This window comes from Deinococcus koreensis, assembly GCF_002901445.1.
Classification (GTDB): Bacteria; Deinococcota; Deinococci; order Deinococcales; family Deinococcaceae; genus Deinococcus; species Deinococcus koreensis.
In genome coordinates, this window is the sequence record NZ_PPPD01000001.1 from 223,885 (window position 1) to 279,844 (window position 55,960).

General features: G+C 71.0%; 55 protein-coding genes (2 of these 55 running past the window's edge). 34 read left to right on the forward strand and 21 right to left on the reverse strand.

Annotated elements, in window-relative coordinates; genetic code table 11:
* From CVO96_RS01010 to CVO96_RS01045, 8 genes are all read right to left on the reverse strand, one after another.
* Positions 1–2,850, reverse strand: partial view of a VWA domain-containing protein gene (locus CVO96_RS01010; protein ID WP_103309346.1) — the 5' portion only. It extends 1,332 nt beyond the left edge of the window; only the first 2,850 of its 4,182 coding nucleotides appear in the window; its start codon is at positions 2,848–2,850; its stop codon lies off the left edge, out of view.
* Positions 2,851–2,869: 19 nt separating this feature from the next.
* Positions 2,870–3,745 carry a DUF58 domain-containing protein gene (locus CVO96_RS01015; RefSeq protein WP_103309348.1) on the reverse strand — a complete coding sequence of 292 codons (876 nt, stop codon included), beginning with the start codon at positions 3,743–3,745 and terminating at the stop codon, positions 2,870–2,872.
* Complete coding sequence (locus CVO96_RS01020) at positions 3,746–4,777, reverse strand: AAA family ATPase (RefSeq protein ID WP_103309350.1); 1,032 nt, start codon at positions 4,775–4,777, stop codon at positions 3,746–3,748. It lies immediately after the preceding gene.
* The gene (locus CVO96_RS01025; RefSeq protein ID WP_103309353.1) at positions 4,774–6,342 is read right to left on the reverse strand and encodes a hypothetical protein; all 1,569 of its coding nucleotides are present in this window, start codon (positions 6,340–6,342) and stop codon (positions 4,774–4,776) included. Before CVO96_RS01025 ends, CVO96_RS01020 begins: the two co-directional genes overlap by 4 nt.
* Positions 6,339–6,908 carry a hypothetical protein gene (locus CVO96_RS01030; protein ID WP_103309355.1) on the reverse strand — a complete coding sequence of 190 codons (570 nt, stop codon included), beginning with the start codon at positions 6,906–6,908 and terminating at the stop codon, positions 6,339–6,341. Before CVO96_RS01030 ends, CVO96_RS01025 begins: the two co-directional genes overlap by 4 nt.
* The gene (locus tag CVO96_RS01035; RefSeq protein WP_103309357.1) at positions 6,905–7,666 is read right to left on the reverse strand and encodes an ABC transporter ATP-binding protein; all 762 of its coding nucleotides are present in this window, start codon (positions 7,664–7,666) and stop codon (positions 6,905–6,907) included. The genes CVO96_RS01030 and CVO96_RS01035 overlap by 4 nt, the downstream gene beginning before the upstream one ends.
* Entirely contained in the window at positions 7,663–8,505 is an 843-nt protein-coding gene (locus tag CVO96_RS01040) for an ABC transporter permease (protein ID WP_207795267.1), read from the reverse strand. The genes CVO96_RS01035 and CVO96_RS01040 overlap by 4 nt, the downstream gene beginning before the upstream one ends.
* A gap of 102 nt (positions 8,506–8,607) precedes the next feature.
* Positions 8,608–9,642 (reverse strand): ABC transporter substrate-binding protein, encoded by a 1,035-nt coding sequence (locus CVO96_RS01045; protein ID WP_207795268.1) that lies wholly within the window; start codon positions 9,640–9,642, stop codon positions 8,608–8,610.
* 516 nt (positions 9,643–10,158) lie between these two features.
* Here CVO96_RS01045 and CVO96_RS01050 point away from each other — a divergent pair.
* The 9 genes from CVO96_RS01050 to CVO96_RS01085 all read left to right on the forward strand — a co-directional run bounded on the left by CVO96_RS01050 (position 10,159) and on the right by CVO96_RS01085 (position 20,620).
* Positions 10,159–11,505 (forward strand): helix-turn-helix domain-containing protein, encoded by a 1,347-nt coding sequence (locus CVO96_RS01050; protein ID WP_133161721.1) that lies wholly within the window; start codon positions 10,159–10,161, stop codon positions 11,503–11,505.
* 38 nt (positions 11,506–11,543) lie between these two features.
* Positions 11,544–12,746 carry an MFS transporter gene (locus tag CVO96_RS01055; RefSeq protein ID WP_103309361.1) on the forward strand — a complete coding sequence of 401 codons (1,203 nt, stop codon included), beginning with the start codon at positions 11,544–11,546 and terminating at the stop codon, positions 12,744–12,746.
* 403 nt (positions 12,747–13,149) lie between these two features.
* On the forward strand, positions 13,150–13,731 hold the full coding sequence (locus tag CVO96_RS01060) for a QcrA and Rieske domain-containing protein (protein WP_103309364.1): 582 nt from the start codon (positions 13,150–13,152) through the stop codon (positions 13,729–13,731).
* A gap of 64 nt (positions 13,732–13,795) precedes the next feature.
* Positions 13,796–15,493 (forward strand): PQQ-dependent dehydrogenase, methanol/ethanol family, encoded by a 1,698-nt coding sequence (locus CVO96_RS01065; protein ID WP_103309366.1) that lies wholly within the window; start codon positions 13,796–13,798, stop codon positions 15,491–15,493.
* A gap of 211 nt (positions 15,494–15,704) precedes the next feature.
* On the forward strand, positions 15,705–16,586 hold the full coding sequence (locus CVO96_RS20950; RefSeq protein ID WP_165795163.1) for a substrate-binding periplasmic protein: 882 nt from the start codon (positions 15,705–15,707) through the stop codon (positions 16,584–16,586).
* A gap of 2 nt (positions 16,587–16,588) precedes the next feature.
* The gene (locus CVO96_RS20955; protein WP_165795164.1) at positions 16,589–17,575 is read left to right on the forward strand and encodes an ABC transporter ATP-binding protein; all 987 of its coding nucleotides are present in this window, start codon (positions 16,589–16,591) and stop codon (positions 17,573–17,575) included.
* Positions 17,572–18,408 carry an ABC transporter permease gene (locus CVO96_RS01075; protein ID WP_207795269.1) on the forward strand — a complete coding sequence of 279 codons (837 nt, stop codon included), beginning with the start codon at positions 17,572–17,574 and terminating at the stop codon, positions 18,406–18,408. Before CVO96_RS20955 ends, CVO96_RS01075 begins: the two co-directional genes overlap by 4 nt.
* Before the next feature lie 59 nt (positions 18,409–18,467).
* Positions 18,468–19,175 carry a substrate-binding periplasmic protein gene (locus CVO96_RS01080; RefSeq protein WP_103309372.1) on the forward strand — a complete coding sequence of 236 codons (708 nt, stop codon included), beginning with the start codon at positions 18,468–18,470 and terminating at the stop codon, positions 19,173–19,175.
* 305 nt (positions 19,176–19,480) lie between these two features.
* A complete protein-coding gene (locus CVO96_RS01085) occupies positions 19,481–20,620 on the forward strand; it encodes an NAD(P)/FAD-dependent oxidoreductase (RefSeq protein ID WP_103309373.1) in 1,140 nt (379 codons plus the stop codon).
* Positions 20,621–20,665: 45 nt separating this feature from the next.
* Here the strand turns inward: CVO96_RS01085 and CVO96_RS01090 are convergent, their stop codons facing one another.
* The 3 genes from CVO96_RS01090 to CVO96_RS01100 are packed head-to-tail and all read right to left on the reverse strand — an operon-like array spanning position 20,666 to position 24,755.
* Positions 20,666–21,340 (reverse strand): hypothetical protein, encoded by a 675-nt coding sequence (locus CVO96_RS01090; protein WP_103309375.1) that lies wholly within the window; start codon positions 21,338–21,340, stop codon positions 20,666–20,668.
* Positions 21,341–21,357: 17 nt separating this feature from the next.
* The gene (locus tag CVO96_RS01095) at positions 21,358–24,006 is read right to left on the reverse strand and encodes a phosphoenolpyruvate synthase (protein ID WP_103309377.1); all 2,649 of its coding nucleotides are present in this window, start codon (positions 24,004–24,006) and stop codon (positions 21,358–21,360) included.
* Complete coding sequence (locus CVO96_RS01100; RefSeq protein WP_165795165.1) at positions 24,003–24,755, reverse strand: TetR/AcrR family transcriptional regulator; 753 nt, start codon at positions 24,753–24,755, stop codon at positions 24,003–24,005. Before CVO96_RS01100 ends, CVO96_RS01095 begins: the two co-directional genes overlap by 4 nt.
* A gap of 250 nt (positions 24,756–25,005) precedes the next feature.
* On the opposite strand from CVO96_RS01100, the gene CVO96_RS01105 reads away from it, so the two are divergent.
* Positions 25,006–25,335: a PadR family transcriptional regulator gene (locus tag CVO96_RS01105; protein WP_103309381.1), complete on the forward strand. Its 330-nt coding sequence runs from the start codon at positions 25,006–25,008 to the stop codon at positions 25,333–25,335.
* Entirely contained in the window at positions 25,332–26,489 is a 1,158-nt protein-coding gene (locus tag CVO96_RS01110; protein WP_103309383.1) for a permease prefix domain 1-containing protein, read from the forward strand. Before CVO96_RS01105 ends, CVO96_RS01110 begins: the two co-directional genes overlap by 4 nt.
* Here the strand turns inward: CVO96_RS01110 and CVO96_RS01115 are convergent.
* The gene (locus CVO96_RS01115) at positions 26,486–26,941 is read right to left on the reverse strand and encodes a TlpA family protein disulfide reductase (protein WP_103309385.1); all 456 of its coding nucleotides are present in this window, start codon (positions 26,939–26,941) and stop codon (positions 26,486–26,488) included. The two genes, CVO96_RS01110 and CVO96_RS01115, sit on opposite strands and share 4 nt — an antisense overlap.
* Positions 26,942–26,986: 45 nt before the next feature.
* On the opposite strand from CVO96_RS01115, the gene CVO96_RS01120 reads away from it, so the two are divergent.
* A complete protein-coding gene (locus CVO96_RS01120; RefSeq protein WP_103313226.1) occupies positions 26,987–27,745 on the forward strand; it encodes an ABC transporter substrate-binding protein in 759 nt (252 codons plus the stop codon).
* Between the two features lie 15 nt (positions 27,746–27,760).
* Positions 27,761–28,024, forward strand: a complete 264-nt coding sequence (locus CVO96_RS01125; RefSeq protein WP_103309387.1) for a hypothetical protein — start codon at positions 27,761–27,763, stop codon at positions 28,022–28,024.
* A gap of 28 nt (positions 28,025–28,052) precedes the next feature.
* Here CVO96_RS01125 and CVO96_RS01130 read toward each other — a convergent pair whose 3' ends face one another.
* Positions 28,053–28,376 (reverse strand): SMR family transporter, encoded by a 324-nt coding sequence (locus CVO96_RS01130; protein ID WP_103309389.1) that lies wholly within the window; start codon positions 28,374–28,376, stop codon positions 28,053–28,055.
* Positions 28,373–28,714: a DMT family transporter gene (locus CVO96_RS01135; RefSeq protein WP_103309391.1), complete on the reverse strand. Its 342-nt coding sequence runs from the start codon at positions 28,712–28,714 to the stop codon at positions 28,373–28,375. Before CVO96_RS01135 ends, CVO96_RS01130 begins: the two co-directional genes overlap by 4 nt.
* A gap of 502 nt (positions 28,715–29,216) precedes the next feature.
* Here CVO96_RS01135 and CVO96_RS01140 point away from each other — a divergent pair.
* The 8 genes from CVO96_RS01140 (at position 29,217) to CVO96_RS01175 (ending at position 36,302) form a co-directional block, all read left to right on the forward strand.
* Positions 29,217–29,912 carry an amino acid ABC transporter permease gene (locus tag CVO96_RS01140; RefSeq protein WP_103309393.1) on the forward strand — a complete coding sequence of 232 codons (696 nt, stop codon included), beginning with the start codon at positions 29,217–29,219 and terminating at the stop codon, positions 29,910–29,912.
* A 62-nt stretch (positions 29,913–29,974) separates the two neighbouring features.
* A complete protein-coding gene (locus CVO96_RS01145; protein WP_103313227.1) occupies positions 29,975–30,742 on the forward strand; it encodes a hypothetical protein in 768 nt (255 codons plus the stop codon).
* Entirely contained in the window at positions 30,739–31,281 is a 543-nt protein-coding gene (locus CVO96_RS01150; RefSeq protein WP_103309395.1) for a DUF5946 family protein, read from the forward strand. Before CVO96_RS01145 ends, CVO96_RS01150 begins: the two co-directional genes overlap by 4 nt.
* A 509-nt stretch (positions 31,282–31,790) precedes the next feature.
* Entirely contained in the window at positions 31,791–32,459 is a 669-nt protein-coding gene (locus CVO96_RS01155) for an AzlC family ABC transporter permease (protein ID WP_165795339.1), read from the forward strand.
* A complete protein-coding gene (locus CVO96_RS01160; RefSeq protein WP_103309399.1) occupies positions 32,456–32,752 on the forward strand; it encodes an AzlD domain-containing protein in 297 nt (98 codons plus the stop codon). Before CVO96_RS01155 ends, CVO96_RS01160 begins: the two co-directional genes overlap by 4 nt.
* Positions 32,753–32,834: 82 nt before the next feature.
* On the forward strand, positions 32,835–34,526 hold the full coding sequence (locus CVO96_RS01165; protein WP_103309401.1) for a PASTA domain-containing protein: 1,692 nt from the start codon (positions 32,835–32,837) through the stop codon (positions 34,524–34,526).
* A 46-nt stretch (positions 34,527–34,572) separates the two neighbouring features.
* Entirely contained in the window at positions 34,573–35,706 is a 1,134-nt protein-coding gene (locus CVO96_RS01170; RefSeq protein WP_103309404.1) for a cysteine desulfurase family protein, read from the forward strand.
* The gene (locus CVO96_RS01175; protein WP_243398106.1) at positions 35,691–36,302 is read left to right on the forward strand and encodes an HD domain-containing protein; all 612 of its coding nucleotides are present in this window, start codon (positions 35,691–35,693) and stop codon (positions 36,300–36,302) included. The genes CVO96_RS01170 and CVO96_RS01175 overlap by 16 nt, the downstream gene beginning before the upstream one ends.
* 1 nt (position 36,303) lies before the next feature.
* Here CVO96_RS01175 and CVO96_RS01180 read toward each other — a convergent pair whose 3' ends face one another.
* The 3 genes from CVO96_RS01180 to CVO96_RS01190 all read right to left on the reverse strand — a co-directional run bounded on the left by CVO96_RS01180 (position 36,304) and on the right by CVO96_RS01190 (position 38,202).
* Positions 36,304–36,966 carry a Nif3-like dinuclear metal center hexameric protein gene (locus tag CVO96_RS01180; RefSeq protein ID WP_103309406.1) on the reverse strand — a complete coding sequence of 221 codons (663 nt, stop codon included), beginning with the start codon at positions 36,964–36,966 and terminating at the stop codon, positions 36,304–36,306.
* On the reverse strand, positions 36,963–37,469 hold the full coding sequence (locus CVO96_RS01185; protein WP_103309408.1) for a P-loop nucleotide/nucleoside kinase family protein: 507 nt from the start codon (positions 37,467–37,469) through the stop codon (positions 36,963–36,965). Before CVO96_RS01185 ends, CVO96_RS01180 begins: the two co-directional genes overlap by 4 nt.
* A 64-nt stretch (positions 37,470–37,533) precedes the next feature.
* The gene (locus CVO96_RS01190) at positions 37,534–38,202 is read right to left on the reverse strand and encodes a TetR/AcrR family transcriptional regulator (protein WP_103309410.1); all 669 of its coding nucleotides are present in this window, start codon (positions 38,200–38,202) and stop codon (positions 37,534–37,536) included.
* A gap of 208 nt (positions 38,203–38,410) precedes the next feature.
* Between CVO96_RS01190 and CVO96_RS01195 the strand changes: the two genes are divergently transcribed.
* Positions 38,411–40,024, forward strand: coding sequence for a hypothetical protein (locus CVO96_RS01195; RefSeq protein WP_103309412.1), 1,614 nt, complete (start codon positions 38,411–38,413; stop codon positions 40,022–40,024).
* Between the two features lie 323 nt (positions 40,025–40,347).
* On the opposite strand, the gene CVO96_RS01200 is transcribed toward CVO96_RS01195, so the two are convergent.
* The 4 genes from CVO96_RS01200 to CVO96_RS01215 all read right to left on the reverse strand — a co-directional run bounded on the left by CVO96_RS01200 (position 40,348) and on the right by CVO96_RS01215 (position 45,660).
* Positions 40,348–43,143 carry a valine--tRNA ligase gene (locus CVO96_RS01200; protein ID WP_103309415.1) on the reverse strand — a complete coding sequence of 932 codons (2,796 nt, stop codon included), beginning with the start codon at positions 43,141–43,143 and terminating at the stop codon, positions 40,348–40,350.
* A complete protein-coding gene (locus CVO96_RS01205) occupies positions 43,136–43,651 on the reverse strand; it encodes an NUDIX hydrolase (protein WP_103309417.1) in 516 nt (171 codons plus the stop codon). Before CVO96_RS01205 ends, CVO96_RS01200 begins: the two co-directional genes overlap by 8 nt.
* A 497-nt stretch (positions 43,652–44,148) precedes the next feature.
* Positions 44,149–44,895 carry a hypothetical protein gene (locus CVO96_RS01210; RefSeq protein WP_243398108.1) on the reverse strand — a complete coding sequence of 249 codons (747 nt, stop codon included), beginning with the start codon at positions 44,893–44,895 and terminating at the stop codon, positions 44,149–44,151.
* A 243-nt stretch (positions 44,896–45,138) separates the two neighbouring features.
* On the reverse strand, positions 45,139–45,660 hold the full coding sequence (locus CVO96_RS01215) for a DUF4388 domain-containing protein (protein WP_103309420.1): 522 nt from the start codon (positions 45,658–45,660) through the stop codon (positions 45,139–45,141).
* Positions 45,661–45,794: 134 nt separating this feature from the next.
* On the opposite strand from CVO96_RS01215, the gene CVO96_RS01220 reads away from it, so the two are divergent.
* The 12 genes from CVO96_RS01220 to CVO96_RS01275 all read left to right on the forward strand — a co-directional run.
* Positions 45,795–46,871: an ADP-ribosylglycohydrolase family protein gene (locus CVO96_RS01220; protein ID WP_103309422.1), complete on the forward strand. Its 1,077-nt coding sequence runs from the start codon at positions 45,795–45,797 to the stop codon at positions 46,869–46,871.
* Entirely contained in the window at positions 46,856–47,485 is a 630-nt protein-coding gene (locus tag CVO96_RS01225) for a nucleotidyltransferase family protein (RefSeq protein ID WP_243398110.1), read from the forward strand. The genes CVO96_RS01220 and CVO96_RS01225 overlap by 16 nt, the downstream gene beginning before the upstream one ends.
* A gap of 178 nt (positions 47,486–47,663) precedes the next feature.
* Positions 47,664–47,882, forward strand: a complete 219-nt coding sequence (gene rpmE, locus CVO96_RS01230) for a 50S ribosomal protein L31 (RefSeq protein WP_103309427.1) — start codon at positions 47,664–47,666, stop codon at positions 47,880–47,882.
* A gap of 192 nt (positions 47,883–48,074) precedes the next feature.
* On the forward strand, positions 48,075–48,704 hold the full coding sequence (locus CVO96_RS01235; RefSeq protein WP_103309430.1) for a thymidine kinase: 630 nt from the start codon (positions 48,075–48,077) through the stop codon (positions 48,702–48,704).
* 316 nt (positions 48,705–49,020) lie between these two features.
* Entirely contained in the window at positions 49,021–50,211 is a 1,191-nt protein-coding gene (locus tag CVO96_RS01240) for a GGDEF domain-containing protein (protein WP_103309433.1), read from the forward strand.
* Positions 50,212–50,315: 104 nt separating this feature from the next.
* Positions 50,316–50,702 (forward strand): response regulator, encoded by a 387-nt coding sequence (locus tag CVO96_RS01245; RefSeq protein WP_103309436.1) that lies wholly within the window; start codon positions 50,316–50,318, stop codon positions 50,700–50,702.
* 40 nt (positions 50,703–50,742) lie between these two features.
* Positions 50,743–53,115 (forward strand): transglycosylase domain-containing protein, encoded by a 2,373-nt coding sequence (locus CVO96_RS01250; protein WP_103309439.1) that lies wholly within the window; start codon positions 50,743–50,745, stop codon positions 53,113–53,115.
* Positions 53,116–53,316: 201 nt separating this feature from the next.
* Complete coding sequence (locus tag CVO96_RS01255; RefSeq protein WP_103309441.1) at positions 53,317–53,700, forward strand: penicillin-binding protein; 384 nt, start codon at positions 53,317–53,319, stop codon at positions 53,698–53,700.
* Between the two features lie 2 nt (positions 53,701–53,702).
* Positions 53,703–54,413 carry a Clp protease N-terminal domain-containing protein gene (locus tag CVO96_RS01260; RefSeq protein WP_103309444.1) on the forward strand — a complete coding sequence of 237 codons (711 nt, stop codon included), beginning with the start codon at positions 53,703–53,705 and terminating at the stop codon, positions 54,411–54,413.
* Positions 54,414–54,465: 52 nt separating this feature from the next.
* Positions 54,466–55,146 (forward strand): cytochrome c biogenesis CcdA family protein, encoded by a 681-nt coding sequence (locus tag CVO96_RS01265; RefSeq protein ID WP_103309447.1) that lies wholly within the window; start codon positions 54,466–54,468, stop codon positions 55,144–55,146.
* Complete coding sequence (gene ccmA, locus CVO96_RS01270) at positions 55,147–55,812, forward strand: heme ABC exporter ATP-binding protein CcmA (protein ID WP_243398111.1); 666 nt, start codon at positions 55,147–55,149, stop codon at positions 55,810–55,812.
* Between the two features lie 46 nt (positions 55,813–55,858).
* On the forward strand, positions 55,859–55,960 hold the beginning of the coding sequence (locus CVO96_RS01275; RefSeq protein ID WP_103309453.1) for a heme exporter protein CcmB. 588 nt of this gene lie beyond the right edge of the window; only the first 102 of its 690 coding nucleotides appear in the window; its start codon is at positions 55,859–55,861; its stop codon lies off the right edge, out of view.

The following is a 55,960-nucleotide window of genomic DNA, read 5'->3' on the forward strand; positions in this document are numbered from 1 at the left end:
CGGCGAGAGCGTCTCCAGCGTGGTGCCCACGTAGCCGCCCGGCCCGAAGGCCCCGGCGGCCCCGACGAGCAGCAGGTGGCCGCCCGAGCGCACCCGCTCGTCCAGCGCCGCGCGCACCCCCGGGTCGAGGGCCTGGGCGGGCGTGTCGAGCAGGGTGATCCGCCGCGCACCCGCCACGAGTGCCGGCGTGAGCTGCTGCGGGGACAGGTCGCGGCTGGAGACCTCCTGAATCTGCAGCGCCCGTCCCAGACTGCGCCGCGCGGCCGCGTCCGGCCCGACGATCAGGACGGCCTCGGCCGGGGTGATCCGGGTGGCCGCGAAGGCCTGCAGGGTGCCTCCGGCGCTGGGCTGCCCCGGCAGCGACAGGCCCAGCACGTAGCCGGCGGTGCCGGGCGTGTCCTCGCGCAGGGGGAGCGCCAGCCGGTTCAGGCCAGACTGCAGGACCACGGGCGAGTCGAGGAGCACGCGGTCGCCCCGGCGCAGCACCAGGCGGGCCTCGCCGGCCGCGCGGGCCAGCACCACCAGGCTGGCGGCGAAGGGCTGTCCGGGCGCGACCTCGGCCGGGGTCTCGAAGGCGCCCAGCGTCAGGGCCGGGGCCAGGGCGGGGGTTGAAGGGTCGATCACGACGGCGGTGCCCTGCGAGCGCAGCCGCGCCAGGACGCCGGGCAGGCGGGCGGAGGCCGGCCAGCGTCCCTCCTGGACGCGCAGGAGCTGTGGGGTGCCGCCGGGGAGCGAGGCGGCCGCCACCTCCAGCGCGGCGGCGAGGTCGCCGGCCGGACTGCCGTCTGGGCGGCCCGTGGGTGCCACCGGCGAGGGCGGCGACGTGCCCCAGACCGTGGGCTCGCTGCCCCGCGGGTCGGCCGTTCCCGGCAGCACGACCCGCGCACTCGCCGCCTGCCCCCCCGGCCGGGGCAGAGACACGTTCAGCACCGCCAGCAGCAGCAGGGCGGCGGCCAGCCCATGCAGCGCCAGCATCCGCCGCTGGGGCCGGCTCAGCGTGGCCCAGCGCCCCCGCTGCAGGGTGGGCTCCGAGCGGGTCAGCAGCACGAGTTCGGCAATCAGGGTCAGCAGAGCCAGCAGCAGCAGGGGCCGCCAGGCCGCCGCCAGGGAGTCGCGCCAGCCGAACGGAAACCAGCTGATCCGAGCGGGGGCCTCCCTCGGCCCCCGCTCGGCCTCCGCCCCGCTCCGCAGATCGGCGTCCGGCCCCGCCAGCCGGCTCACGGCGATGGGCTGGCCGTCGGCGGTGGCGATCCCGGCACGCCAGGGGACGAAGCTGGCCCCGGCGGCGCCCTCCACGACCGGCGCGGGGCCGTCCACCGCCGGGAGCTGGAGCCGCCGACTTCCCGCCGGCAGCGCGCAGGGCTGGCCGACCCGGCAGGGCGCCGGCGTGCGCTCCCCGGCGTCCGGCCGGGCCAGGTGGGCCAGATTCGACAGGAACACCGGGAAGGCGGGCGTGCCCGTCCAGCCGCTTTCATCCTGCGCGCCGGAGTCCAGCGGCATGTTCACCCGCACCTCCGTCCGGCCGGCCTCGCGGCGCAGCTCGATCAGGGGGCCGGTTCGGCCGGTCAGCAGGGCGGTGGCCGTGGGCCAGGGGGCCGTGGGGGCCCGCGTCACGCCCCCCAGGTCGCCCCAGGGCACCCCCTGGCCCAGCGCCCCGGCGGTGTCCCAGGCCAGCACCGAATCGCTCCGGGAGCCGCGCTGCGGGGCATTGAGCCAGAGCGTGACGGGCGCCGCCGGCACCGTCTCGCCGGGCTGCCGGGCCGGATCGGTCACGATCAGCAGATCGGCTTCCCCGGCGGCCGGCAAGGCCGATGAGCGGGTCACCCGGGCGCCGGGCAGCGCCGCCGCCCCCCGGCCGGCCGGGTCGCCGGGAGCGGAGCCGGCCGTGCCCGGCGGCCCGACCAGGGCCACGCGCAGGGGCGGCGCAGTGGGCCGCAGCACCACCTGGGCGGCGTCGTCGGCCGGCAGGACGTCCGAGGCGTCCAGGCGAGCACTCAGCACGCCTCCCTGACCCGGCGTGAAGCGCAGGGCGAAGGGTGTTTCCCCGTTGGCCGCGAGGTTCAGGCGCTGAACCGCCATCACCCGGCCGTCCAGCGCCACGGTCACGTTCCTCTTGCCCGCCGGGCCGAAGTTCCGCACGGCGCCGGAGAGGGCCCAGGGAGCGCCGCCGCGGCCGGCCGTCACGGCGAAGCCGCTCATGGCCGCGTTCGGGGCCGCGCCGCCGATGACGCGAATGGTGGCCTCCAGGGGGCGCAGGGCGGCCCGCGCCGCCCCGGCCTGCCCTGGGCTGACATAGGCGATCACGCGGGGCGATCCCCCGGCCGGGCTCCCGCCGATCCAGGCCTGGGCCATGCGGGCGGCGGCCGTCCAGTCCGGGGCGCCGTCGCCGGCCGTGGCGGAGCGCAGGGCCGCACGCACCCCGGCGCGGCCCTCGCGGTTCACCGCCAGCGGCACCGGCCAGTCGGCGACCAGCAGCGCGCTCGTGCGGCCCTCCACCTCGCCCAGCGCGCCCGCCACCGCCGCGCCGAAGCGGTCGGGGCGGACGTCCGTGGCGCGCATACTGCGGCCCGCCTCAATGAGCAGCAGCACGTCCCCGCCCGTCGCCGCCGGCCGGGCGCCGGGCCGGGCGAGGGCCAGCGCCACCAGGGCCAGCACCAGCCCCTGCAGCAGCAGGGCCGCGCTCAGGCGAACCCTGGGCCGGGCCCTCGGGGCGCTCTGCAAGGCCAGGCGGCGCCACAGGTGCAGGCTGCCGACCAGGGCCGCCCGCTGCGCCCGGCGCTGTCGGTGGAAATAGACCAGCACTCCGGCCAGCAGGATCAGCAGCAGCCACAGCGGACTGCCCAGGCTCACAGCTTCACCGGGGCGCCCATCAGCGGATCACACCCCGCGCCAGGAATTCCCGCAGGATGACCTGCTGCACCGCCTGGTCGGAGCGCACCTGAACCAGCCGGCCCCCGTGCCGGCCCAGCAGGGCCGCCAGCGCCGCGTTCCAGTCGCCCAGGGCGCGGCGGTAGGCGTCCAGGGTGGCGCTGTCCAGCACCACGCTCAGGCTGCCCTCGCCCTCGGCGTCCTCCAGGCGGGTCAGGCCGCGCCCCAGCGGCGCCGGATCGAGTTCGTCCGGGGCGAGCACCTGTACCGCCAGCACCTCCTGCGCGCGGCTGTGGGCGTGCCGCAGCGCCTGCGGGTCGAGGTCGCCCAGGAAATCCCCGACCAGGATCACCAGGGCGCCGCGTGGCGCGCGGGCCGCCGCGTGGGTCACGGCCTGATGCAGGGTCACGCTGCCGCCCGGACGGGCTCGGCCCAGCCAGCCCAGCAGCTCCGTGGCCCGGTTGACCCCCTGCATCCGCCCGCAGGTCTCCACGCCCTCGCCGAAGGTCACGGCCTGCACGGAGTCGCCCCCCGACAGTCCCGCGTAGGCCAGGGCGGCGGCCAGCTGCTGGGCCAGCTCGAACTTGCGGGGCGAGCCGGTGCCCATGCTGGCGCTGGCGTCCAGCACGACCAGCACAGGAAGCTGCTGGTGCACCACGTACTCCCGCACGACCGGGGTGCCCAGCCGCGCGGTCACCTGGGCGTCCAGCGCGCGAATATCGTCGCCGGGCTGGTACGGGCGGTGATCCGCGAACTCCAGCCCCGCCCCCTTGGCGCGCGAGGGCCGCTCACCCGCACCGCCCTGTGCCCGCGCCCGGCCGGTGGTGACCAGTCGGCGCCGGGCGAGTTCCTGCTGCACGGCAGGCGGCAGCCGCATCTACAGGCCCTGGGCGCCCAGCAGGCCACGCAGCAGGGCGTCCCGGTCAATGCCCTCGGCCACACCCTCGAAGTTCAGCTGCAGACGGTGGCGCAGGGCCGGAAGCAGCACCGCGCGCACATCCTGCGGGGCGACGTGCGCGCGGCCCGAGAGCATGGCCTGGGCCTTGGCCGCCAGGATCAGGGTCTGCGCCCCGCGCGGGCTGACGCCGAAGCGCACGTAGCGGCGCACCTCCGGGCCACTCTCGGGCCGGCTGGGCTGGGTCGAGACCACCAGCCGCGAGACCGCCCCCACCACATCCGGCGAGACCGGCAGCGCGCGCACCACCTGCTGCGCGTCCAGCAGGTCGGCGGGGCTCAGGCACTGTGGAGCGCGTGCCTGGCGCAGCCCGGTCGTCTGGCCCACGATGCGCTCCAGCGTGCCCACGTCCGGAAAGGGCACGTCCACGCGGAAGAAGAAGCGGTCCATCTGCGCCTCGGGCAGCAGGTAGGTGCCCTCCTGCTCGATGGGATTCTGGGTCGCCAGGACGAAGAACGGCCGGGGCAGCTCGCGCACCGTGCCGGCCACCGTCACCGTGCCCTCCTGCATGGCCTCCAGCAGCGCCGACTGGGTCTTGGGCGTGGCGCGGTTGACCTCGTCGGCCAGCAGCAGCTGCGCGAAGATCGGGCCGGGCATGAAGGTCAGCGCATTCACTCCGCGCTCGTCCGGGCTGAGCACCAGCGTGCCGGTGATGTCGGCCGGCATCAGATCCGGCGTGAACTGCACGCGCCCCAGCTCCAGCCCGAAGGCGTCCGCGATGGTGCGAACCAGCAGGGTCTTACCCATGCCGGGCGCGCCCTCCAGCAGCACGTGGCCGCCGGCGAGCAGAGCCACCAGCACCTGCCCCACCACCTCCTCCTGCCCCACCACGACCGCGCTGGTCGCCTCCCGCGCGCGGCCCAGCGCTTCCAGCAGGGCGTCGAGGCGGTTCAGGGTGCCCGCCGGGTCGGCGGAAGGCGGCTGGGGAGAGACGGGGGGCGCGGCTTCACTCATGGAGACGTCCTTTGGGGGGTGGGGGCAGGAGAAGTGGAGACGGGAGAAGGGCGGTCGCTGCCGCGTTCGAAATAGGCGCGGACGGTCGCCCTCGCGCTGTCCGGAATGCTGGCGCTGGCCGCTGGCGGCTCGGGGCTGCGGAGCCACCGCGCGCCCACGTCCGTCCGGGTGCGGCCCGGCCCGGCCTCCGCCTGGGGCGCGGCCAGCACCTGAATCCGGTCGGCGTTCAGGCTCTCGCCGGCGCCCAGGTCGGCCCTCACGCGGCTCTCGATGGCCCGCAGCTCCCCCACGCCCAGGCCCACGCCGCTGCTGCTGCCGGCCGCCCCGCTGCCGCTGTCGCTGGTGCCGCTGGCGGTCTCGCCGCCCGGCGCGCGGGGCTTGCCGGCCGCCGGCTGGGCGCCGCGGTTCATGTCGTCGTTGGTCAGGCAGCCCTCCACGCATTTGTCGGCGCCCTCGCTCTCGATCCCGCGCCCCCCGGAGGCCGAGCGCAGGCCCGAGCTGCCGGGATCGGACTTCTGCTGCATGGGCCTGGCGCCGGGCGCGGTGGACGGATCATACGGCGCCGAAGCCAGCCGATCCGGGCTGGTCACCGACTGGTTCCGGAACTCGCCGGACTCGCGGGAGCCGAAGGGCGTGTCCTGAGTCCTCTGCCCGCCGCGGGCCGGGCCGGAACTCGTCGCCCCCTCCGCACCCGCCCCCACGGCCTGCCGGGCCTCGCGCAGTCGGGCCGCCGGCTCCGTGCTGGCCGCCGGAGCACCGGGACTGGCTGGCCCCCGGGCCCGGCCAGCACCGGACGCAGCGTCGCTGACCGGCGCCGCCGACGTGCCCGGCCCCCGGCCCCCGGCGGCCGGTAGGTCGGCGGACGCGCCCGCCGCCTCCGGCTCCGGCTCGTTCACGATGGGCGCCCCGGCCGGGTTCGCCGTGGGGCCAGCCGCAGGGGAAGCCTGGGACGGTGTGGTCTCGCCTACCACCGCCGCCGGCGGAACGGTGGCCGTGACCGGGCCGCGGGGCAGCGGGGGCAGCAGCCAGACCAGCAGCGCCAGGCCCAGCAGGCCGGCGGGCCAACTCCACGCCCGGCGGGGCGTGGGGGGCACGATCCGGGCCGCGTGCAGCGAGGGCGCCGCCGCCTGCGCCTGGGCCAGCACCCGCACGCTAAGGGCGGCCTCCCAGGGCGCGGCACCAGAAGACGCGGGGGCGACGGGGCTGGATCTGGCCGTCCCCGGCAGGGTCAGGGCAGTGGTCAGCAGGCCGTCCAGGGCCGCGCGGCGGTCGCTCAGGCGCGCGGCGTCCAGCCGGGTCAGGCGGGGCGCGCGGAGGAGCACCAGCCCCGTGCACACGCCCACACCGGCCGCCAGGAGACCGGCCAGCGGCAGGGGCAGCGGGGCCAGATTCAGGGTTTTCACCATGCCCAGCCCCAGCAGGGTCAGCGCCAGTCCGGCCAGCCCCCGCCGCAGGGCGGCCCGTCTGCGCTGCCGCTCATGGGCTCGCTGGACGCGACCGAGCGCGTCTTCCAGGGCCTGGGGCAGCGCGGAACTGGGGAGGCTAGAGGGCACGGAGGTCGTCACGAGCCCCGTCCCAGGAAGGTGCGCGGCAGCAGGCGGCCCAGCGCGTGGCCCAGGCCCGCGAAGGCCAGGCCCACGAACGCGGCCAGGATGAGGTAGAAGAGCAGGTGGCCCGGCTCGGTGAACAGCGCGAAGAAGCGGATCCGCGCGCCCAGCCCGTCGGATCGCGACAGCAGCTCGGCGGCGACCACGGCGCTGAAGGCGTACCACAGCGCGCGCGACAGGTAGGCGCTGCGCCGCTCCTCGAGCTTGCGGCGCCCCAGGGCGAAGATCTGCACCCCGCACGCCAGCGCCGCGACCGTGATCGCCGTGCCGTCCCGCACCCCCAGCGTGGGGATCAGGTTCATCGCCACCAGGATCAGCACCCAGGGCACCGCCAGCAGGGTCAGCAGCCAGGGCGTGAGTAGCGCTTCGGCGCTCACGGAGCGGCGCATCAGTCCGGCCAGCAGGGCGCCGCCCGCGAGCCCCAGGGCGAGCGAGAGGCCCAGCCGGCCCACGGTCACGCCCAGAGCCTGCAGGGCGCCGGGCCACTCCGCGCCCAGCCAGGAGAAGTCCAGGGGCAGGCTCACGCGGCACCCACCGGGTCGGTCGCCGGGCTGGCCGCCCGCAGGAGTCCACGCAGCTCCCGCAGCAGGGGCAGCGCGGCGGGGTCGTCCGGGTCACGGGGGCGCGGCAGGGGCACTTCCAGCACCTGCGTGATGCGGGTCGGCGAGCCCCCCAGCACCAGCACCCGGTCGGCCAGCAGCACGGCCTCGCCCGGATGGTGGGTGACCAGCAGGGTCGTGGCGGGTTGCAGGCGCAGCAGCCCCGCCAGTTCGGCCCGCAGCTCGGCCGCCGTGAGTTCGTCCAGCGCTCCGCAGGGCTCGTCGAGCAGCAGCACGTCCGGGCGGATCACCAGGGCGCGCGCCACCGCCGCGCGCTGCGCCATCCCCAGCGAGAGCTGGGCGGGCAGGTCGTCGCCCCGGCCGGCCAGTCCCACCCGCGCCAGGGCGGCGGGAATATCGGGGTGGAATTCGGGGGGGCACACGAGTTCCAGGTTGCGGGCCAGGGTCAGCCAGGGCAGCAGCCGGGCGTCCTGAAACACGTAACCGATGCGTGGGGGCGCGGTGAAGCGGATCTGTCCGGCGCTGGGAGCGCCCAGGCCGGCGGCCAGATTCAGCAGCGTGCTCTTGCCACAGCCGCTGCGCCCCACCAGCGCCAGGATCTCGCCGGCCGCCGCCTGAAAGGTCACGCCGCGCAGCACCTCGCGGGGCGCCTGGGGCGCGGCAAAGCTCACCCCCACGTCGCCGAAATTCACACCGACGCCCCCCGCCCGCTGGCCCGTCATTCGGTCTCCAGCGCCGGGCGGGCCGGGGTCTGCCACGCCACGCTGCGCGCACTGAGCAGCGCCAGCACGCCGTCCAGCGCCGAGAGCACCAGCGTCATGACCAGACCGTAGGCCAGGATGCCGCGCATCTCGAACTGCTGGAAATAGAAGGCGATCATGTAGCCCACGCCGCTGCTGCGCCCGAAGACCTCGCCGAACACCACCATCTTCCAGGCCAGCGAGAGGGTCACGCGGGCGGTGCCCAGCAGGGTGGGCGTCAGCTGCGGCAGGGTCACCGAGCGCAGGGTGGCGGCGGGCGAGAGCCGGAAGGCACTGGCCATCTCGTAGAGCCGGGGGTTCAGGCCGCGCACCCCCTCGCGCACCTGCACCGCCACGGTGGGCAGCAGGATCAGCGTGATCGCCAGGATGATGGCCCATTCGTTGAGGCCCACGATCAGGTAGGCGGCGAGCAGGATCAGGATGCGCGGCAGGGTCAGGCCGACCGCCAGCCAGGGCGCCGCGAAGGCCGCCAGCCGGGGCGAGTGCCCCAGCCACCAGCCCAGCGGCGCGCCCAGCAGCAGGGCCAGCGCGAAGGCCACCAGCACCCGCCAGAGTGTGATGCCCACGTGCCCCCAGATCGCGCCCCGCTGCGCCTCGCGGCCCAGGAAGGCCAGGGTGTCGCCGGGGCCGGGGAAGGTGTCGGCCCCCAGCGCCCAGGTCAGGCCCAGCCAGCCCAGCAGCAGCGACAGCCCGCCGAGCACCGGCCACAGCCGCGCGTCCGGGACGCGGGCCACCGCGCGGAGCCGGCGCGGGCGGGAGGCGGGGGCGGAGCGCACACCAGCGGAGCGGTCAGGAGTCAAGCGGTCAGGTCTCCAGGCAGGCAGAGGGCGGTGGGCAGGGAAAGGGGGCAGTAGCGGGCCGGGCCGGAAGCAGTCAGGGTGGATCCGCCGCAGGGCTGGTCGTCAGGGCTGGTAGCTGGTATTGAAGGCGCGGGTGTCCAGGCGGGTCAGGCCCACCACGTCCGGCCCGGCGACGGCGATCATCTTGCGGGTCAACAGCAGCGTGGCGTTCAGGTCGGCGGCGGTCCAGTGGGCCGGGAGACCGGCGGCCCACTGGCTCCGCAGGGCGGGCAGCTGCGCGCGGTCCGGCAGGGCGTAGAGGTTGGCGTCGAGCATGGCCGGCCAAAAGGCGGCGTCGGATTTCATCTTCTCCTCGGCCAGCAGCACGGCCTTCAGGAACAGGCCCAGCGTGGCGGGATCGGTGTCGGTGCGCGCCACGATGTACAGCAGCGGCACGTTCTTCGGCAGCCCCAGGCCCCTGAGCAGGTCACCGCTGGAGATCAGCTGCCGGAACTTGCCGCCACTCACCATGCGGGCGTTGTGGTGCCAGAAGGGAATGCCGGCCTCGATCTCGCCCCGGTTCATGAACTGTTCCATCAGCGGGCTGGAGACCGACACGACTTTGGAGGCCTCCTGCACGTCGAAGCCGGCGGTGGCCTTGGCGTAGGCGCGCAGGATCAGCAGGGTCTTGTCGGTCAGGCTGGTGGCGCCCAGGGTCTTACCCCGCAGGTCGGCTACGGTGCGGATCGGGCTGTCCTGGGGCACCACGACGCCGCCGGTCAGCAGGCTGAAGGGATACACCGCGCTCACCGGGAAGCCCTTCTGGCGCAGCAGGGTGACCTCCAGAAAGTCGTCCACCACGATCTGGGACGCGCCGGAACGCAGGGCGACGCGCGTGGCGTCCTTGCTGGCATAGGTGGTGGCGTTCAGCTTGAAGCCCAGCTGCTGATCGAGCCCATAGCGCTCGATGGCGAAAGTCACCCAGGACATCGTGCCGCCGGCCTGGAGCCCCACGTTGATCGACCGCTGGGCCTGGGCGCCGCCCGCCAGCAGTCCCGAGAGGGCCAGCCCGGTCAAGACCGTCTGGGGAGACGGAGTGCGGATTGGCCACAGCCGGCGCCGCACCGGGCGAACTGGAGTCCGGGGAACGTCACTCATGGCCACACTCGTCGCAACTCATAGCTGTCTCCTGGGTACTCGCGTGCCGGCGGTTCATGACTCATCACCGGAATGAGGGGGTCTGGGATCGTGGCCGGATCGTCGGGCTCGGGTCGGTCAGCTCGGAACGGTTGGTCGAGAACGCCCGGCTCGGATGTAACCACACAGGGAGAAGCAGTGAGAAGGAGGTGCGTGCTGAGATCATCCCCCAATTGGGGTTGCCAAAAGGTTGTCTCCCGACGATTCGGCTCGGGGAGACCGGCTGGGCTGGGCCGTAGCCCGAGAGGAGAAACCCGGCTCGTCTCGACCCGTCTATATCCCTGTTGGACAATGCCCTGGTGTGCTACAGACGTTCCCGATATGACATGGTAGCGTGACCCCAGCGAATCTCATTGTCTGCATGTCAAGCAGGTATGTCCCACGGCTCCGTCGATATTTCTGCGGGATCTGGAGTCCGGAACCGTTCTCCTGAAATGGTGATCTGGCCCCCCGCCTGTGGTAGGGCAACTGGAGATGATGAACGAACGGTTGGCGTTAGAACGGCAGGAACTGGTGCGCGCGTGGCACAGCTATGTGACCCGGCAGGGCCCGGTGCCCAGCGGTCTGCACGTCCGCCCGGCCGGAGCGGCCCCGCCACCGTCGGCACACCCGGCCGAGTCCGCGCCGTCGACCGAGTCCACACCGGCACGGGACTCCCTGCAGGCCGGAGCGGCGGCCACCCTGACCCGGCCCGCCGCCATCGCCACCATCGATCAGGAGGTCGCGGCGTCGTGGGCGCGGTCGGCGCTGACCGTGTCGCCCGAGCGGGCGAGCGCACCGGTCGTGGACGAGGCGGAAGTCCGGCAGGCCTGGAAGGAGTCGCCGCTGGAGTTCGGCGTGCGGGGCCTGATCCCCGAGCTGCGACGTCTGGCCGAGGACGCCGATCTGGTGGTGGCCCTCGGTGATCCCAACGGCACGCTGCTGTGGACCCAGGGCAGCGCGCGCATGGCCGGGCTGGCGAGTTCGATCAACTTCGTGCCCGGCGGGCAATGGGGCGAGGGCAGCGTGGGCACCAACGCGCTGGCGCTGGCGCTGCGAACCCGGCAGGCGGTGCGGGTCTTTTCCGCCGAACACTATGTCCAGACCGTGCACGACTGGGTCTGCTACTCCAGCCCGATCCGCGACACGCAGACCGGGGCGCTGCTGGGCGTGCTCGATTTCAGCACGACCTGGGAGTGCAGCACGCCGCTGGGTCTGGCGAGCGCCCGGCATTACGCCCAGCAGATCGAACTCGCCCTGAGTCACCGCGCGCTGCCCGCCAGCCAGCTGCGGCTGCGCTTCTGCGGCGCTCCGCGCGTGCAGTACGCGGGGCGCAGCCTGCACCTGACCCCCCGCCAGCACGAGCTGCTGTGCGTGCTCGCCCTGCATCCGGGCGGGCTCACGCTGGACGCCCTGCACGCCCACGTCTACGGCGACCAGCCCATCAGCCTGAGCACCCTCAAGTCCGAGGTCAGCACCCTGCGCGCGCTGCTGGGCGGGCAGATCGCCTCGCGCCCCTACCGCCTGAGCATTCCCATGCAGCTGGACATCCAGGACATCGAGGAGCACCTGCTCGCCGGCCGGGTCAGCGACGCCGCCGACCTCTACGACGGCCCGCTCCTGCCGCACAGTTCCTCGCCCCTGCTGAGCTACTGGCGCGACTATCTGGACGCTGCCCTGCGCGAGGCCGTGTGCCGCTCGCGCGATCCCGAGCTGCTGTGGCGCTATGCCTCGCGCTTCGACGACCCCGAGTGCCTGGAGGTGCTGGAGGGCCTGCTCGCCCCGGACGACCACCGCCTGCCCATCGCGCGGGCGCGACGCGCGGCACTGGACGCCTCGTTCTGAGCCGGCAGGCCGCCAGCCGGGAAACCGTTCCGGCCTCCATGAACCCCTGGCTGGCCCTGGCGCTGCTGGCGGGGGCGGTCGTGCTGAGCATGGCGCCCTGGTTCTCGGCAGCGGCCGTGCTGCCCCAGCTGCGCGCCGAGTGGGCGCTGAGCGCTCAGGCCGCCTCCTGGCTGGCGCTGGCCGTGCAACTGGGCTTCGTGGCCGGAGCGGTGGGCAGCGCCGTCCTGAATCTGGCCGACCGGGTGCCGTCCCGCCTGCTGATCCTGGGCGGCGCCCTGGGCGCGGCCGCCGCCAACGCCGCGCTGCTGCTGCTGCCGGATGGTCAGTGGGCCTTCCTCCTGAGGGCGCTGGTCGGGGCCAGTCTGGCCCTGGTCTACCCCACCTCCCTGCGGGCCATGTCCGCCTTTTTCGTGCGGGGGCGCGGGCTGGCGCTGGGCTTCATGGTGGGGGCGCTGACCCTCGGGTCGGCCTCTCCGCATCTGGTCAATGGACTTGGCGGCGCGGACTGGCGTACGGTGATCGGCGTGACCAGCCTGCTGGCCGTGCTGGGCGGCGTCCTGGCGACGCTGGTGGGGCCTGGGCCGCACCGCACGCCCGCTCCCCCCTTTCGCCCGGCCCAGGCGTGGCGGGTGCTGAGCGCGCGCGGGCCGGGCCTGGCGACGCTGGGCTACCTGGGGCACATGTGGGAGCTGTACGCCATGTGGACCTGGTTCGCGCTCTTCTATTCCGGCGTGCTGAGGGCCGCCGGCGACGGCGCGGTGGAGGTCACGCGCGGCGCGGCGCTGGCGACCTTCAGCGTGGTGGGCCTGGGCGCGCTGGGCTGTCTGGCCGGGGGCGTGCTGGGCGACCGCTGGGGACGCACCCGCCTGACCGAACTCGCCATGTGGCTCTCGGGGGCCAGTGCCCTGCTGCTCGCGCTGCTGGTGAACGCGCCCAGCGGGGTGGTGCTGGGCGTGAGCCTGTTCTGGGGCTTCTGGATCATCGCGGACTCGGCGCAGTTCAGCACCATCGTCAGCGAGATCGCCGATCCGGCCTACGTGGGCACCGCCCTGACCGCGCAGCTGGCCCTGGGCTTCACCCTCACGGCCCTGAGCATTGCCCTGGTGCCGTGGCTGGAGCCAGTGATCGGCTGGCGCGGCATCTTCGTGGTGTGGAGCGTGGGGCCGCTGCTGGGAGCGCTGGCCATGCGGGTGCTGAGGCACAGCCCCGACGCCGCCCGGATCGCCGGCGGGCGCGGCTGAAGTGCCGTATGCCCAGCCCGGCCGCCTGAACTGCTGAACGCATGGTGGATGAGAAAACTGAACCCATAGCCTCCTGTTCTCTCAGCACATCCAACCCGCTACCAACCCCACGGGTCTAAAGTAAGGGCCGATCTTACAGTGTTCAGGCCACCCCCTATCAGGCCCCCCCGTCCTGTCCGGATACCCGTGCTCAGGCTGCCCGCCGCACCATGTCCACTGCTCGATGACACCGGCCCGACGTTTCCGTCTCAGCGATATCGCCCAGATGAGCCGTCCGGTGCCTGCCGCTCCACACTCAAGGCCCACCCCGCTCCCCTCCTCCTAGCCACCGCCCGTCACCGCACAGGCACATCCGTCCGGACAGGAGAGCTTCCCCGCCAGGACGACGACCCCGAGGTTCCCCATGACTGATACCCGACCCACCCGCAGACAGGTGCTGAAACTCGGCGCCGCGACCGGCGCGGCCGCCGGCACCCTGGCCGTCCTCGGGCAGACCGGCGCGCAGACGGGCACATCGACGGCCGCCGATCCTGCCAGGGCAGGAGACCTGCTGATCCATCAGGACGGCCCCAACAAGGGGAAGGCCGTGAAGGCGGCCGAGCTGAAGGTGGGCGTGGCCGTATGGGCCATCGCCGTCGATCCCGCCACCAAAAAGCCCCGCGACCCGCTGAAAAGCGGCGTGGTGCTGGTCAAACTCGCCAGCGGGAAGATCAAGGCCAGCAGCAAGCCCAACGCAGCCGGCGACGTCGTGGCGTATTCGGCCATCTGCACCCACCAGGGCTGCCCCGCAAAGGAACTCGGCAGTCTGGGGCAGGGCAAGGGCAACATCATCTGCACGTGTCACGGCAGCATCTTCGATCCCGGCGACAACGCCACGGTGCTGGGCGGGCCTGCCCCCCGCCGTCTGGCCGCCCTGCCCATCAAGGCCGACGCCAGCGGCCAGCTGGTCGCCAAGGCGGCGTTTATCGGCAAGATCGGCACCTGAATCTGCTCGACCCATCACGCCCACCATCTGATTCACCCGGCCTGCGCCGGAAAAGGGGAACAGCATGAAGAATGCACCACAGGTTGGCAAGATGGTCAGGATCGGAGCCGTTCTCGCCGCTGGAGCCACGCTGGCTGGCCTCGCCTACGCCCAGGTCAGCTCCTATGCCAGCGTCACCGACGCGCGGCTGAACGCGCCGGAAGCGGCGAACTGGCTGAGCACGCGCGGCAACCAGGGCAACTGGGGGTACTCGGCGCTGACCAAGATCACGGCGGCGAACGTCTCGAAGCTGCGGCCCGTGTGGGCCTACAGCACCGGCCAGACGGAGGGCCACGAGGCCGCGCCCATCGTGAACAACGGCGTGATGTTCATCACCTCGCCCATGAACAAGCTGTTCGCCCTGAACGCCACCAACGGGCAACTGCTGTGGAAATACGAGCGCGAACTGCCCGACGACATCACCTCCTGCTGTGACGTGGTGAACCGTGGAGTGGCCGTCTACGGCGATCTGGTCTTCATGGGCACGCTGGACGCCCACATGCTGGCCTTCAACGCCAAGACCGGCAAGATCGTTTGGGATCGCACCATCGAGGACTACAAGAAGCGCTACACGATCACCTCGGCGCCGCTGATGGCCAACGGCAAGCTCGTCACGGGCGTCCACGGCGGCGAGTACGGCGTGCGCGGCTTCCTGGAGGCCATGGATCCCAAGACCGGCAAGAGCATGTGGAAGTCCTTCACCACCATGAAGGGCTCCTACCCCGACGGCTCCGAAGCCCAGGGCGGCGCCCCCACCTGGCTGACCGGCGCCTACGACAACGCCTCCAAGACCATCTACTGGGGCACCGGCAACCCCAGCCCCTGGATGGATCCCCGGCGCAAGGCCAGCGACGACCTGAAATGGAGTTCGTCCCTGCTGGCCGTGGACGCCGACACCGGCAAGATCAAGGAAGGCTTCCAGTACTCCCCCAACGACGCCTGGGACTACGACGGCGTGAACGAGCCCGTTCTGATCGACACCATGCAGGGCGGCAAGAGCGTGAGGAGCATCGTGACGGCGCACCGCAACGGCTACCTCTACCGTTTCGACCGCACCGGCGGAGGCGTGAAGTACCTGAACGCCAACAAGTACGTGACGGTCACGGCCTACAAGGGGCTCGACAAGGCCGGCCGCCCCATCTGGGATCCCCAGCACCGGCCCGACCTGGGTAAGCAGGTCAACGCCTGCCCCTCCTTCCTGGGCGGCAAGAACTGGCACCCCATGGCCTACAGCCCGCAGACCAGGCTGGTCTACGTGCCCTCCAACGAGTGGTGTATGGATATCAAGGGCGCGCAGACCAAGTACGCGGCCGGCGAGGCCTACGTGGGCGCCGAATTCGAGCTGAACGCCGTGCCCAACCTGAACTACGTGGGTAACCTGCAGGCCATCGACCCGGCCACCGGCAAGCGGGTCTGGAGCCAGACCTTCAAGGCCCCGCTGTGGGGCGGCGTGCTCACCACCGCCGGCGGCCTGGTGTTCACCGGCACCACCGCCGACCGCGACTTCATCGCCTTCGACGCCAAGAATGGCAAGAAGCTGTGGTCATTCAAGACCAATTCCGGCGTGATCGGCCAGCCCATCAGCTACTCGGTGAACGGCAAGCAGTACATCTCGGTCTTCAGCGGCTACGGCGGCGCCATCCCGCTGTGGGCCGGCCCGATGGCCCAGCTCACCAAGGACACCCCGCGCGGCGGCGTGCTGTGGGTCTTCGCGGTTGACTGACCCGGGCTGACCCCGACCGTGTGCCGATGGGGACGACCCCGTCTGCACACGGTTTTTCGTTCAGGCCGGCCATCACCAGCGGGGCAGCGACCACGGTCACGCTGAACGCAGTGGAGGTCTCGACCCCCCACCGCAAGCCATCTTCCTGCGTTCTCCGCGATCCAGCTGCTCCGCTCTCCCCCCATCCCCGAATCCACACGAGGAGTCCGACGTGAAGCGCCCCCCACTCGCCCCCCTGCTCCTGTCCGGCCTGACGCTGATGGCCTCGGCCCGCGCCCAGCAAGACCCGAATTCGCCTACCAGCACGACTGGCCTGCTGCGGAGCGCCAGCACCATGACCTTCTGTCTGGATCAGCAGAACCCGATCTGGAAGTTCGAGCAGGACATGGCGCTGGCGGTGGCCCGCTCACTGGGGCGCAAGGCCGAGTTCTATGTCCACCGCGCGCCGCTGCCCGACCTGGACACGGCGCCGCAGCCGCTCGACCGCCTGGAACTGCTGCGGCTGTTCGCGCACCGCTGCGACATCTACCCCGGCCTGATCGGCAGCACCACGCCCGCCTTCGACTACCCGGCCGACGAGCAGATGTACGCCACCCGGCCGTACCTGAAGGTCAGCTACCTGTTCGCCAGCCGCGACCCCCGGGTGGGCAACCTGAACCAGCTCCCCAAGTCCATGCCGGTCTCCATGGAGCGGCGCGGGCTGCCCGCCTATTTCATGTACACGACCCGCCGGGGGCAGTTCACGGACCGGCCCGTGAACACGGCGGCCCGCCTCGTCAGCGACCTGAAGACGGGCCAGGCGAAAGTGGGCATGGTCTTCGCCTCGCAGCTGTATGGTCGCGTGCCGGACGTGAAGAAGGTGGGCTTGAAAGCCGCGCCCGTCGTGGGGCTGCCCAGCATGACCTGGTACGTGATCTACGGCCTGCGGCGGAATCGGCCGAGCCTGCGAACCCAGCTCGACGGAGCGATCACCCGGCTGATCGTGCGCGGAGAAGTGCAGAAACTGCTGGTCAAGCACGGTCTGAACCGCCCCGGTATCGTGCCGGCCAGCGTGAGCGACCAACGCCCACCCTCGGAAAGCTTCCGGGAGTAGGGGTGAGTCTGGGTGCACCGGCCGTCATCGACGTGCAGGACGTGGGGCACCGCTACGGCGACGTGCAGGCGCTGGGGGGCGTGAGTTTCAGCGTGCCGCGCGGCTGTTTTTTCGCGCTGCTGGGGCCGAACGGCGCCGGCAAGAGCACGCTCGTCTCGCTGATGAGCACGCTGCTGCCGCTCCAGTCGGGCGGGTTACAGGTGGCGGGGCTGGACGTGCGGCGGGACTCGGCGCGCGTGCGCCGGACGCTGGGCCTGGTCTTTCAGGAACCCAGCCTGGACGAGCGCCTGACCGTGCTGGAGAACCTGGACTTCCACGGGCGGATCTACGGGATGAACGGCCGGGAGCGCCGGAGCCGCGCCGAGCACGTGCTGAACGTGGTCGAACTGGGCGAGTGGCAGAACGTGGCGGCCCGCATCCTGTCGCGCGGGATGAAACGCCGCCTGGAAATCGCCCGCGGCGTCATGCACGACCCTGCCCTGCTGATCCTCGACGAGCCCACCACCGGCCTGGACGTGCAGAGCCGGCGCGCCGTGTGGGCCTACCTGGGGGCGCTGCGGCGCGAGACCGGGGTGTCGCTGCTGCTCACCACCCACCAGATCGAGGAGGCAGAGGACGCCGATCTGGTCGCCATCATCGACCGGGGCGAGGTGCTGGCCTTCGGCACCCCGACCGAACTCCGGGCCCGGCTGGGCGGGCTGGTGGTCACCCTGCGCGGCGTGCCGGACGACCTGCGGGCGACCCTGCGGAGCGAAGACGCGGGCGCGGTGATGGACGAAACCGGCGACACCCTGCGGCTGCGCGTGCCGGACCCGGCGCCCCTGCTGACCCGGCTGGCGCCGGAGCTGCACCGACTGGCGGGCGTGAACGTGCAGTCGGCCTCCCTGGAGGACGTGTTCCTGGAGCTGACCGGGCGCGCGCTGCGCGACGAGCGCCCAGCCGTGGGCGCCGGGCGCGTCTCCCCCACCGACGGCCGGGGCTTCCGGTGAGCTGGGCCTCCAGCACCGCCGGCACGACCAGCGGGCCGCGCTATTACCTCGCCTGCCTGTACGCCATCTGGTCGCGCGAGGTCAAGCGCTCGGTACGCGAGAGCGGGCAGCTGGTCGGCGCCTTCTCGCGGCCGCTGCTGTGGGTGATCATCTTCGGGGTGGGCCTCACGCCCTACTTCCGCACCGGCCTGCGCGAGACCACCTTCGTGGTGCCCTTCACCTACATGCAGTACATCTTCCCGGCGGTGGTGGTGCTGAACATCCTCTACCCCTCCATCCAGTCGGCGGTGAGCCTGATCTACGACCGCCAGTTCGGCTTCTTCCGGGAGGTCTTCGCCTCGCCCGTGCCCCGCAGCGCGGTCTTTCTGGGCAAGCTGCTGGGCGGCGCGACAGTGGCCACCCTGCAGGGCGGACTGGTGCTGCTGCTGGGGCCGTACGTGGACGTGCCCATTCCGCCCTCGATCCTGCCGGGCGTGCTGGGCACCATGTTCCTGGTCTCGCTCGCCTTCACGGCGGTGGGCCTGCTGATCGCCTCGCGCCTGAAGTCCTTCGAAGGCTTCGGGGTGTTCTCCAACGCGCTCATTTTGCCGCTGTACTTTCTGGGCAGCTCGGTCTTCCCGCTCGACCCCAGCCTCAGCGTGCAGCAGCAGCAGCAGGTGTTTCCGCCCTGGCTGGTGCTGCTGGTGCGGGCCAACCCGCTCACCTACGCCATCGACCTGCTGCGGTACTTCATCATCGACTACCACGAGCACCCGCTGGGCCTGGACGTGGCGGTGGTGATCGGGCTGACCGTGGTGGCCTGCGCCCTGTCCTACCGCGAGTTCCGGCGCTGATGTCGCGGCCGCCTGCCCCCCCACGACCCCGGCGTGGCTGGCGACCGGCAGGCAGCACCGTGTTCACCCTGCTCGGGGTACTGTCGTACCTGCTGCTGCGCCAGTTGCCGCCCGACAATTCGCTTGCGCGCGTGAAGGCGGCGGGAGTGCTCACCGCCTGCGTGCCCCCCTCCCTGCCGCCCTTCATCTCCTCCGACGGCTCGGCGGCCACCGGCAGCGAGGCCCGTCTGATCGAGGCGGCCGCGAGGCGCATGGGCGTGCCGGTCGGCTGGAACATCCAGGCTGCCTGGGGCACCTCGCCCGACCCCGTGGACTGGGGCGTGCGGCCGGAGTCGTGCGACGTGCTGGCCGGCGGCATCGTGGTGAACGCGGAAACCCAGGGACTGATGCAGGTGCTTCCCTACCGCACCGTGGGCTGGGCGCTGCTGAGCACGGCGCCGCAGCCCACGAAACTGGCCGTCGTGACCAACCACTGGGGTCTGGCCGCCGACGACGCCTACGGCTGGGCCGACGCCCGCGGGCTGGACTTCCTGGCCTACCCTTCGGCGACCGAGGCGCTGGCCGCCCTGCGAAGCGGTGAGCGCGACAGCGTGCTGGCGCTGGAGGACGAGGTGGAGTGGCTGCGCGCCCAGCTTCCCGGGAGCCGGCCCCAGGCCCTGCCCACGCTGCCCCGCCAGACCCTGGCGCTGGGCCTGTGGAAGAACAACATCACACTGAAAAGAGTCGTGCAGGGCAGCCTGCCCAGGCCGGCCGACGCCGGCCAGTAACTCCGCTCTGATCCAGAATGCTGGCATCGGACAGAAGGCCCTCACTCGTGGGGAGTGCTCAGACCCAAGCACTGTCTGATCAGCCTCTCCCCCGGCGTGATCGGGCGACGGCGGGGTGTCCCCAGCGGCGGGACAGCCGCCCGGCGGTGAGCTGAAGGAAACATAGGCAGGACTGTCAGGCAGCCGACAGGCACCGGGGAAACGGGGTGTACACTGGGTCAAAGCTGGGCGTGTTCCCAGCGGATTTCTGCGGGCGGTGACCCACTCCCACTGCCGCTCGTGAATCTGTTCACAGGAGATGTGCTATGAAGACCCTGATTCTTGGCGCCGGGTACTCCGGTCTGGCAGTGGCGACGAAAATGAAGCCTGCCCCCAACTTGGAAAGCCTGCTGATCGAGCAAAATGCCTACCACGTGTTCTACACCCGGCTGCATGAAGCGGCGGCCCACAACACCCGCGTGACCCTGCCGCTCGCGCCCCTGCTGCGCGGAACCGGCGTGCAGATGGAGCAGGCGCAGGTGGACGTCGTGGACGTCGACGCCCGCGAGGTGACCCTGAAAGACGGCCGCGTGCTCACCTACGACACGCTGGTCATCGGCCTGGGCAGCGTGACCAACTTCTACCGCATTCCCGGCCTGTACGAGAACGCCACCGAACTCAAGCAGCTCAGCGACGCCGATGAGATCTTCACCTTCGTCAACCGGGCCTTCAGCAGCGAGTACCAGGGACAGCGCGACATCGTGGTCGGCGGCGCCGGCCTGACCGGCGTGGAACTGGTCACCGAGCTGGCCCAGCGCGCGGTGCTGCTCAGCAAGGAGCGCGGCCTGCCCCCCTTCCAGATCCATCTGGTCGAGGCCGGCCCCAAGATCCTGCCCGTGCTCGACGACGCCCTGCGCGCCAAGGCCATGCAGACCCTCGAGGAGTACGGCATCAACGTCCTGACCGGCCACCGCCTGATGCAGGCCACCGCCGACTCGGTGACCGTGCAGACCTCCGACGGCACCCAGAAGGTCATTCCCGCCGGGAAGATCATCTGGACCGGCGGCATCCAGGCCCGCGACATCGTGCGCGGCGAGCGGATCGAGAAGGGCCCCGGCGGGCGCATCGCCGTGGACGAGTTCCTGCGCGCCAAGGGCTACCCCGAGGTCTTTATCGTGGGCGACATGGGCCTGGCGCTGAACCAGGAAGGCAAGCCGGTGCCCACCACCGCCCAGCACGCCGGGCAGCAGGGCCGCCTGACCGGCAAGAACATCATGCGCCTGTCGCGCGGCGACGAGCTGGAGCCCTACGAGCCCACCACCCTGGGCGAGTTCGTGTCGCTCGGCGGCCTGATGGCTGTGGGCTGGATGAAGCTGCCCTGGAACCAGAAGCTCGCCATGACCGGCGGCCTCGCGCACGTCATGAAGCGGGCCTCCGAGTGGCGCTGGCGCGTGAGCATCGAGTAGTCGAGGGCAAGCTGGAAGAGCCGGAGCTGCGTGCTCCGGCTTTTTTCATGTCGGTGTTTCTGGCTCCAGCCAGGGAAAGCCCCAGGGGGCGGAATAACTAAGCGCCTTGACCCGCGCCGCATCGTGCAGGCGAACGGGTAACGGAAAATCGGCGGGATAAACGGGCACGATCATCAGTGGCCGCACGGGTTTCGGATTGACCCAGTGCGCCTCCAGCACGAGGCCCAGACCGCCATGCTCGTAAGCTGGAGATTGCCTAAACCCCGACCGGCTCAGGACGTACACGGCCCCTGGCTGCAGCAGCGTGCGTGCGTCCGTGACCTCTGACGCCAGGGGCGCAACCGAGTAGAAGTAGCGCATGGGTGACCATTGCCCGTCCTCCCACTGCCGCAGGGCCATATCGCTCTGCTGAGCTACGTTGGGGCTACGAAAGGCGTACATCATGGCCCAGAGGGCGTCCGAAGTAGCATAGACCCCGATGGTGTTGCTGAAGTCGTCGGGCTGGGCGTAGTCGTGATCTCGTGGCACCAGTTCGGTGAGTGAGGTGTGCGGGGAGCCGTGCAACAACAACCCGCGCCCCGCCAGCCACTCCAGAAAGAGCCAGCGCGGCACGCCGTCGGGTAGCGCCGTCAGGTCGTGCTCGCTCCACGCCCGCTCGAAGGCCTGCACCGCCGATTCGGGCAGCTTGACCCGGGGGGCCTCGAGCATCCAGGGTCGCATTCCCCAAGACTATGCCCTCAGTTGAGCACCTCCACATAGCCCAGGTCGCCGTTGACCCGCACGCGCTGACCGCTGCGGATGCGCCGGGTCGCGTCCTCCACGCCGACGACCGCCGGCAGGCCATACTCGCGCGCCACCAGGGAGCCGTGGGTCATCAGGCCGCCGACCTCGGTGACCAGACCGGCCGCGGCCACAAACAGCGGCGTCCAGCCGGGGTCGGTGAAGGGAGCGATCAGGATCTCACCCGGCTGCACGGGTGGGTCGGCCAGGCTCAGCATCACGCGCGCCCGCCCCTCCACCACGCCGGCCGAGACGGGCTGGCCCCCCAGCGCCCCGTCCGGCATGGGCTGAGCAACCGGGCGCCCGGTGATGATCTCGCCGTCGCTGGTCATCACGCGCGGCGGGCGGAGGCGCGAGTCGTGGGCGAAGGTGGTCTGGCGGGCAGACGCCACGCCGTCCAGCACGCGGTCAGGATGGGCGACCGCCTCCTGCAGCTCCGGCAGGGTCAGGCACCAGACCTGGCCGGGCGAGCCCAGCTGACCCCGGGCCGCCAGCACCACGCCGGCCTCCTGAAGGACGGGCCTGACGAGTCCGAGCACCCGCACCAGCAGGAATTTGGGATGCTCGCGCAGCGGCAGGTAGGTGCGAACCGCCCGGACGAGATGGCGCACGAGCAAGCCCCGGAAGGGCCCCGCCGCCCGCAGAACCCGCCCGGCGGCCTGCTGCGCCCCTGCCTGGAGGGCCTGCGCCTGCTGGCGGTGCGTCCCCGCCCCGGCTCCCAGCTGGCCCGTGAGCATGTTCAGGAGGGGCGCCGGGTCGTCGTGCCAGCGCGGGCGGCTGAGATCGATCTCACTGGAGGCCCGGGCCCCGTAGCGAGCCAGGAAGGTCTGCCAGAGCGTCAGGAAGGGTTCACCGCCGGGCAGCCGGCCGACGTCGAGCCGTTCCTGTGCGCTCAGCTCCGTCCGGCGCAGCCGGGCGATCAGGTCGGCGTGCCCGTGCGCCGCGTCCGCGAGGTCGCCCAGCGCCAGGCCCATCTCGGTGGTGACGTTGCCGCGCTGGCCGGAGCCGACCGCGATCAGGTCGGCGCGGGCGGCGAAGCGGGCCCCGAACTGGCGCAGCAGCGTGTCGCTCAGGACACCCGCCATGAGCCGGGAGACGAGCGGATAGAGCGGCGGGCCGATCAGGGTACGGAGCTGCCCCATCACCACCTCCAGCCGGGCGTCCAGCGTGGGGGCCGCGTCCAGCGCCGCTCGGAAGGCGCCCAGCAGCCGGTTCGTGCTCTCCAGTTCGGCGGCGGCCACGTCGCCCCGCTCGGGGCGCAGGAGATGTCCCAGGGCCGGGCCGACCACCGGCGCCAGGCCGCGCAGCGCCCGCCGGCCGCTGACCCTGGGGCCGCGCTGGAACTCGGGCCGCGCCGCGAGCTGTGCCAGCGGGTCGCCCATGCGGGCGTCGATGTTGGCGCCCGCGGCGCGGGGCAGCACCCGGCGCAGCAGGGGGTAACGCAGGGCATAGGAGATGTCCAGATACAGCCGCCCGCCGGCGACCGTGAGCAGCGGATTTTCCAGGGCGTGCGGGGGTCGCCCGATGGGAAACAGCACCCGCCAGAGCGAGGCGGCCAGCGGCGGCAGGGCGTCGGTCATGACCTGCAGGTGGCTGAAGCTGAGGTAGGCGTGCAGCTGGCCGTCCCCGGGCGCCGGCGCGGGCAGCGGAAAGAGCGTCGTGATGGGCCGTGACTGCAGGACGTACCACTGGCCGCCCACGCCCGCCCATTCGATGTCCTGGGGCACGCCGTAATGCGCCTCGATGCGCCCGCCCAGCTCGGCCAGGGCCAGGGCCTGGGCGTCCGTCAGGGCGGGGGTCTGGGCCTGATCTCCCCCGAGGGGCACGCGCCGGATTCCTCCCTGCGGGGCCGAGCGCAGGGCGAAGGTCTTCCCGGAGATGATCCGCCCGGTGACCCGCCCGTTCTGCCGATCCACCGTGTAGGCGTCGGCACTCACCACCCCCGACACCAGCGCCTCACCCAGCCCGAAGGCAGCGTCGATCCGCGCCAGGCCGCGCTGCCCGGTCGTGGGATCGGCGGTGAACAGGATGCCGGAGACCTCGGGGTCGATCAGCCGCTGCACCACCACGGCGAGCCCCAGGCCACGCGGCGCCACACCCACCTGAGCGCGGTAGAGCAGCGCCCGCTCGTTGAACAGCGACGCCCAGCAGTCGCGGATCGCGCCCAGCAGCCCTTCCAGCCCCCGCACGTTCAGGAAGGTGTCCTGCTGCCCCGCGAAGGACGCGCCGGGCAGATCCTCGGCGGTCGCGCTGGAGCGCACAGCATAGGCGTGGCCCGGCCCCAGCGTCCTCCACGCCTGTTCGGCGGCCTGGGCGACCTCGGGCGGCACCGGCACGGCGCGCAGCCGGGACTGCCAGCGCCCGCTCAGGGCCTGGGCGGCGGCGTGATCCCCCGGCCGGAGGGCCTCCAGCTCGGCGATCATCGTCTCAGCGTCGGCCAGCCCGGCCAGAAAGCGCTCGTACGCCGCCACCGTGAGACAGAAGCCGGGCGGCACGGCGAAGCCCGCGGCGCTCAGCTCGCCCAGGTTCGCGCCCTTGCCGCCCACCCGCGCCAGATCGCCGGCCCGAATGGCTTCGAAGGGCAGGACATACGGGCCGGGCGTCACGCCGTTCCCCCCGCGCCGTCCAGAAACAGCCCCACGATGAGTTCGGCGGTCTGCCGGGGGTCGGTCACGCCCAGACCGTAGCGGCTGGGGCCGATCAGGCCGAAGGCGAACAGCAGCCCCAGCAGCGCCAGGGCCAGCTGCTGCGGCTCGGCCCCCGCGCTGAGCCGCCCGGCCTCCTGGTGACGGCGCAGGGAGCGGGCCAGCAGTTCCAGGGCCCGCTCGGTGCCGTGCCGCACCCGTTCCAGGTAGGCCCGCTCGGCATCGCTGCCGAAGAGGCTCAGGCGGATCAGGCCCCCGGTCTGGGCCAGCCCCTCCAGCCCAGCGCGCACCAGGGCTGTCAGCTCTCCCCGCAGGTCGTCGGTCGGCGCCTGCTCCAGCGTCCGCAGGACGCCGCGAGGCGTCAGTTCCTCCACAACCGCGCCCACCAGCGCCTCCTTGTCGCCGAACTGGCGGTAGACGGTCGCCACTCCGACCCCGGCCTGCTGGGCGATCTGCTCCATGGTGCTGCCCAGCAGGCCGTGGCTGCCCAGCACCTCGGCGGCGGCGCGCAGGATGCGGGTGCGGGTGTCGTCGGCGGGCACGCCCTCATCCAGCAATTTCAGCAATCCAGCCCTTCCCCCATGCCGGCGATACAGCGTGGCCCGCGAGACGCCCAGATGCTCGGCCAGCCGATCCATCGTCGTGTGGGGCGAGCTTTTCAGCAGTCGTGCGGCCTGCAGCAGCTCCCCTTCCATCTCCCGAGATGACATGATCGAGAGTATACTCTCTCGTCTCGTCTCAGACAACGGGCAACCGTGTGATGACCTCTCCTTTCGACGAAGATCGCCTCTGACACGGCCTTGCGGCGAACACTGGTCTGCCGCTCTAGAGCCTAGGCAGACTGGGCTTGACATTCCCCCCTACTCAGGCGGACTATGGAGACAGACATAGCTATGTACGGGCAGCAGCCGCGCGGGACGCCACGCGGTCAATGCCCCCCCGCCCTTCTCCGGAGGCCCCATGAACCCTGACCTGCTGCGCGGCAACCTCGACCTGATCCTGCTGACCATCCTGGAGGCGCGGCCCCTGTACGGCTTCGCCATCATTCAGGAGGCGAAAGAGCGCACGGGTGGCCTGTTCGACTTCAAGGAGGGCAGCCTGTACCCGGCGCTGCACCGGCTGGAGCAGGACGGCCTGCTGGCCGCGCAGCAGGGCGAGGTCGGCCGCAACGGCAAGCCCCGCAAGTACTACGCCATCACCGACCAGGGGCGCCAGACGCTGCAGACCAAGCGTCAGGAGTTCAACGCCTTCACGGGCGCCGTGCAGCGCCTGACGGGAAACGGCGCATGACCACGCGGGCCCTGAGCGACCAGCGTGCCCTGACCACCTACCTGCGCCGCGCCACCTGGGGCCTGCCTGAAGGCCGCCGCCAGGAACTCTGGGACGAGCTGGAAGAACACATCCTGACACGTGCCGAGCACCTGCAATTCACTGACCTCTCCCCTTCTCAGGCGCTGGCCCAGGCTCTTCGTGAACTCGGCCCACCGGCCCGATTGACCCTGGGCATGGCGAAGGTGTACACCATGCCGAAATTATTGATTGCCGCCGGAGCCGCTGCCCTCGCCCTCAGTGCTGCGCTGTATGCGATGGCGGGGGGTGGGGAAACGCCCATGCTTACTCTGCCCGTTGTCACGCAGAGCCCCGTCAAACCCTCCTGCGTTCGCGGCACCAAACCCAGTGGCGATAACATCACCATCGTCAGCGAGAACAACGGGATCACCTGCTATACGTTTAATGATGGGACGTCCTACCTCGGCGCCTATCTCAATGGCAACGACATCGTGAAAGCCATACGCGCCCAAGGTGGGCGAGCGACCCTGAAGGGCAATCGCCTGGACGTGAGTTTGCCGGGCACTGGGTCGGGTGGCGGTGAGATCGGCGCCAATTTCACCCGCAACGGTCAGCCCTACTTCGATGCGTTCAGACTGATTGATGGAGTTGGCACACCGCTGCCCATCCGCTTCGCGGGGTTCGCCGCGCCGCAGGTGCAGATCGGCGCGATCAATCTCCGCTTTGGGACTGGCGAACAATCCGTCGGCCGGTTGTTCTATAACCCCCTGTACAGCCTGTTCATCTCGTCCCTCAAAGGAGTCGTGGCTCAGCCCGGCATAACCGGCGGCGGTTACTTCATGGACAGTCCCCGCTCACCGAACAGCCGTCACCGTGTGGCGACCACCCTAGCCCCTGGCGAGGTAGTTATGCTGATTACCAAGCGGGCTGGGGAGAGGTACATGGCAGACACGGCGGAAGTCGGCGCTGACCGCAGCGCCGTTCTCCAGAGTGAGGCGTCTAAGGTTCGCTTCGTATCCAGCCTGGGTCAGCTCGGCCCCTACCCCGGCGGTGGGCGGATCAATGCCCTCCTCGTCCGCGTCACCAACATCCCCCTCGACCAGCTCAAGACCGGCATCTTTCTCCCGGCCCGGCCCACGTCCGACGCCCGCTAAACCTGCCCACTGCGCCCGGCCCACTCCTCCAGCAGGTACTGGAGGCGGGTCTGGGCGTTGTCCTGGCTGCCGTACACGCTTCTCAACAGTTCGCCGCCGGGCGCGAAGGCCAGCCAGTGGGGCGTGCCCTCGGTCTGCCAGTGGCGGGCGAAATCGCCGTCCAGATCATGAGCGACCGGAAACGGGAGTCTGGCAAAGTCACGGACGAATTTCGTCAGGATGGGCACGACCTCTTCCCTGGCCAGCAGGCGGTGGCCGAAGCTGGTGTGGACGGCCAGCAGGTTCACGGCCCCGCCAAACTCGGTGTGCAGGCGTTTCAGGAACGGCACACCGCGCGACACACAGCCGGGGCATTCCAGATTGAAGGTCATGACCAGCCCTGGGCGTGTCCAGGCCGCCGGCGGGGGCAGGGGGTCGCCGTGCACGAAGTCGGCGGGAGCGGGCCAGTCCATGCGAGCAGCGTAGCGGCTCCGGGCGGCGGCTTTATGCTGTACGCCATGAAGCATTCCCTGATGCTGGTGGCCCTGCTGGTGACGTCCTCTGCGCTGGCGAGCACGGTGGCCGAGGTCAAGAAGAAGGGAGTGCTGGTGCTGGGCACCGACCCGACCTTCGCGCCCTTCGAGTTCAAGGGCGCAGACGGACAGATCCAGGGCTTCGACATCGACATCGCGCGGGCGGTCGCCAAGGATCTGGGTGTGAAACTGGAGATCCGCGCCGTGGGCTTCGGGGCGCTGATGCCTCAGGCGGTCACGTCCGGGCGGGTGGACATGGCCATGAGCGGAATCACGATCACGGCCGAGCGGGCGAAGGTCGTGGCGTTCAGCGGGCCGTACTACCGCAGCGCACAGGTCTTCATCGTGCGGGGGGGCAACCCCGGCAAGTTCGCGTGGCCGGCGGACGTGAAGGGCAGGACGATCGGCGTGCAGGCCACCACCACCGGGCAGTTCGTGGCGAACGACGTGCTGAAGCCCAGGGGGGCCGCCCTGAAGGTCTATGACGACTTCTCGGCTGGGCTGGCCGACGTGCGCGCCGGGCGGATCGCGGCGCTGATCGGGGACGCGCCGACGGTGGCCGACCTGCAAAAGCGGCTGCCGGGGCAGTTCGCCAAGGCCGGGGCGGATCTGGCTGCCGAGGACTACGGCATGGTGTTCAGGAAGGGCAGCGATCTGGCCGCCGCCGCGAACAGGACACTGGCGCGCATGAAGGCGAGCGGCGAGTACCAGGCCCTGCTGAACAAGTGGATCGTGCAGAAGTAGGACGCGCGCCGCACCGTGATCACACTTCTGGGCCTCCTGGCGCTGGCCGGGGCCGTGTACGCGGGACTGCGCCTGAGCCGGCGGGACTCTGGGCGCGGGGGGTCGGTGTTCACGCGTGCCCAGGAGGCCCAGTGGGAAGAGCGGGTGCTGCGCCTCACACGGGGAAACCGTGGCGCACTGGAACGGGCCATGACCGCGCGGCGCACCAGGTTTCCGCAGGCGACCCGGCTCGAACTGCTGAAGATGGTTCACGACGAATATGTCCGGGATCGCGAGTAGGGGGCGCAGGCCCTGACCTGACGGCCGGTCAGTGGGCGCTGTGCAGGATGAGCACGCTCAGGGCGATCAGCCCCAGGCCCGCCCAGGCGACCGGGTTCAGGCGGGTGCCGTCCAGCCGCCGGCTGAGCAGCGCGGTCAGGGCCAGACCCAGCCCGCCCCAGGTGGCGTAGGCGGTGGCCAGCGGCACGCTGCGCAGGCTCAGGCCCAGCAGCCAGAAGGCCAGCAGGATCAGCGCCAGGGCCAGCAAACCGGGGCGCAGGCGCCGGAAACCGTCCGAACGTTTGAGCAGGGCGTTGGAGGCCACGTCCAGCGCGGCGGCCAGCAGGAGCAGCAGCGGAGCCAGGACGTTCATGCGGGATGGTGGGCCGGATGTCGGGTGCCCCGGTGGAGCAGCCACGCGCCCGCCACCAGCCCCAGCAGGGCCACACTCCGCAGGGGCGTCAGGGCCTCGCCCAGCAGCAGGGCGCCCAGCAGGGTCACCAGGGCCAGCCCGGCGGCCTCCCACACGGCGAAGGCCACGGCCACCGGAATGCGTTTGAAGGCCTGGGCCAGCAGGACGTACGAGCCGGCGATACACAGGCCGGTCAGGGCGGCGCCCAGCGGAAATTCTCCCAGCGAGGCGAGCTTGAGGGTCATGGTGCCGAAGACCTCCAGGGCCACGGCAGCGATCAGCGCGATCCAGGCGCGCATAGGGAACACCTTCCTTGGAATCAGGGTTCAGAAGAATCGAAATGAGGGAAACCGGACACACCTCGGGCGCGGCGACCGGCAGGGCTCAGGCGCAGCCGGCACGGCGGCCGGTGCAGGGCCCGCCCGCGCGGGGCAGGGGCCTGTGTAGGGCCGCGGCCGAACGTCGCCGGCCGCCAGATGGAACCGACCTACGTGCGGCTTCGGACGTAGAGCCAGTCGATCAGGGATTGGTCTCCGCTTGCGTTTCGACTTGCGTCACGGCGCATACTTCGCTTCACCCACACTTGTGAGAACTCCGGGCCGGCTGAGCGGCCCGCGTCTGGCCCCTGCCCCGGCTGGGTGGACGGCCTGACCTGACTCCAGTGTACAGGGGGAAGTGAATGAGAAATGTCAGCCCAGAGCCAGGGCAGCGGATCGGCCCAGGAACCGACTCCCCGGACAGGCCCCCTCGACTCCCCCTCCGAACCGGCCGCCCGAACGGGCAGCGTAGACTGACCGCTGCATGGGCGACCTGCTCACCGGCTTCCAGACCATCCTTTCCGGCGACTATCCCCGCCTACTGCTCTCCGGCCTGGGCCTGACCCTGGGCGTGAGCCTGTGCGCCCTGCTGGTCTCGGTGCTGGTCGGCACGGGCCTGGGCATCGTGCGGGTGGTGCGCGTGCCGGTGCTGGGGGCGCTGGGCAACGCCTACGTGGAGGTCGTGCGCGGCATTCCGTTGATCGTGCTGCTGTCGGTGGTCTATTACGGCCTGCCGGCGCTGGGCCTGACCCTGGACGGTTTCGCGGCGGCGGTGCTGGCCCTGGGCCTCTATTCGGCCGCCTACACCTCGGAGATCGTGCGCGGGGGGCTGGGCAGCGTGCCCGACGGTCAGACGGAGGCGGCCCGCAGCCTGGGCCTGAGCCGCGGCCAGGCGCTGCGGTTCGTGATCCTGCCGCAGGCGTGGCGGGTGGCGCTGCCGGCGCTGGGCAACGAGTTCATCTCGCTGATCCTGGGCAGCTCCCTGGCCAGCGCCGTGACGCTGCAGGAACTGTTCAGCCAGGGCAAATTCATCACCAACGCCACCTACCGGCAGTTCGAGGTCTACGCCGTGCTGGCGCTGGTGTACTTCCTGCTGACCTTCGTGCTCACCCGCGTGGTGCGGGCCCTGGAACGCCGGGTCAGCCGGGGCGTCGCCCTGCCCGGCCGCCGGGTGCTCTGACGGCGGCCGCCATGCGCCATCTGGCAGACGCGGGGGCCAGCCCGGAGACGGAAAATCACTCCATGAGGTTCTGTCTGGTGCCTACGCTGGAGAGGCTGCGGTCGGTCTACGGGGTGCCACGTGGGCCAGAGCGCTTCCAGGCGTATGTCGACGCCGCGGTGGGCGGAGCCCGGACGAGTGCGGAGGTCGCGCTGCCGCCCCTGGCTCTGGCCAACCCGATGGCGCGTGAGCCGGCAATGGAGTGTCTGGATCGCTGGATCGGGCTGGGCGCGGAGGACGTGGCCCGGAGGGCGCTGGAGGAGGCCACCGCCCGCCTGCCGAACGGGTCTCCTGCCGTCACCGTGCGGGTGGGCCTGACGCTGCTCGATGACGTGGGGGGCGGCTGGACGAACCGGGTCATCAGTGACGCGGCCCGGTTCAGCGTGGGGAAGACGTTGAGCAAGACCGGCTGGCTCAGTCTTCCCCTGTGGGCCAGCGAGGAGGTCAGCCAGGGGCTGTTGCGCGCGCTGGTGCTGGAGTCCGTCCACCGCGCGGCCACGGTGACCCGGACGGGCGACCCGCTGACCCTGCGGGACATGCTGCGCCAGGAGGGGGAAGCCGCCGCCTTCGCCGGACACACGGTGACCCTCGGGGCCGAGGACCTGGAGTATTCCCGCGCGGTGATCGCGCCCCACCTGGACTCCGCCCACCAGCCCACCGCGCTGGCCTGCCTGTACGGCGACGAGGGCGCCCATGCCTGGGGCTACCCGCCCCTGGGCCTGTCGAGGAACGCCGGCTTCGAGGTCGGGCTGGCCGACGCGCAAAGCCGCCGGAAGGGTGCCGAGCCATGACGCCCACCGCCGTTCCAGATGTCGGAACCTGTGAGGGCTGCGGCGCGGTGCTGCCCGTCCAGGATGGCCCCACGCACCGGTACATGGCGTCCAGTGCTGCGTGCTGGGCCACGTTTACCGGGCTCTCGGATCCGCACCGGCCGCTGGCTGGGGCCGCCTTCGACGCGCTGATCGTGGACGCCTACGCGGCGCAGCATCCGGGTCGCCCCTCGCCACAGACCATCAACTCGGTCGCCATCCACCTGATGGTGCTGTGCGGGGTGCTGGAGCACAGCTTCAGACCCGATCAGGCGCTCTGGGTGCGGCAGCGGCCGGGCCGCCCCAGCCGGCTGCCGAAGCACAACCGCTTCCACTGGCTCGCGCCGCCCGCCTTCACCTCGATCCTGACGGTGGCCGACGTGAGCCGGGGCGAGACGCCCGCCCGCCGCTCGGATCTCGCGGAGCAGTGGATCCGGGAGGTCTGGTCGACCTGGGCCGCCGCCCACCGCCCACAGGTCGAGAACTGGTTCGGTCGATATGTGCTGAGCGAGCGGGTCTGATGGAGAGGGTGGAGACCGCATCAGCTTTGAGGTCACCGGGTCTGACGACTCCGCACGCCCCCCTGAGGGCAACACGCTGAGCCAACGCCTGTGGAACCACGCCGATCCGCTGCTGGAACCGCGTCGACCAGCCACTTGATGTGCTTCTGCTCCCTCTCCCCTCGGGGGGCTCGGTCAAGCCGCTGGCGGAGAGGGGTGGGGTGAGAGGGTAAGGTCAGCGACGGAGAAATCCAGTACGGTTTTCAGCCCCGACCTCTCGGATGACGCTCTGCTGGAACGGCTGTTCCAGTGGGAGATCACGCCGGACGAACTGCCAGCGGCCTACGACCGGCTGCGGCGCCTTCCCAGGCCGGTCAGCGTGCTGGTGAACTGGGACGGGTGAACTGGGGCGGGCGCGGCGTCCCCCTCGCCTCTCCCGCCCGCCCTTCTCGCTACACTGCGCCCTGATGAGCCCCCAGCCCTCCTCTGCCGCGTTCTGGCCCAGCTTCTGGCGGGGCTTCCGTGCCCTGATGCCCCTGTGGCTGGGCATGGTGCCGTTTGCCGTGGCCTACGCGGTTACGGCGCGTGGCGCGGGCCTGAGCGTCTGGGAGACCCAGCTGATGAGCCTGACCGTCTTCGCCGGGGCCTCGCAGTTCGCGGCGGCCGGCCTCTTCGCGGGCGGGGCCTCGATGCTGGGCATCGTGAGCACCACGTTTCTGCTCAATGCCCGGCACCTGCTCTACGGCCTGAGCCTCTCACGCTCGCTGCCGCTGAGCCGGGCGCAGCGCCTGCTGGGCGCGCAGTTCCTCACCGACGAGGCCTACGGCGTGGCGCTGGTCAGCGGCAGCCGGGAGCCCGGCGGCCTGAGCTTCGGCTACCTGCTGGGCGCGGAGCTGAGCCTCTACGCCATCTGGAACGCCTCGACCCTGGCCGGGGCGCTGGCAGGCTCGGCGCTGCCCAGTCCGGAGGCGCTGGGGGTGGGCGTGATCTTCCCGCTGGCCTTCCTCATGCTGCTCGTGCCCCTGGTGGTGGGGCCGCAGGTGATCGGCCGGCTGCCGGTGGTGGTGGCGCTGGCCTCCGGGCTGGGGGCGTGGGGGCTCTCGCAGGTGGTGCCGGGCGGGCTGGTGATCCTGCTCTCGGGGGTGGGCGGGGCGCTGCTGGGCGCGGCGCTGGTCGGCCGGCAGGGGGAAGGGGCATGAACGCCCTGCTGGTGATCGGGCTGATGTGGGCGGTGACGTATCCGGTGCGCTGGCTGGGGCTGGGCCTGGGGGGGCTGAAGCTTCCGCCCTTCTGGCTGGCCTTCCTGCGCTTCGTGCCGGTCAGCGTGTTCGCGGCGCTGGTCGTGCCCGACGTGCTAGGCAGCCCGGAGTGGGCGCGGCGCTTCGTGGCCTGCGCGGTGGGCGGGGCGCTGATGTGGCGCAGCCGCAGCCTGGGCCTGGGCATCCTGGGCGGCTTCGGGGCCTACTGGGCGGCCCGGCTGGCGGGCCTGTGAGCTGGGGAGGCGCGGGGTGGGGGCAGCGGCCGCTCAGGCCAGCTAGCACGCTCTCACCGCTGCGCGCTATGCTGGAGGGCGCATGACCCTCGAGGCCGGTTCCCCCACCAGGATAGACAGGAAGTACGAAGTGCTGCGCGAGCTGTCCCGGCAGGGCAACGTGACCCTGTCCGAAGTGCGCGCGGCCGAGGGCGTGACCCGCACGGTCGCCTGGTTCGATGTGGCCACCCCGACCGCCCGGCAGGCCTTCCATACCTACCGGGCGGTGCTGCGCGCCCTGAGCCCCGCCGGCCTGACCGACGTGGTGGCCCGGCCCGGCGCGTTCTATGCCGTCTGGCAGCCGGTGGCGGGCACCCCCCTGGACGCCTTCCTGGCCCAGAACGTGCGCCAGGAGGAGACCGTGACCGCCATCCGGGCACTCGCCGAGCGGCTGGCCGAACATGGCTACGCCCTGGAAGACGCCGATGTGGTCGTCGAGGGCCGCGAGGCCCGGATCGCCTACCTGCGGGCCCTGCCCACCCCGCGCACGCCCGAGAACGTGGCGGCCAGCAACGCCCAGACGCTCGCCGCCCTGAGTGGAGGGCGGGTCAGGCGCCGCCGCCAGTCCGGCGCGTGGCTGAGCTTCGTGCCCGGACTGCTGCTGCTGGGCGGCGCGCTCTACCTGGGCGCCCAGGCCGCCAAGGTCTACCTCAACCCCCCGGTGCGGGAGGTCGTGGGCGTGACCGGCCTGGAGGCCAAGGCGGCGGCCCAGAAGCTCACCACGCAGGGCTTCCGGGTCGACTACACCTATGGTCAGGCGGGCGGCAGGGCCATCGGCTCGGTCATCCGGCAGGAGCCGGCGGCGGGCATCAACCTCCCGGTGGGGCGGCTGGTGACGCTGACCGTGAACAACCCGCCGTCCATCGAGGTGCCGCGCCTGGAGGAGATGAACCTCGATCAGGCGCGTGACGCCCTGAAAGACCGGGCCATGCTGCTGGGCAAGGTCGTGAAGGTCGACGGCACCCTGACCAACACCCCCGAGGGCCGCATCGTGGCGCAGGTGCCGGAGGCGAGTTCGGCCGCGCAGCGGGGGCAGCAGGTGCAGGTCATGGTGAGCACCGGGGTGGCCGGGCGCGAGACCTGGCTGACCACCCTGGCCGGCATGACCGTGGTGCAGGCCAAACAGCACGCCAAGGCGGCGGGCCTGATCGTCACGCGGGTCAAGGAGCAGCCCAGCGACAAGCCCGAGGGCACCGTGCTGGAGCAGACGCCGGCGCCCTACGTGCGGGTGGCCGTGAACAGCCCGGTCGTGCTCACCGTGGCGGTGGCCCGCTACAGCGCGCCCAGTCGCCCGACCGACAACCTGCCGCTGCCCCCGGTGTACCAGCCGCCGGCGCCGGCTCAGCCCGAGGCGCCGCAGTCCGAGACCCCGGCCCAGCCCGAGGCCCCCACCCCGGAGCCCGCCCCGGTTCAAGACACCCCGCCGGCTGCGGAGCCCCCGGCCACGCCGGCCCCGACCCCGGACGCCTCGGAAATTCCCGCGACACCCCCCACCGAGACACCGGCCCCGGCCGAACGCAGCGTGACCTTCCAGTACCGCTTCCCGGCCGATCTGCCCGACGGCTCGTACACGGTGGTCGTGCAGGACGCCAACGGCGAGCGCGAGATCATGTCGGCGGCCGACGCCAGCGCCCTGCGCGGCCGCGACGCCACCAGCGCCCAGCAGACCGTGAGCGGGGACGCCGTGTTCGTCATCCGGCAGGACGGCGCCGACTACGCCACGGTCACGCCCTGAGCTGTGACGCCCCGAACTGTGATTCCCTGAGGCACGCTCTCCCCCGATGATCTACCTCGACTACGCGGCCACCCATCCCATGACCCCCGAGGCGCTGGCGGCCTACGCGCAGGCGGCGGCGCTGCCGGGCAATCCGTCCAGCGTGCACGGGGCGGGGCAGGCGGCCCGCGAGCGGCTGGAAGAGGGCCGGGCACGGGTGGCGGCCGCGCTGGGGGTCGATCCGCGCACCCTGGTCGCCAACTCCGGCGGCACCGAGGGCGACAACCACGTCCTGCTGGGAGTCGCCCGGCAGTGGCAGGACGAGCGGGGCCGACCCGGCCACCTGATCACCACGCCCACCGAACACTCCGCCGTGCTCGCCCCGGCCCGCGCCCTGGCCGCTCAGGGCTGGGCCGTGACCCTCCTGACGCCCGACGCGCACGGCCGCTATGACCCGGCCGAGCTGGAGGCGAGCCTACGCCCCGATACGGCCCTGGTGTCTATCCACCATGCGAACAACGAGCTGGGCAGCGTCCAAGACACCCCGGCACTGGCCGCCGTGGCCGCCGCCAGGGGCGTGCCCTACCACACCGACGCGGTGCAGGCTCCCGGGGTGCTGCCGGTCGATCTGCCGGGCTGGGGCGTGACCTTCGCCACGTTCAGCGCGCACAAATGGGGCGGGCCGCGCGGCGTGGGATTGCTGTACATCCGGCGCGGCGCGGCGCTACCCGCCCTCTCGCTGGGCGGCGGGCAGGAGGGCGGCCTGCGGGCCGGCACCCAGGACACGGCCGGGGTCTACGCGGCGGGCGTGGCCCTGACCCTTGCCGAGGCGCAGCGGGGAGCGACCTTCGCCCACCTGGGCCAGCTGCGGGAACGCTTCGTGCAGGCGGTCTCCCCTGTTCCCGGTCTGCGCGTGAACCACCCGCCGGACGGCAGTCCCAAGGTCGCCTCCCTGACCCTGCCCGGCACGGACGGCGAGGCGCTGCTGATGAACCTGGACATGCTGGGCGTGGCGGCCAGCGCGGGCAGCGCGTGCAGCGCCGGCACCATGCAGCCCAGCCACGTCCTGAGCGCCATCGGGCTGAGCGAGGCCGATGCCCGGGCCAGCCTGCGCCTCAGTTTCGGGGCCGCCACGACCGAGGCCGAGGTCGATCAGGCCGCCGCCGCGCTGATCCAGGCGGCGCAGTGGAGCCGGGTCTGACCGTCCCGAACCCTGCGGCGGCGCAGGCCCTGCTGCTTGAAGCCGAGACGATGAATCCCGGCGCCTGGGTGGCGCACTCGCGGAACGTGGCGCGGGCGGCGCGTTTCATCGCGCAGCGGCACCCGACCCTCGACCCTGAGCGGGCGCATACGCTGGGGCTGCTCCACGACCTCGGCCGGCGCACTGGCCCCAACAGGGATCGGCACATTCTGGACGGCTATGACCACCTGATGGCCCTGGGCTACCCGGACGCGGCGCGCATCGCGCTCACCCATTCGTTCGTGAATCCGCAGCTGAGCGAGCGTGAAGGCGTCTGGGACGGCACCTCCGACGAGTGGGAGCGCCTGCGGGGTCTGCTCGCCGGCCTGACCTTCGCGGAGGAAGACCGTCTCTTTCAGCTGTGCGACACCCTGGCTCTGCCTGACGGCTTCTGCATCGTCGAGGAGCGGCTGATCGACGTGGCCCTGCGCCACGGCGTGAACGACCACAGCGTGAGCAAATGGCGGGCGAAACTGGCCCTGAAGCGGCACTTCGATCAGGTCTGCGGCGGCAACCTCTACCGCCTGCTGCCCGGCCTATGCGAGCGGCTGAGCTGAGTCAGCCGTAGACCACCGTCTCCAGGCCTGGGAACGCCGCCTCCAGTTCCTGCGCCAGCCGCCTCAGGCCCCACAGCTCGGTGCGGCGGTGGCCCAGGGCGACCACGCCCAGACCCAGAGTGCGGGCGGCCGCCACGGCGGAGGGTCGCAGCTGGCCCGTCAGGTACACGGTGACGCCCAGCCGGGCGACGTGCTCCAGCAGCGCCGGATTCATGGCGTTCATCAGGGCCAGCCGCAGGGGGGCGCCACCTGCAGGGGCGAAGGAAGAGTCCTCGCCGCCCAGCGCGGCCACGAGGGCGGCGTGCAGCTCGGGCCAGCTGCGCTGCGGGGGCGTGGCCTGGAGGCCGACCAGCCGGCCCTCCCAGGTCACGTCCTGCACGTCCGTCCAGCCCAGAGTCCCGGCCAGCCGCCGGTTGGGGCCGGTCGTGAACTGCAGGTCGAAAGCGTCGTGGACGCCGAGCACACCCACGCCGGGCCAGCGGTCGCCCGTGTGCCGCGAGCGGTGGAGGAACAGGGCGTCGGCCTCCAGGGTCGCCGGCACGTCGGCCGGCTCCAGGGCCAGCTCGAGGCGGCGCACCGCCTCGAGCCCGGGCCGCTTCAGGGCGTCCTCGCCCAGGGCCGTGTGCAGCCAGCGGGCCAGTCCTTCCAGGGTCGCGGGGCTCATGCGTCCGCCGTCCAGACGTGGCCCAGGAAGGGCGGCTGTTCGGTCGGCCGCAGTTCCTGGGCACCGGGCGCCTCGTACCAGCCGGCCCACTCGTCCAGCTCGGCGCGGCTGACGGCGAAGGTGCCGGGGGGCAGGCCCCGGTTGCGGGCCTCCAGTCGGCGCCACAGGGCGTCCACGGGCACGTCCAGCACATGCAGCTCGAAGCGCACGCCCAGCGCGGCGGCGCGCGAGCGGAAGAGGTCGCGTTCCTCGCGCGCCCAGCAGCCGTAGTCCAGGATCACGTCCAGGCCCAGCTGCAGGGTGCGCGCCGCCACCCCCCAGAGCAGTTCGGATTCCAGCACCCAGCGCCTGTCGTCGGCCTCCCCGGCGCCGAACAGGGGCGACATCCATTCGTCGGGGGTCAGGCGGAGGGCCGCGTGCTGGGCTTCCAGGCGCCGGGCCAGGGTCGTCTTGCCCGAGCCCGGCAGGCCGATCAGGAGGTGAAGGGTCGGCGTCCGGGGCATGGCTCCAGGGTAGAGCGGACGGAGCCACTGGGCTGCGTGGCAATGGGCTGCATGGCGCTGGGCGTCATGGCGGGCGGGGCAGCCCCTCCGCCAGGGCCTCGGCGAAGCGCTGCCAGTCGGCGGGCATGGGCTGGCCGCGCACCCGCAGGGCCGCGCCGATCAGGCTGAACAGCGACAGGGCCGCGTACTGCGCCGCCTTGGCCTCGCTGATCTCCGGACGCTCCAGCAGGTGCAGGCCGGTGGTCTCGTTCAGACCCACCCAGCCCCACACCGCCAGCGCCACGCTGTCGTCCACCCGGTCGTGGCCCAGCGCCTGCGCGACCAGTTCGTAGGTGCCCTGCCGGAACGGCTGGACGATGGCCTGGATCTCTGCGTCCATCCCGCTGCCCGGCCGTGACGCCAGCAGCGCCCCCGCCGGATGCTGCCGGACGAAGGTGAAGTAGGTCGTGAGCAGGGGCACCAGGGTCTGGAAGGGGGCGTCGCCGGGAGCAGGGCGGGCGGTCTGCTCCAGCCGCTCCACCGCGCGTCCCAGCACGGCCAGGAACAACCCCCGCTTGCTGCCGAAGTAGTGCTGCAGCAGCGGCCGGCTGATGCCCGCAGCCTCGCAGATCTCGCGGGTGCTGACGGCGTCCAGCGGGCGCTCCCCGAACAGCTTCAGGCCCACCCCGATCAGCGCCTCGGCGCGGGCCTCGCGGGTCAGCCGTCGGCCGCCCGGCGGGCGCTGACCGGTCATCTGTATCCTCCGCTCATCCTGGCCCCATGCCGTCCATCTTGCCAGTAGGGCGATCCGCTCGCCGTGGCCCGCGCCTGCGGTTCAAGGTCTTCATGCGGGCTCACCCAGCGTCAGACAGCCCGCTTATTATGCATCCGTATAACAGAGAGCGGGCCCCGGATCACGAGCAGGACGACCGTCCGGACGTGCAGCGGCCCACAGGAGCCCTATGACGACCGGGAGCCCCACGAAGCGCCGCCCGTCCCCGACCTGGCTGGGCCTGATCCTGACTGCCTGCAGTTCGCCCGCCACCCTCGGCGGAGGCTCCGGCGAGTCACTGCCGGCTGGCCTGAGTGCCGTGTCGGCTCCGACTGTGTCTGCACCTCCTGGGTCTGACATCTCTCTGGCGGGCACGGCCACCGGCCCCAGCGCCCTCGACCGGGCGGGCGAGGCCCCCATCAACCCCTGGTCGGCCGATCCGGTGTGGGGCCAGTTCCACCGCAACGGCTATGCCCAGGCCGCCACCACCGCCCGCGGCCCGGAGGCCGGCGACCGGCTGCAGGTGCAGTACGTGGCCGTGCCGGGAAGCGGCGGAGCGCCCACCCAGATGCACCTTTCGGCACCCTACCCCGACGGTTCCCGCACGGCCTGGAGCACGACCCTGACTCATATCGTCAAGGCCCGCGTGCGGGGGGCGACCTTCGAACTGGCCGGGGCCTACGAGATCGCGGCGCTGCGCGAGCTGAACGTGGCCTGGAACATGACGCTGGGCAGGGGCAACAAGGCGTACGTGCCCTCGCCCAGAGACCGCGCAATCCTGCGTTTCGGCGACGCCGATCCCCGTGACCCACGCTCCCCCATCGTGCTGGAGAAAACCTTCAGGCTGCCCCCGGAGGTTCGGGGCGTGCCGGCGGTACTCAATCTGAGCTACGACGGCTGGCTGGTGGTCATCACCAACGAGGCCTGGATGGTGGCGGTCAAGACCGACTTCTCGGCCCACCGGAGCTTCGATCTGGGACAGGCGACGAACGACCTCAGCACCCACAATTCCTTCCCCATGGACGAGCAGGGCAATCTCTACGTGGCCTCGCTGTTCGCCATGACGAAGGTGCGCTGGACCGGGAATGAGTTCCGGCTGGTCTGGCGCACCCCCTACGACTTCCGAGGCCCCGGCTGCCCGCCGGTCTCCGGCAAGCAGGTGCGGGAGGCGCTGAAGGTGGTCGCCGGCCTGCCCTGCACGGGCTCGGGCACCACGCCCACGCTGGTCGGCCGCGGCGCGATGGATCAGCTGGTGGTGGCGGTGGACAGCCACCGCAGGAACCGTCTGGTGGCCTTCTGGCGCAACGAGCCGCCCGCCGACTGGGTGGCCCTGCCCGGCCAGGATCGGCGCGTGGCGGGGGTGCTGGAGCTGCCCCATTCCACCTGGGCCGGGCGCGGCTTCACGGCCGAGAATTCCCCCCCCGTCTCGGGCTACGACATCGCCGTCGCGCAGTACGCGGGCTTCACGCCGCCCTGCGACGCCCCACGCGGGGTGCAACTGGCGCGCTGGAATCCCGCCCTCCGGAAGCTGGAACTGACGTGGGCCAACGACAGCGTCCCGTTCAACAACGTCATGACCCTCAGCTCCGGCTCGGGACTGATCTACGGCAGCGGCCGCAACCGCGACTGCCAGGTGGTCTACCGCGGCCTGGAGCGCCATACGGGCCGGGTGGCGTTCTCGCTCCCGCTGGGCCGCTCGGACAGGTTCGTCGATTCGGGCAACACCAACGCCCTGCTGGACGACCGCAGCATCCTCTTCGGCGTGCCCCAGGGGATCGCGCGTCTCCGGCCGGTCGGGCCGTAGAGGAGCGGGGGGAACCGGGGCACCGGAACAGGAGCAAGGGTGCGGACGGTATCCGTACGCCACGGGCTGATGCGTCCGGAGGGTCTGGAGGGAACCCACGCCCGTTCATCCCTCCGCACTGCAGCTCCGCGAGTCCCGATCGGCTCTCCACCTCAGGAACCGGAGACGGCCGGGGCCCGAGAGCAGACATCACCTGATCTACAGAACTGCCCTGCAGGTCAGGTACCACCGTCCCCGGAGCCCAGGCGAGCGCCATCGACCCCTGGGCGCCTCCCTTCACCAATCAGCAGGAGGGCAAGGCCGCGCAGGGCCCTCCTGCGGGATCAGACGAACTGCGCCAGCACGCCCTCCAGCCGCTCCTTCTGGGCGCCGAAGTCCTGCACGCGGCGCTTCTCCTCCTCGATCACCTCGGCGGGGGCGCGGGCCACGAAGCCGGCATTGTCCAGCTTGCCCTGCGCCTGCCGGATCTGCTTGTCGAACTCGGCCAGGCGTTTGCGCTGCTTGCCCAGCCAGTCGGCGATGTCCACGGTGCCTTCCAGCGGGGCCCGGACGGTCACGCCCTGCTCGACCAGGATCAGGGTGCGGCCCTCCAGCGCGGGCACCAGATTGACGCGGGCGATGCTCTCCACCACGCGGGCATTGTCCTCCACGGTGGCCGCCAGCTCGCCCTCGACGACCACGTTCAGCCGCTCCTGAGGGCTCAGGCCCAGCTCGCTCTTCAGGCTGCGGGCGGCGGCCACGGCGGCTCGCAGGGCATCGAAGGCGCCCGTGGCGCTGGCGTCGTGCAGCGCCGGGTTGACCACCGGCCAGGTGTGGACGGCGAGCTGCTGGCGGTGCCCGAGAGAGGCGTACAGCTCGCTGGTGATGAAGGGCACGACCGGGTGCAGCAGCTTCAGGATGTGTTCCAGCACGGCCTTCAGGGTGGCCATGGTGCCCAGCTGACCCTCCAGCAGGGCGGGTTTGGCCGCCTCGATGTACCAGTCGCAGAACTCGTCCCAGGTGAAGGAATACAGCGCGCGGATGGCCGCGCCGATATCCAGGGCGTCCAGGTGGGCGCTGGCCTCGGCCGTCACGGCGTTGAGGCGCGAGATGATCCAGCGGTCGGCCAGGGTCAGGTCGCTGCGCCCCACCAGCGCGGCCAGCACGTCCCGGCTCCGCATCAGATTCCCCTGCGGTGGCTGCGAGACGGCCAGCACGTACTGGGTCAGGTCGTCGTCACCGCTCAGCGTGGCCGCGCCCTCGGTGAGGCGCATCAGCGCGAAGCGGGTGGCGTTCCACAGCTTGTTGGCGAAGTTGCGGCCCTGCTCGAAGCGCCGGGCGTCGTGGCGGATGTCCTGCCCGCCGGTCGAGAGGTAGGCGAAGGCGAAGCGGCAGGCGTCCACGCCGTAGCGGTCGAATAGCTCCAGCGGATCGATGCCATTGCCCTTGCTCTTGGACATCTTCTGGCCCTTCTCGTCGAGGTACAGGCCGTGCAGCATGACGGTGGAGAAGGGGGCCTGTCCGGTCAGGCCGTAGCCCGCCATCTGCATGCGGGCCACCCAGAAGAACAGGATGTCGTAGCCGGTGACCAGCACCTGGGTCGGGTAGAACTTGCGGAAGTCCTCGGCGTCGGTGTCGGGCCAGCCCAGGGTGGAGAAGGGCCAGAGGTTGCTGGAGAACCAGGTGTCGAACACGTCGGGGTCGCGGCGCAACTTCAGGTGGGCGTAGCGCGGATCCTGGTCGCAGTCCAGATCGGGATTCTCGGGATCGGGCACGTAGATCTGGCCGTCCTCGTCGTACCAGGCGGGGATCTGGTGGCCCCACCACAGCTGCCGGCTGATGTTCCAGTCGCGGATGTTCTCCAGCCAGTCGCGGTTCACCTTGGCGTAGCGCTCGGGGGTCAGCCGGATCTCGCCCTTCTCCAGCCCCTCCAGCACCTGCTCGGCGAAGGGGGTCATCTTCACGAACCACTGTTCACTGATGATCGGCTCGACCGGCACCTTGGTGCGCTCGCTGATGGCCAGCGGCGCGTCGTGATCCTTCTCCTCGATCAGCTCGCCGGACTCGGCCAGGGCCCGGATGACCGCCTTGCGGGCGGCGAAGCGCTCCAGGCCCCGGAAGGCTTCAGGCACCAGTTCGTCGGTGGTGAGGTTGCCGTGCAGGTCGATCACGCTGGGGCGCGCCAGGCCGTGCCGCTCGCCCACCTCGAAGTCGGTGGGGTCGTGCGCGGGCGTGATCTTCAGGGCGCCCACGCCGAACTCCATCTCGGCCGCCTCGTCGGCGATGATCGGAATGAAACGGTCGGTGAGGGGAATCCGCGCCTGCTGGCCGATCAGGTGAGTGAAACGCGCGTCCGCCGGGTTCACCGCGATGGCCTGATCCGCGAAGATCGTCTCGGGGCGCACGGTGGAGATGCGGATCTCACCGGGCTCACCGTTGCTGGCCGGCAACTGGGGATCTCGCAGGCGGTACGCCAGGGTGACCATCTTGACCTTGCGGTTCTCGCGGTCGATCTCCAGCTCCGAAAGTGTGGTCTGGGCGCTCACGTCCCAGTTCACCATGCGCTCGCCCCGGTAGGCATAGCCGTCGTGGTAGAGCCTCACGAACTGATGGCGCACGGCGCGGCTCAGGCCCTCGTCCATGGTGAAGCGCTCACGCGTCCAGTCGGCGCTGACGCCCAGGCGGGAGAGCTGGTTCAGGATCATCCCGCCGGACTCGGCCTTCCACTCCCAGACGTTGTCCAGGAAGCGCTCGCGGCCCAGATCGTGGCGCGACACGCCCTGCTCACGCAGCTGCTTTTCCACCACCACCTGCGTCGAGATGCCCGCGTGATCCATGCCCGGCAGGTACAGCGCCTCGAAACCCGCCATACGCTTGTAGCGGATCAGGGTGTCGATCAGCGTGTTGTCCAGCGCGTGCCCCAGGTGCAGGTTGCCGGTCACGTTGGGCGGCGGGATCATGATGGTGAAGGGCGGCTTCCCGCTGGTCGCGTCGGCGCGGAAGGGTTCGGTGCGCCAGCGCTCGGCCCAGGCCGGTTCCACCACCTGCGGCTCGAAGGTTTTGGCAAGCCCTCCCTCGGTCTCCGGAGACGCGGCGTCGGCAGCTGCTGAGGGGTCGGTCGTGTGGGTTAGATCAGTCATGAGCAGTCTCCTTGAGCTTGGCAGTCAGGTGCGGCAGGGCTTCCTCATAGCGGAAGTTGGGGACGAGTTCAGGCTGGGTCAGCGGGGCAAACCGGCAATGGAAGGTCATGCCCACATCCTCCGCTCCGCCCGTCACGACATGCGACCACGTGTCCGGCGTGTCTTCCGGGGCAACCAGCCAGAAGTAATGCCAGACCTGTGAGTGTTCCTGGCGAGTCCAGTGGTAAGACGCCAGATGTACCGGCTGCCTAAGAACCAGCCCGGTCTCCTCGAAGGTTTCCCGGACTGCGGTCTGGTCAGGAGTTTCGCCGGTCTCAAGTCCTCCGGCCGGAACCTGGATCCCGGCATCTGGATACGGGTACTCGGGCGGCTGCTTCAACACGAGTAAATGGTTATTTTCACGGGTGACATAGATCAGTACTCGCTGACGCCAGCCGTACCGTTCAGCGAGAGCGACCGCCTCATTGAGAGGGAGAGCGTATCCAGTAATTTCGTTGACCTGATTCATTGCCACCCCCTTACTTCTCCACCCCAAAATCGACAAACAGCAGAACGTCCCGCCCGCCGGCCTGTCCCGTGAGGGTCGGCCTGATGCGGACGAGACGTTCTGGATCTTCAGTCCCGTGGTACCACCGCTGTTCCCCGGCCGGATGCCGGAGCACTCGAAGCGCGCTGTACCGGGCGCCCCCGGGTGGGTCTACCTCCCCACAGGGGGGACTCTTCCACCATGCTCGCGGGTGACTTTCCCCGGCGGCCCTCCCGCCCAGGCTCTCAATCTCGGCCCGGGCTCCCTGTGGGCGCCACCTTCCGGGTACTCCTCCCGGTCACTGCACCACGGAGTATAGGTCTCCAGGGATCAGAGTTCTATCGGCCTTGTGGCGCAGGGCGTGGGCTCGCAGCCCTGCGCCCCGATCCAGTCCAGTGTCGGCCCTGGCGCCGCGACCGTCTGGCTTTGGGGGAACCCGGCCCCCAGGAAGTCCAGCACCGAGACCGTCCGACCCGCCGTTATTCTCCGGCTGCTTCGGCCAGTTCGTAGCGGTAGAGCAGGGGCTTTTTCAGGAGGCCCCGGCTGATCGCCACGGTGGCGTGCCGGTAGGGCACCCCGACCACGCTGACCCCGGCGGCAAAGTCCTGGGTCTCGGCACCCAGTCTCGCGCCGCGATCCGTCACCTCCAGGGAACCCTGCGCGCGGGTCAGCACGTCGTAGGGATGCTCGATCAGGACGGTCAGTCTGACGGCCCGGCCGCTCAGGCTCCGGAGGGGATTGGCGGCGCTGCCAAACGGGGCGCGCACCTCCTCGGCGATCCGCTCGCGGGTCACCTTGACGCCCAGCGCATATTCACCCACGGGGAACTGCACCTCGCGGATCAGCGTCACGCCGTCGCCCTCGGCCTCGCGGAAGGCGCGCAGCAGGGCGTCGCGGCGGTTGCGCATGAGGGTCACGGGCGCGGCGCTGCTGCCCGTGGCGCTCTGCATGGGAAAGTCCCCGCGCCCGATGAAGCGTTCGGCGTGCAGCAGGGTCTCCTCGCGGGTCTTGAAGGTGCGGTGCAGCACGCTCTGGTGCGGTTTCCAGACCCCGCCCTCGCGCTGCAGCCAGTCGACCCACAGGTCGAAGCGGTCCAGGAAGCGCCAGCTGGGGTGGGCACTCACGCCCCCCTGGGACGCGGCGTGGACACCCGTGTCAGGGCGGCCCTGCTCGTCCCGCGCCGGGCTCCCGTCGTCTCCCCTGCTGGCTCGTGTGATGGCGCTCATGCTTCCTCCGGACAATCCCACTGCCGCCTGGAGCGGACATGTGTACCATGAGTGTACCAAGCCGCGCCTGACGGAATTCCATCTGAGTATACGGACTCCGCTCCATTCCGGAACACCCGGAAGAGCACCTGGTGTTCCTGCATTCCGCGAAATCCGGACTCTTTCCTTCTCTGCTTCGCAGCTCTGCGAGTCCTTTCAGTCGGATTGATTCCAGATACGGAAGGGAATCAATCGAAAGTGGTGTTACACCTGTTCGATCAGACCGGCCACCAGGAAGGGGCGCAGCGTATCCAGCACCGCTTTGGGGGGCTCGCCGCTGCGTTCGAGCATGTGCTGAATGGTGGGGCTCTCCGCCACCAGGCTCAGGGCGCGGTACTGGGTGCGGGTGACCGGCTGGGCCTCCGTCCAGCGCGGCGTGAAGCGCAGGGTTCGCGTCCAGTCCGGGAAGGTTCGCAGGATGGCGCTCCAGGCCTCGCTGTCTTCCAGCATCCGGTGCAGGGCCACGTCCCGGCGCAGGCTCAGGCTGCGCTCCGGGGGGGCCTGATCGGGTTCGAAGGTGAACTGGCCGCCGTCCAGGCTGGAGAGCAGCTGCAGCGCCGCCTCGCCCCTGAGGGCCGGGGTCTGGGCGTGCACGATCTCGCCCCGGTCGAGCCAGAGCTGCCCGCCTCTGGGGTGATCCACACTGAGACGCCCCGCCCGGCCGCTGGTCAACAGCATCTGCATCACGGACAGGAAGGGAAAGACGGACAGGTCGCCGCGCACCATATGTCCAGAGTGTAGTGCCCGCGCGCCCCCACCACCCCTCAAAAGTGCGCCGCGTCCCGGCGCGGGTGCTGGCCGGAGAAAACGCTGGTCGTTCCGGGCGCGGCCGCACCGGGCGGACATGGCAGAATCCAGCGATGACCGTCCCCCACCTGCGCGCCCTGTTGTCCCTGACAGCCGCCGACGCCCTGGGCGCCGCGACCGAGTTCAAGACGCCGCAGGCGATCCAGGCCCGCTACGGCCCCCGGATCGAGACCTACCAGCCGGGCAGCGTCTTCGGCTTCGCGCCCGGTGAGGCCACCGACGACAGCCAGATGACACTGGCGACCCTGCTCGGGTATGCCCGCCGGCAGGGACTGGGCGGAGTCGTGCAGGCGCTGCGCGAGTGGCTGGCGACCGGCCCCCCGGACGTGGGCAGCCTGACCCGCCAGGCGCTGAGCTGGCACACCCGGCAGGGGGGGCCTGGAGACGGTCTGGATGACCGGGTGGACGGTGGAGTCCGCGCGTGGCAAGCCAGCGGCTTCCAGTCGGCGGGCAACGGCGGCCTGATGCGGATCGCGGCCGTGTGGCTGGCCGGCTTCCAGGGCGCGGCGCTGGCGCGTGAGGCGACCGTGGTCACCGCCCTGACCCACGCCGATCCCCGGTGCGTCCATGCCTCGGTGTTCTTCACCGCCTTCCTGGAAAGGCTCGATCCCGGCGAACCGGCCGGGCGGCCCGACTTCACCGAGGCGGCCCGGTCGGCCCTGGGAGTGATGGACGAGTTCGATGCCCGCGCTGCGCTGCTGGACGCTGGCCTGTTCGGCGTGGAGCTGCGGGCGGCCCATGCCGGTTTCGGCGAACGCGACCGCGAGGCGCGTGCCCAGGTCAGGGCCCGGGTGCGGTCGGGCCTGGACGGCCACCTGACCTCCCAGAGCGGCTACGTGCTGGACACCCTGGAAGCGGCCCTGGTTCACGCGCGCACCGCAGACCTGTCCGACGACTGGCTGAGCGGGGTGCAGCCGGCCGTGATGCTGGGCGACGACAGCGACACGGTGGCCTGCGTGGTGGGCGCCCTGCTGGGGGCGCGGGGCCTGGAGGTGCCCGCGCCTCTGCTGCCGCCGCTGCGCCTGGGCCACAGCTGGCCCGGCTGGGGGCGCGACTGGGCCTGCACCGAGCACTTCGGGCGCCTTCTGGGCAGCGCCGTGGAGGGCGCCAGGCAGTGCCCAGAACCATGACAGAGGCGGAATTCCTGCTGACCATCGGGCGGAATCCGGTCAATACGGCCATCCTGGCGCGCCTGCCCAGGCTCGGACTCCAGCAGGCCCATCTGGCGGCCGGCGCGCTGTTCCAGACCGTCTGGAACGTCCGCAGCGGCCTCGACCCGCAGGCCCACATCCGCGACTACGACCTCTTCTACTGGGACGACGACCCCTCGTTCGAGGCGGAGGACGCGGTGATCCGCCGGGCCGGGGCGCTGTTCAGGGATCTTGGGGCGCGCATCGAGGTGCGCAACCAGGCCCGGGTGCACCTGTGGTTCCCGGAGAAGACCGGCCTGCCCCGGCCCCCCCTCGCCAGCGTGCGCGAGGGCATCGACCAGTTCCTGGTGGAATGCACCTGCGTGGGCGTGGACGCCACGGGCACGGTCTACGCTCCGCGCGGCCTGGACGATCTGGCCGCCGGGCGCCTAAAACTCAACGGACGGAACCACACGCCCAGCCTGTACCGCGCGAAGGTGCAGGCCTACCTGCAGCGCTGGCCCTGGCTGACCGATCTCTCGGCCGCCGACCACCTGACCGGGCCGGCGTGTGGCGCAGACGAGCGGCAGGGGGTGCGGCGGGGAAAGGACTGAGGGCACCGCCGTGTCCAGGCGCGGCATTCCCGCGCCCTGCCGTCTCCGGGGTGGAGCGGGTGTCGGCGCCCGGAGCCCCTCGCACCCTCAGGGCGGCTCGTGTATACTTCTTCGGTTGCCCGTCACGCACACCCGATCCGGACATCCCGATCGACCGACGTGACGGCGGAGGCAGACCATGAAAAAAGATATCCACCCCAAGGCCGTCCCCACCAAAATCATGTACCAGGGCAAAGTGATCATGGAAACCCTGAGCACCCGTCCTGAGATCCACGTGGACGTGTGGAGCGGAGTCCACCCCTTCTGGACGGGCGAGGAGCGCTTCCTCGACACCGAGGGCCGTGTGGACAAGTTCAACAAGCGCTTCGGCGATTCCTACCGCACCAAGAAGAAGTAAGACCGCCTGTACGGCTGATCAGTTCGCCCCGCCCCAGTGGTGGGGCGTTCTCGTTGTGAGTGTGCCCTGACCCAATGGGGATGGCGACGGTCGGAAGCGGGGAGAACGGCGAGAACGGGCCTCCGGCGCTGCGGCCTGGAAACGCTCGCCGGGCACTCGCCCTTTGGGAGATGGTCTGCCATACTCCGCTGCGTGCTGAAGTCTCCCTATCACGGCGGTCATCTGGAAGTGATCGTCGGGCCCATGTTCAGTGGCAAAAGCGAGGAGCTGATCCGGCGGATCACCCGCTCCGTGATCGCGAGGCAGAACGTGCAGGTCTTCAAGCCGGCGCTGGACGACCGCTACCACCATTCGGCCGTGGCGAGTCACGCCGGACGGACGGTGGCGGCCCTGGCCGTGCGGAGCGCCCAGGATATCCGCGCCCACCTCAGCGGTGAGGACGCCCTGCTGCGGGGCGACAGCCCGGCCACGCCCGACGTGGTGGGCATCGACGAGGTGCAGTTCTTCGACGCCGGGGTGGTGCCGCTGGTTCTGGAACTCGCCGATTCCGGGGTACGGGTCATTCTGGCCGGCCTGGACATGGACTTCCGGGCTGAGCCCTTCGGCTGCATTCCCGAACTGCTCGCCCGGGCCGAGAGCGTGGAGAAACTCACCGCGATCTGCACGGTCTGCGGCGCGCCCGCCACCCGCTCGCAGAGGTTGATCGGCGGCGCACCCGCCCGCTTCGACGATCCGGTGGTACTGGTGGGGGCGCTGGAGAGCTACGAGGCCCGCTGCCGGGTGCACCATGTCGTGCTGGACGCTGCCCGGAACGGGGCCTAAGCAAGGCTCTGGCCGTGGGTGGAACCGCTTGACGAGATAGTGGACAGGCGCGGTTTCGCAAGGCCCCTGGGCCTGAGGAATGAATCTGACGGCCGTATCCGACCGACATTGAGCCTTAGCAGAGAATGTCTAAACTGTCCATAAGAGATGCGCTCCGGGGCGGGAAGGGCTGAGGTAAACTGCCAGTCACTTCCCCCACGACTTCCAGTTCCCCCCCAGGCCTTCTGCACAGTCGCCGCTCAGCAGCCGCTCGAACCCGCTTCACGGAGTGTTCTTGCCACGAACGTCCCCCGCTCAGGCCAATTCATCGGAGACCATGTCCTGGGAGCGCAGCCAGCGCCGGATGTTCCTGCTGGCGGTGGCCCTGATGATCATGGCCAGCGGCGCCGCGCTGCTGATTCAAAGCCCTGATATCGACCCGCTGGACGCCTGGGCGCTGCCGCTGATGGCGGGCCTGCTGCTGGCTCTCCAGGGGCTGCTCGCCAGTCGCCGGATCGGCCTGACCGCGGCCTTCCAGTCGGCCTACCTGAGCGGAGCGGGGTACCTGCTGCTGGCCCTGAACCACCAGTTCAGCGTGATGCCCGCAGGCACCGGCACCCTGATGGAGAGCACCTACTGGTTCGCGGTGCTGTATGCCACCGCCTTCCTGGCGTATCCGGCCCGGCAGGCGACGCTGGTCACCACCTCGATCCTGACCCTGGCGGCGCTGATCTGTGGCTGGCACCTGCTGGCCGGAACCGCACCCGCGCCGCCGGCCCGACTCATGGGCTCGGTCATCCAGTTCCTGCTCACGGGGGCGGTGCTGGTGGTCATGCACGGCACCATGGGCGTGCAGTACCGCCGCCTGATGGCCACGCGCCTGGCCGCCTACACCGATGTCCTGACCGGACTCGCCAACCGCCGCGCCGCCGAGGAGCGGCTGGCGACGCTGGCCCACGAGCAGACGCCGTTCACGCTGGTGCTGTTCGACCTCGACCACTTCAAGCGGGTCAACGACGTCCACGGCCACGCCACCGGGGACAAGGTGCTGCGCGGCGTCGGCGGCAGCGCCCGGCGGCACCTGCCGGCTGGGGGCCTGGCCGCGCGCTGGGGGGGTGAGGAGTTTCTCCTGATCCTGCCGCCGCTGAGCGATCAGGATGTCCAGGTCATGCTCGAAACGCTGCGACAGGAGCTCAGGCACCAGTCCCACGGTGCGGTCAGCGGCGTCACCGCCTGTTTCGGGGTGGCCACCGCCGAGAGCGGCGAGCACCCGGATCACGTGCTGGCCCGCGCCGACGCCGCGATGTACAGCGCCAAGGCCCAGGGCCGCAACGATATCCGACTGGCGGCGCGGGCCGCCGGGCAGGGAGCGGGCACGGGGCTTCCGGCAGCCCCCTCCACAGCGGCACTGGTCACCTCTCTGGCCGCCACCCCGGCCCCGGCCACCGCAGCGACCTACGCCGCAGCGTCACACGGCGAGGACGAGGCCGCCCGGGAACACGGCCTGGAGCGCATCGGCCTGGGCTGACCGGGCTCGGGCCTTGGCCTGGGCTGGCCTCTCCCCTGTCGCCCGGCCGGCGCCCACTCGCCAGATGAGCGTTGTTTGATTTATGAACGACCCCCTGCACTATCATGCGTCCCATGGCGTATACCATCCTCGTCGCAGATGACGAACCGGCCATCCGCACCATGCTGGAGGTCATTCTGTCAGCGGACGGGCACGAGATCGTGGCAGTGGCCGACGGCAAGGCCGCGCTGGACTACCTCCGTGAGCACACCCCGGACGTGATGCTGCTGGACATCAAGATGCCGCACATGGACGGCTTCGAGATCTGCTCGCGTGTCAAGCGGATTAAGCGGCTGCGGGGCATCCCCGTGCTGCTTCTCACCGGCTTCGACGATGATCAGACGCGCGACCATGCCAAACTGGTGGGCGCAGACGATATTGTGTACAAGCCGCTGTCCGGCAAGAACCTGCGCGGGCGTGTGAATCAACTGGTCGAGGCCCGCCGACGCTGAGGCCGAGCTGAGCGGCCTGGCCTGAACGGGGTGTGCCTACGTGATCTTTGTCGTTCGATTCCTGAAATTTTTCACCTCCTTCCTGTTGGCCGCGTTGATCGCCGCGCTGGGCGTGGTCGCCACCTACGGCACCAAGTGGTGGCGCGAACTCCCGGACTACCGTGAACTGGACAACCTGACCCGCTCGCTGGGCGCCGAGACCCGCGTCTATGCCCGCGACAACACGCCGCTGGGCTCGCTCATTCCCCGGATCGGGGAGCAGGCGATCAGCCGCACGCTGGTGAACCTGAACGAGATCAGCCCCTTCATGGTGGCGGCCCTGATCAGCAACGAGGATCGGCGCTTCTTCGAGCATTACGGCCTCGACCCCTACGGTCTGGGCCGGCAGGTGCAGCGCCTGGCGCGCGGAGACTCGGTGCAGGGCGGCAGCACGCTGACCAACCAGCTCATCAAGAACACCCTGCTGCTGCAGGAATACCAGCAGTCGCGCTCGGCCGACCGTAAGTTCAAGGAGTGGCTGCTGAGCGTGCAGGTGGAGCGCACCTTCACCAAGGAAGAGATCCTCCAGAACTACCTGAACACCATCTACTGGGGAGACGGCGGCCCGGTCGAGCTGTACGGCGTGTACTCGGCGGCGCAGGCCTACTTCCGCACCACGCCCAAGAACCTCACGCTGGCCCAGAGCGCCTACCTGACCGTGCTGGTGCCGCGGGCCGGGCGCTACTTCGACTACCCGGCGGTTCGTCCGCTGATCAAGACCCTGCTGGGCCGCATGGTCGAGGACAGGTGGATCACGCAGGCGCAGGCCGACGCCGCGTGGCGCGAAAAGCTGCAGCCCCGCGGCTGGCAGGTCAGCTACGACGATGCGGGCAAGATCCTCAGCGCCAAGCTGGTCGACCGCACCCAGAAAGAACTCAAGGCGGTCACGACCACGAGGGCGCCGCACTTCATGGGACAGGTCACGCTGGAACTCGAACGCCGTTTCGGCCGCGACAAGGTCTACGGAGCGGGCGGTCTGCGGGTGTACACAACCCTTGATCCAAAGGTGCAGAACGCGGTCGAGAAGGCCAGCCGGGACACGACCTATCTGCCTCCGGGTGCCACCCTGGCCGCCACGGTCGTCGACCCCTACACCGGCGAGGTGCTGGGCATGATCGGTCAGAAGCTGCGCGGCGACGCGCCGCCCGCCGACTGGAACAACGCCGCGCAGGGCCAGCGCCAGATCGGCTCGACCATCAAGCCGCTGCTGTACACCACAGCCCTCTCGACTGGCCTGAGCCAGAGCCACGAGGAAGACGACAAGCCGGTAAGTTACCCCTGCGAGGGCTGCAAGAACGGGGTATACGAACCCAAGAACTTTGAGGGCGCCGATCAGAACCGGGCCATGACCATCCGCGAGGCGCTGAATCGCTCTCTGAACCGCGTAACCGTTCGCCTCGCCGACCGGATCGGCCTGCAGACCTTCTTCGGCAAGCTGCGGGCGCTGGGCATCCCCCCTAACGATGGCACGGGCCTCGCGGCCTCGCTAGGCGCGGTGGAGACCACGCCGATCAAGATGGCGGCCGCCTACGCTCCCTACGTGAACGGCGGGCTGTACAGAGCGCCGCGCTACATCTCGCGCGTGACCACCGCCCGTGGCGAGGTGCTCTACGACGCCGTGAACGACCCGGTACGCCCAACCCGCGTATGGACACCCCAGGTGGCTTATTTGGGCCTGGACATGATCAGGGGCGTCGTGAACGACTGGACGGAGGCGCAGGGCGGGCTGGCCGCGCGCGCCAAGTTCGGTGAGTGGCCGGTGGCGGGCAAGACCGGCACCAGCAACGAGGTCAAGGATCTGTGGTTCGTGGGCACCACACCGCTGTACACCGGCGCCGTGTGGGTGGGCAAGCAGCAGGGCGGCGGCAATCCCGACTACTACTATTCGGGCCAGGTGGCTGCGCCCATCTGGAAACGCATGATGGAACTCGCGCACCAGGGTCAGACCGTGCGCCAGTTCAGCGAGCCGCCGGGCATCCAGTACGCCGACTCGCCCGATCCGGGCCGGCTGCCGGGCGTGAAAATCGCCATGCTCGACCCGAACTACCGCGACGCCGCCAACACGGAACTCCAGGCCGACGCGCCCGTGCCCACCCAGTACCGCGAAACCAGCTACACCGGGCCGTCCAGCGATCCCCTGACCGTGGTGATCAGCGTCGACCGGGAGACCAACCGGCAGGCCACCGAGTTCACGCCGCCGGAAAACATCGTCTCGCGCCGGGTGTATGTCGAGCAGCTGCCCGCCTACGCGCCCGACCCCAACCCCGCGCCCCTGAAGGACGAGAAGCCCGATCCGCAGGCCGTGAAGGCGGCGAACAGCCAGGGGCAGGCTCCAGAAACCGCGCCGGCACCTGCAGCCAAACCCAAACCCTGAAGGTCAGACCCCGGAGCGACGCCCGTCGTGACCCGGATCTGAACAGACGAAACAGGTCGACAGTCAGATGGTCAGAAATTCAGGCAGGGCCCCCAGGTGGGGCTCTGCTGCTGTTCACCCTCCACTGACACTTGCCCCGATCCGACCGATTCTCACGCGGGCGTCATGCAGCGCACGCCGCGCGGCAGGCATGATGCGGCCATGACCCTGCGGCGTGCGCCCCTCCTGACCCTGCTCCTGACCCTGGGGGCCACTCCGGCCGAGGCCCGCGTGCGGCTGGGCGAGCTGCTGCCGGCGCATCCCTGGACGGCCAGCGGGCGCGAGATCGTGGTGGTGTACAGCCACGACTGCGGCGACCTGGGGGCGCTCTGGCAGGCGATCCTGCACAGCGGCCTCACGGTGCGCGCCGTGAACGCCGAGGACGTCCCCGCCGAGGCGCCCCAGGGCGTGAACGTCTGGCGGGGCGCGGAGGCCACCGCGTTCGCGCGCAAGCTGCGGGTGGGCACCTACCCGGCCGTGCTGCTGGTGCAGGGCGACCGCATCCTGAACGCCTGGGAAGGGACATTCACCGGAAAGCTGGAGTAACGGTGCAGCGCTACGACGACCGGGCCCGGCTGGTCTTCCACTTCGCCCGCGAGGAGAGTGAGGCCACTGGCGAACACCGTGTCTCGCCCGCGCACCTGCTGCTGGCCCTGCTCCGGACGGAGGGCGGCGCGGGCGAGCTGCTGGCCGCCGCGGGCGCCTCGCTGACCGACTGGCGTGGAGCGCTGAAGGCCCAGGCGCCCGCCGGGCCACGGCCGTCGAGCGACGCCCCCATGATCACCCCGGACGCCCGGCGGGTCATGGAGACAGCGGCAGAGCTGGCGCGGCGCCAGAGATCCGTCGTGGTGGCGCCCCAGCACATCCTGCTCGCGCTGCTGACCCTGGCCCAGAAGGAGGCTGCCGGGGATCTCCGCCGGCTCCTGGCGCGGCTGCCCACCCCCCTGGAGGTGCTGCGGGAGCGGGTGCTGGCGCTGCCCCTCCCCGCAGCCGACTCCCGGCGTGAGGGACTGACGGAGGAGTCGCTGAGGGCTCTCAGGGAGATGATCCAGCGCGCCCAGGAGGCAGACTTCCGGTCGCCGGAGGTTCCCAGCCGGGCCGAGATCCTGGGGATCATCCTGACCTCCGGGGCGGAGCCGCTGCTGGGCGATCTGGAGCCGCTGGTGTACGGGCGGCTGACGGGCGAGACCGTGGACGAGGCCGAAAAGCACCTGCTCCTGACCCAGCTGCTGGCCCTGGCCCTCCACCGTTCGGCCTGAGCGGGGGACCCCCGCCCCTGCCACGGCGGCCCGCAGCCGCTAGACTCGCTTCATGACCGCCCCCTCCTCGCCCACGCTGACCGTGGCGTTCCTGGCGGGCCTGATCTCGTTTCTGAGCCCCTGCGTGCTGCCGCTGGTGCCCTCCTACCTGGGCGTGATCGGAGGGGCGCGGGCGCCGCTGCTGCGGGCGCTGGGCTTCGTGCTGGGCTTCGGGCTGGTGTTCATCGCGCTGGGGGCCACCGCCAGTACGCTGGGCGCGCTGCTCTCGCCGCACAAGATCCTGCTGGGGCAGCTGTCGGCCGTGCTGATCATCTTCTTCGGGCTGGTGATGCTGGGCGTGATCCACCTGCCCTTCCTGATGAGGGACACGCGGGCCCTGGCCCACGCGGGCGGCTACGGGCCGGTGGCCCTGGGCGCGGCTTTCGCCTTCGGCTGGAGCCCGTGCCTGGGCCCGGCCCTGGGCAGCATCCTGGGACTGGCGGCGAGTTCGGCCAGCCTGAGCAGCGGCGTGGGCCTGCTGGCGGCCTACACCCTGGGGCTGGCGGTGCCCTTCCTGCTGGCCGCGCTGCTGTGGCACCGGCTCAACCTGCGCCGGCTCAACCGCTACGCCGGGGTCTTCGAGAAGGTGGGCGGCGCGGTGCTGGTGGTGGTCGGCGTGCTGATGCTGACCGGGCAGTTCACCCGTCTGGCCTCGTTCTTCTACGAGGTGATGCCCGCATGGCTGAGGCTGTAGGTGCCTGAGCGACCTGTGCCCGGAGGCGCGCCCCCACCCGACGCCCTGCAGCTGCGCGACCTCTGGCTGCGGCTGGGCCGCGAGGTCATCCTGCGTGGGGTGAATCTGGACGTGCCCGCCGGACAGGGCGTGACCCTGCTCGGGGAGAACGGGGCCGGCAAGACCACGCTGCTGCGGGTGCTGGCCTCGGGGCTGAAGCCCACGCGCGGCGAGGGCCGGGTGCTGGGCTTCGACCTGCGCGACGCGCGCTCGGTACGCGACGCCGTCCACCTGATGCCGGTCGACGCCGGGCTGTACCCGGATCTGAGCTGCGCCGAGAACCTGCACTTCGCCCTGCAGATGCACGGCCAGGCGGGCGATGTGGCCGGAGCGCTGGGGCGGGTCAATCTGGCGGGCGTGGGGGCGCGGCGGGTGCGTTTCCTGTCGGCGGGGATGCGCAAGCGGCTGGCCCTGGCCCGCGCGTGGCTGCTGGCCCGGCCCGTGACCCTGGTCGACGAACCCTTCGCCAACCTGGACGACTCCGGCCGCGCCCTGGCGCGCGAGCTGCTGGGTGAGCTGCGGGAGCGGGGCGTGACCCTGGTGATCGCCGCCCACGAGCCGGAACTGGCCCGGGCGATCGCGCCGCGTGCCCTGCGGCTGTCCGGCGGCGTGCTGGTGGAGGCATGACCCTCTCCGGGTGCCCCATTCCAGAGCGGAGTGAGGGAATGTCCGCGTGAGAACGGCCCTGATCATCGCCGCCAAGGATCTGCGGGTGGCGGGCCGCACGCGGGACACCCTGCTGGCCACCGCGTTCTTCGCCGGACTCGTGCTGCTG

Coding starts and splice junctions, on each gene's coding strand:
- CVO96_RS01015 (WP_103309348.1), bottom strand. CDS start 3,745: ATGCGGCTGCCGCCTGCCGTGCAGCAGGAACTCGCCCGGCGCCGACTG.
- CVO96_RS01020 (WP_103309350.1), bottom strand. CDS start 4,777: ATGAGTGAAGCCGCGCCCCCCGTCTCTCCCCAGCCGCCTTCCGCCGAC.
- CVO96_RS01035 (WP_103309357.1), bottom strand. CDS start 7,666: ATGACGGGCCAGCGGGCGGGGGGCGTCGGTGTGAATTTCGGCGACGTG.
- CVO96_RS01045 (WP_207795268.1), bottom strand. CDS start 9,642: ATGAGTGACGTTCCCCGGACTCCAGTTCGCCCGGTGCGGCGCCGGCTG.
- CVO96_RS01050 (WP_133161721.1), top strand. CDS start 10,159: ATGAACGAACGGTTGGCGTTAGAACGGCAGGAACTGGTGCGCGCGTGG.
- CVO96_RS01055 (WP_103309361.1), top strand. CDS start 11,544: ATGAACCCCTGGCTGGCCCTGGCGCTGCTGGCGGGGGCGGTCGTGCTG.
- CVO96_RS01060 (WP_103309364.1), top strand. CDS start 13,150: ATGACTGATACCCGACCCACCCGCAGACAGGTGCTGAAACTCGGCGCC.
- CVO96_RS01065 (WP_103309366.1), top strand. CDS start 13,796: ATGAAGAATGCACCACAGGTTGGCAAGATGGTCAGGATCGGAGCCGTT.
- CVO96_RS01085 (WP_103309373.1), top strand. CDS start 19,481: ATGAAGACCCTGATTCTTGGCGCCGGGTACTCCGGTCTGGCAGTGGCG.
- CVO96_RS01090 (WP_103309375.1), bottom strand. CDS start 21,340: ATGCGACCCTGGATGCTCGAGGCCCCCCGGGTCAAGCTGCCCGAATCG.
- CVO96_RS01100 (WP_165795165.1), bottom strand. CDS start 24,755: ATGTCATCTCGGGAGATGGAAGGGGAGCTGCTGCAGGCCGCACGACTG.
- CVO96_RS01105 (WP_103309381.1), top strand. CDS start 25,006: ATGAACCCTGACCTGCTGCGCGGCAACCTCGACCTGATCCTGCTGACC.
- CVO96_RS01110 (WP_103309383.1), top strand. CDS start 25,332: ATGACCACGCGGGCCCTGAGCGACCAGCGTGCCCTGACCACCTACCTG.
- CVO96_RS01115 (WP_103309385.1), bottom strand. CDS start 26,941: ATGGACTGGCCCGCTCCCGCCGACTTCGTGCACGGCGACCCCCTGCCC.
- CVO96_RS01120 (WP_103313226.1), top strand. CDS start 26,987: ATGAAGCATTCCCTGATGCTGGTGGCCCTGCTGGTGACGTCCTCTGCG.
- CVO96_RS01130 (WP_103309389.1), bottom strand. CDS start 28,376: ATGAACGTCCTGGCTCCGCTGCTGCTCCTGCTGGCCGCCGCGCTGGAC.
- CVO96_RS01135 (WP_103309391.1), bottom strand. CDS start 28,714: ATGCGCGCCTGGATCGCGCTGATCGCTGCCGTGGCCCTGGAGGTCTTC.
- CVO96_RS01140 (WP_103309393.1), top strand. CDS start 29,217: ATGGGCGACCTGCTCACCGGCTTCCAGACCATCCTTTCCGGCGACTAT.
- CVO96_RS01145 (WP_103313227.1), top strand. CDS start 29,975: ATGAGGTTCTGTCTGGTGCCTACGCTGGAGAGGCTGCGGTCGGTCTAC.
- CVO96_RS01150 (WP_103309395.1), top strand. CDS start 30,739: ATGACGCCCACCGCCGTTCCAGATGTCGGAACCTGTGAGGGCTGCGGC.
- CVO96_RS01155 (WP_165795339.1), top strand. CDS start 31,791: ATGCCCCTGTGGCTGGGCATGGTGCCGTTTGCCGTGGCCTACGCGGTT.
- CVO96_RS01160 (WP_103309399.1), top strand. CDS start 32,456: ATGAACGCCCTGCTGGTGATCGGGCTGATGTGGGCGGTGACGTATCCG.
- CVO96_RS01165 (WP_103309401.1), top strand. CDS start 32,835: ATGACCCTCGAGGCCGGTTCCCCCACCAGGATAGACAGGAAGTACGAA.
- CVO96_RS01170 (WP_103309404.1), top strand. CDS start 34,573: ATGATCTACCTCGACTACGCGGCCACCCATCCCATGACCCCCGAGGCG.
- CVO96_RS01180 (WP_103309406.1), bottom strand. CDS start 36,966: ATGAGCCCCGCGACCCTGGAAGGACTGGCCCGCTGGCTGCACACGGCC.
- CVO96_RS01185 (WP_103309408.1), bottom strand. CDS start 37,469: ATGCCCCGGACGCCGACCCTTCACCTCCTGATCGGCCTGCCGGGCTCG.
- CVO96_RS01190 (WP_103309410.1), bottom strand. CDS start 38,202: ATGACCGGTCAGCGCCCGCCGGGCGGCCGACGGCTGACCCGCGAGGCC.
- CVO96_RS01195 (WP_103309412.1), top strand. CDS start 38,411: ATGACGACCGGGAGCCCCACGAAGCGCCGCCCGTCCCCGACCTGGCTG.
- CVO96_RS01200 (WP_103309415.1), bottom strand. CDS start 43,143: ATGACTGATCTAACCCACACGACCGACCCCTCAGCAGCTGCCGACGCC.
- CVO96_RS01205 (WP_103309417.1), bottom strand. CDS start 43,651: ATGAATCAGGTCAACGAAATTACTGGATACGCTCTCCCTCTCAATGAG.
- CVO96_RS01210 (WP_243398108.1), bottom strand. CDS start 44,895: ATGAGCGCCATCACACGAGCCAGCAGGGGAGACGACGGGAGCCCGGCG.
- CVO96_RS01215 (WP_103309420.1), bottom strand. CDS start 45,660: ATGGTGCGCGGCGACCTGTCCGTCTTTCCCTTCCTGTCCGTGATGCAG.
- CVO96_RS01220 (WP_103309422.1), top strand. CDS start 45,795: ATGACCGTCCCCCACCTGCGCGCCCTGTTGTCCCTGACAGCCGCCGAC.
- rpmE (WP_103309427.1), top strand. CDS start 47,664: ATGAAAAAAGATATCCACCCCAAGGCCGTCCCCACCAAAATCATGTAC.
- CVO96_RS01240 (WP_103309433.1), top strand. CDS start 49,021: ATGTCCTGGGAGCGCAGCCAGCGCCGGATGTTCCTGCTGGCGGTGGCC.
- CVO96_RS01245 (WP_103309436.1), top strand. CDS start 50,316: ATGCGTCCCATGGCGTATACCATCCTCGTCGCAGATGACGAACCGGCC.
- CVO96_RS01255 (WP_103309441.1), top strand. CDS start 53,317: ATGACCCTGCGGCGTGCGCCCCTCCTGACCCTGCTCCTGACCCTGGGG.
- CVO96_RS01265 (WP_103309447.1), top strand. CDS start 54,466: ATGACCGCCCCCTCCTCGCCCACGCTGACCGTGGCGTTCCTGGCGGGC.